Annotated in this window: 42 protein-coding genes and 1 CRISPR repeat array; of the genes, 25 read left to right on the plus strand and 17 right to left on the minus strand. The window is 40.3% G+C overall.

The window, feature by feature from the left end; translation table 11 throughout:
- The first annotated feature begins 253 nt into the window (after positions 1 to 253).
- Positions 254 to 1,792, plus strand: a complete 1,539-nt coding sequence (mutL, locus tag AS005_RS08570; protein ID WP_101511301.1) for a DNA mismatch repair endonuclease MutL — start codon at positions 254 to 256, stop codon at positions 1,790 to 1,792.
- On the opposite strand, the gene AS005_RS08575 is transcribed toward mutL, so the two are convergent.
- From AS005_RS08575 to AS005_RS08615, 9 genes are all read right to left on the minus strand, one after another.
- Positions 1,789 to 2,097, minus strand: a complete 309-nt coding sequence (locus AS005_RS08575) for a DUF190 domain-containing protein (protein ID WP_101511302.1) — start codon at positions 2,095 to 2,097, stop codon at positions 1,789 to 1,791. The genes mutL and AS005_RS08575 overlap by 4 nt on opposite strands.
- A complete protein-coding gene (gene crcB / locus AS005_RS08580; protein ID WP_101511303.1) occupies positions 2,094 to 2,471 on the minus strand; it encodes a fluoride efflux transporter CrcB in 378 nt (125 codons plus the stop codon). Before crcB ends, AS005_RS08575 begins: the two co-directional genes overlap by 4 nt.
- 6 nt (positions 2,472 to 2,477) lie before the next feature.
- Positions 2,478 to 3,248, minus strand: coding sequence for a glucose 1-dehydrogenase (locus tag AS005_RS08585; protein ID WP_101511304.1), 771 nt, complete (start codon positions 3,246 to 3,248; stop codon positions 2,478 to 2,480).
- A 42-nt stretch (positions 3,249 to 3,290) separates the two neighbouring features.
- The gene (locus AS005_RS08590; protein ID WP_101511305.1) at positions 3,291 to 4,265 is read right to left on the minus strand and encodes a thiamine pyrophosphate-dependent enzyme; all 975 of its coding nucleotides are present in this window, start codon (positions 4,263 to 4,265) and stop codon (positions 3,291 to 3,293) included.
- Positions 4,266 to 4,278: 13 nt separating this feature from the next.
- Complete coding sequence (gene porA / locus AS005_RS08595; protein WP_199203897.1) at positions 4,279 to 5,457, minus strand: pyruvate synthase subunit PorA; 1,179 nt, start codon at positions 5,455 to 5,457, stop codon at positions 4,279 to 4,281.
- A gap of 2 nt (positions 5,458 to 5,459) precedes the next feature.
- Positions 5,460 to 5,759 carry a pyruvate synthase subunit PorD gene (porD, locus tag AS005_RS08600; protein ID WP_199203898.1) on the minus strand — a complete coding sequence of 100 codons (300 nt, stop codon included), beginning with the start codon at positions 5,757 to 5,759 and terminating at the stop codon, positions 5,460 to 5,462.
- A gap of 12 nt (positions 5,760 to 5,771) precedes the next feature.
- Complete coding sequence (gene porC, locus AS005_RS08605; protein ID WP_101511308.1) at positions 5,772 to 6,350, minus strand: pyruvate synthase subunit PorC; 579 nt, start codon at positions 6,348 to 6,350, stop codon at positions 5,772 to 5,774.
- A gap of 89 nt (positions 6,351 to 6,439) precedes the next feature.
- A complete protein-coding gene (locus AS005_RS08610; RefSeq protein ID WP_101511309.1) occupies positions 6,440 to 7,270 on the minus strand; it encodes a methyl-accepting chemotaxis protein in 831 nt (276 codons plus the stop codon).
- A gap of 10 nt (positions 7,271 to 7,280) precedes the next feature.
- Positions 7,281 to 8,039 carry an MBL fold metallo-hydrolase gene (locus AS005_RS08615; protein ID WP_101511310.1) on the minus strand — a complete coding sequence of 253 codons (759 nt, stop codon included), beginning with the start codon at positions 8,037 to 8,039 and terminating at the stop codon, positions 7,281 to 7,283.
- A gap of 184 nt (positions 8,040 to 8,223) precedes the next feature.
- Between AS005_RS08615 and AS005_RS08620 the strand changes: the two genes are divergently transcribed.
- From AS005_RS08620 to AS005_RS08640, 5 genes are read left to right on the plus strand one after another with little or no spacing between them, the layout of a single operon-like run.
- Positions 8,224 to 8,712, plus strand: coding sequence for an NAD(P)H-dependent oxidoreductase subunit E (locus AS005_RS08620; protein ID WP_101511311.1), 489 nt, complete (start codon positions 8,224 to 8,226; stop codon positions 8,710 to 8,712).
- A gap of 3 nt (positions 8,713 to 8,715) precedes the next feature.
- Complete coding sequence (locus AS005_RS08625; protein ID WP_101511312.1) at positions 8,716 to 9,096, plus strand: ferredoxin; 381 nt, start codon at positions 8,716 to 8,718, stop codon at positions 9,094 to 9,096.
- A 17-nt stretch (positions 9,097 to 9,113) separates the two neighbouring features.
- Positions 9,114 to 10,937: an NADH-quinone oxidoreductase subunit NuoF gene (gene nuoF / locus AS005_RS08630; protein ID WP_101511313.1), complete on the plus strand. Its 1,824-nt coding sequence runs from the start codon at positions 9,114 to 9,116 to the stop codon at positions 10,935 to 10,937.
- On the plus strand, positions 10,934 to 11,362 hold the full coding sequence (locus AS005_RS08635; RefSeq protein WP_101511314.1) for a ferritin family protein: 429 nt from the start codon (positions 10,934 to 10,936) through the stop codon (positions 11,360 to 11,362). The genes nuoF and AS005_RS08635 overlap by 4 nt, the downstream gene beginning before the upstream one ends.
- 49 nt (positions 11,363 to 11,411) lie before the next feature.
- Positions 11,412 to 12,563: a glycerol-3-phosphate acyltransferase gene (locus AS005_RS08640; RefSeq protein WP_233186306.1), complete on the plus strand. Its 1,152-nt coding sequence runs from the start codon at positions 11,412 to 11,414 to the stop codon at positions 12,561 to 12,563.
- Between the two features lie 5 nt (positions 12,564 to 12,568).
- On the opposite strand, the gene AS005_RS08645 is transcribed toward AS005_RS08640, so the two are convergent.
- A complete protein-coding gene (locus tag AS005_RS08645) occupies positions 12,569 to 13,243 on the minus strand; it encodes a cyclase family protein (protein ID WP_101511316.1) in 675 nt (224 codons plus the stop codon).
- Between the two features lie 33 nt (positions 13,244 to 13,276).
- Between AS005_RS08645 and AS005_RS08650 the strand changes: the two genes are divergently transcribed.
- The 13 genes from AS005_RS08650 to cas2 all read left to right on the plus strand — a co-directional run bounded on the left by AS005_RS08650 (position 13,277) and on the right by cas2 (position 28,733).
- Entirely contained in the window at positions 13,277 to 14,590 is a 1,314-nt protein-coding gene (locus AS005_RS08650) for a transglutaminase-like domain-containing protein (protein ID WP_101511317.1), read from the plus strand.
- Positions 14,591 to 14,592: 2 nt separating this feature from the next.
- A complete protein-coding gene (locus AS005_RS08655; RefSeq protein ID WP_101511318.1) occupies positions 14,593 to 15,630 on the plus strand; it encodes an L-Ala-D/L-Glu epimerase in 1,038 nt (345 codons plus the stop codon).
- Complete coding sequence (locus tag AS005_RS08660; protein WP_101511319.1) at positions 15,627 to 17,579, plus strand: IGHMBP2 family helicase; 1,953 nt, start codon at positions 15,627 to 15,629, stop codon at positions 17,577 to 17,579. Before AS005_RS08655 ends, AS005_RS08660 begins: the two co-directional genes overlap by 4 nt.
- Positions 17,580 to 17,772: 193 nt before the next feature.
- Positions 17,773 to 18,024, plus strand: a complete 252-nt coding sequence (locus tag AS005_RS08665) for a hypothetical protein (protein ID WP_101511320.1) — start codon at positions 17,773 to 17,775, stop codon at positions 18,022 to 18,024.
- A gap of 48 nt (positions 18,025 to 18,072) precedes the next feature.
- A complete protein-coding gene (gene cas6, locus AS005_RS08670) occupies positions 18,073 to 18,834 on the plus strand; it encodes a CRISPR-associated endoribonuclease Cas6 (RefSeq protein WP_101511321.1) in 762 nt (253 codons plus the stop codon).
- Positions 18,824 to 19,966 carry a putative CRISPR-associated protein gene (locus tag AS005_RS08675; RefSeq protein WP_101511322.1) on the plus strand — a complete coding sequence of 381 codons (1,143 nt, stop codon included), beginning with the start codon at positions 18,824 to 18,826 and terminating at the stop codon, positions 19,964 to 19,966. Before cas6 ends, AS005_RS08675 begins: the two co-directional genes overlap by 11 nt.
- A 583-nt stretch (positions 19,967 to 20,549) precedes the next feature.
- Positions 20,550 to 21,572: direct repeats of the CRISPR family, unit length 30 nt; unit sequence GTTTCAATACTTCCTTAGAGGGATGGAAAC.
- 99 nt (positions 21,573 to 21,671) lie between these two features.
- Positions 21,672 to 23,306 (plus strand): TIGR02556 family CRISPR-associated protein, encoded by a 1,635-nt coding sequence (locus AS005_RS08680; protein ID WP_233186303.1) that lies wholly within the window; start codon positions 21,672 to 21,674, stop codon positions 23,304 to 23,306.
- Entirely contained in the window at positions 23,275 to 24,183 is a 909-nt protein-coding gene (cas7b, locus tag AS005_RS08685) for a type I-B CRISPR-associated protein Cas7/Csh2 (RefSeq protein WP_233186304.1), read from the plus strand. Before AS005_RS08680 ends, cas7b begins: the two co-directional genes overlap by 32 nt.
- 2 nt (positions 24,184 to 24,185) lie before the next feature.
- On the plus strand, positions 24,186 to 24,839 hold the full coding sequence (cas5b, locus tag AS005_RS08690) for a type I-B CRISPR-associated protein Cas5b (protein ID WP_101511324.1): 654 nt from the start codon (positions 24,186 to 24,188) through the stop codon (positions 24,837 to 24,839).
- On the plus strand, positions 24,803 to 27,007 hold the full coding sequence (locus tag AS005_RS08695; protein WP_101511325.1) for a CRISPR-associated helicase/endonuclease Cas3: 2,205 nt from the start codon (positions 24,803 to 24,805) through the stop codon (positions 27,005 to 27,007). Before cas5b ends, AS005_RS08695 begins: the two co-directional genes overlap by 37 nt.
- Positions 27,004 to 27,480, plus strand: coding sequence for a CRISPR-associated protein Cas4 (cas4, locus tag AS005_RS08700; protein WP_101511326.1), 477 nt, complete (start codon positions 27,004 to 27,006; stop codon positions 27,478 to 27,480). The genes AS005_RS08695 and cas4 overlap by 4 nt, the downstream gene beginning before the upstream one ends.
- A 10-nt stretch (positions 27,481 to 27,490) precedes the next feature.
- A complete protein-coding gene (cas1b, locus tag AS005_RS08705) occupies positions 27,491 to 28,465 on the plus strand; it encodes a type I-B CRISPR-associated endonuclease Cas1b (RefSeq protein ID WP_101511327.1) in 975 nt (324 codons plus the stop codon).
- A 4-nt stretch (positions 28,466 to 28,469) separates the two neighbouring features.
- Positions 28,470 to 28,733: a CRISPR-associated endonuclease Cas2 gene (cas2, locus tag AS005_RS08710; RefSeq protein ID WP_101511328.1), complete on the plus strand. Its 264-nt coding sequence runs from the start codon at positions 28,470 to 28,472 to the stop codon at positions 28,731 to 28,733.
- Here the strand turns inward: cas2 and AS005_RS08715 are convergent.
- From AS005_RS08715 to AS005_RS08730, 4 genes are read right to left on the minus strand one after another with little or no spacing between them, the layout of a single operon-like run.
- Positions 28,730 to 30,136 (minus strand): sigma-54 dependent transcriptional regulator, encoded by a 1,407-nt coding sequence (locus tag AS005_RS08715; RefSeq protein ID WP_101511329.1) that lies wholly within the window; start codon positions 30,134 to 30,136, stop codon positions 28,730 to 28,732. The two genes, cas2 and AS005_RS08715, sit on opposite strands and share 4 nt — an antisense overlap.
- Positions 30,090 to 30,794: a hypothetical protein gene (locus tag AS005_RS08720; RefSeq protein WP_101511330.1), complete on the minus strand. Its 705-nt coding sequence runs from the start codon at positions 30,792 to 30,794 to the stop codon at positions 30,090 to 30,092. The genes AS005_RS08715 and AS005_RS08720 overlap by 47 nt, the downstream gene beginning before the upstream one ends.
- 4 nt (positions 30,795 to 30,798) lie before the next feature.
- Entirely contained in the window at positions 30,799 to 34,524 is a 3,726-nt protein-coding gene (locus tag AS005_RS08725) for a hypothetical protein (protein WP_101511331.1), read from the minus strand.
- Positions 34,511 to 36,736, minus strand: coding sequence for a hypothetical protein (locus AS005_RS08730; protein ID WP_101511332.1), 2,226 nt, complete (start codon positions 36,734 to 36,736; stop codon positions 34,511 to 34,513). Before AS005_RS08730 ends, AS005_RS08725 begins: the two co-directional genes overlap by 14 nt.
- 358 nt (positions 36,737 to 37,094) lie before the next feature.
- Between AS005_RS08730 and cas10 the strand changes: the two genes are divergently transcribed.
- From cas10 to AS005_RS08760, 6 genes are read left to right on the plus strand one after another with little or no spacing between them, the layout of a single operon-like run.
- The gene (cas10, locus tag AS005_RS08735; protein WP_101511333.1) at positions 37,095 to 39,296 is read left to right on the plus strand and encodes a type III-A CRISPR-associated protein Cas10/Csm1; all 2,202 of its coding nucleotides are present in this window, start codon (positions 37,095 to 37,097) and stop codon (positions 39,294 to 39,296) included.
- Between the two features lie 3 nt (positions 39,297 to 39,299).
- Complete coding sequence (csm2, locus tag AS005_RS08740) at positions 39,300 to 39,719, plus strand: type III-A CRISPR-associated protein Csm2 (protein ID WP_233186305.1); 420 nt, start codon at positions 39,300 to 39,302, stop codon at positions 39,717 to 39,719.
- Positions 39,720 to 39,744: 25 nt separating this feature from the next.
- Positions 39,745 to 40,512, plus strand: coding sequence for a type III-A CRISPR-associated RAMP protein Csm3 (gene csm3 / locus AS005_RS08745; RefSeq protein WP_101511334.1), 768 nt, complete (start codon positions 39,745 to 39,747; stop codon positions 40,510 to 40,512).
- Positions 40,512 to 41,384 (plus strand): type III-A CRISPR-associated RAMP protein Csm4, encoded by an 873-nt coding sequence (gene csm4 / locus AS005_RS08750; RefSeq protein WP_101511335.1) that lies wholly within the window; start codon positions 40,512 to 40,514, stop codon positions 41,382 to 41,384. The genes csm3 and csm4 overlap by 1 nt, the downstream gene beginning before the upstream one ends.
- Positions 41,381 to 42,511: a type III-A CRISPR-associated RAMP protein Csm5 gene (gene csm5 / locus AS005_RS08755; protein WP_101511336.1), complete on the plus strand. Its 1,131-nt coding sequence runs from the start codon at positions 41,381 to 41,383 to the stop codon at positions 42,509 to 42,511. Before csm4 ends, csm5 begins: the two co-directional genes overlap by 4 nt.
- Positions 42,484 to 43,059, plus strand: a complete 576-nt coding sequence (locus AS005_RS08760; protein ID WP_101511337.1) for a hypothetical protein — start codon at positions 42,484 to 42,486, stop codon at positions 43,057 to 43,059. The genes csm5 and AS005_RS08760 overlap by 28 nt, the downstream gene beginning before the upstream one ends.
- Here the strand turns inward: AS005_RS08760 and AS005_RS08765 are convergent.
- Genes AS005_RS08765 through AS005_RS08775 form a run of 3 tightly spaced genes read right to left on the minus strand, consistent with a single transcriptional unit; the run spans position 43,041 to position 44,664 of the window.
- On the minus strand, positions 43,041 to 43,862 hold the full coding sequence (locus tag AS005_RS08765) for a DUF5685 family protein (RefSeq protein ID WP_101511338.1): 822 nt from the start codon (positions 43,860 to 43,862) through the stop codon (positions 43,041 to 43,043). The genes AS005_RS08760 and AS005_RS08765 overlap by 19 nt on opposite strands.
- Entirely contained in the window at positions 43,862 to 44,326 is a 465-nt protein-coding gene (locus AS005_RS08770; RefSeq protein ID WP_233186307.1) for a hypothetical protein, read from the minus strand. Before AS005_RS08770 ends, AS005_RS08765 begins: the two co-directional genes overlap by 1 nt.
- The gene (locus tag AS005_RS08775; RefSeq protein ID WP_101511340.1) at positions 44,323 to 44,664 is read right to left on the minus strand and encodes a J domain-containing protein; all 342 of its coding nucleotides are present in this window, start codon (positions 44,662 to 44,664) and stop codon (positions 44,323 to 44,325) included. The genes AS005_RS08770 and AS005_RS08775 overlap by 4 nt, the downstream gene beginning before the upstream one ends.
- Positions 44,665 to 45,208 lie beyond the last annotated feature (544 nt).

A 45,208-nucleotide genomic window follows, 5' to 3' on the forward strand; every position in this document is an offset into this window, starting at 1 on the left:
GAAGGTAGTAGAGGGAGTGGTAGAGAGTCTTGGTAGGATGGAAGAACTCATCGAAAATCAAGCTTCTTCTTCTGCCAAAGTGAAAGATGCTGCCGATAAACTCGCCAGCGTCTCTGAAAAACTCTCTAACGTTGTATCCAATTTCAAAGTAAGATAGGGCGGCAATAAAAACAGAAGAACCCGAGCGGGAATCTCCCGCTCTTTTATTTTGTGTTAGAATCTTTCAGAAGATGAAGAATAAGAGGTGAATCACTTGAGGATAAAGAGACTTCCTGAGAAGCTGATAAGGAAAATTGCTGCCGGTGAGGTGATTCACAATCCATCTTTCGTCCTGAAAGAACTTGTTGAAAACAGTTTAGACGCGGGTGCTACTGAAGTTTTTGTTGAAATAGAAAAAGGCGGAAAAAGCCTTGTTATTGTCTCTGACAATGGAGTAGGTATGAGCAAAGAGGAAGTGCTTCTTGCGATAGAGCCTCATACAACAAGCAAAATATCAAGTGAAGATGATCTCTACAGGATAAAAACTTACGGCTTTAGGGGAGAAGCGCTTTCTTCAATTGTGCAGGTGAGCAGAACAAGGATTATTACAAGAACCGAGAACGACATTTTTGCAACGCAGGTTCTAATTGAAGGTGGAAAAGTGAAAGAAGTTTCCAGAACTCACAGAAACAGAGGTACTACGGTGGAGGTAAGGGATATCTTTTTCAATGTACCAGTACGAAGAAAAACTTTGAAATCCAGTGCGATAGAACGTAGAATGTGTCGTGAAATGTTTGAAAGGATGGCTCTTCCGAGAAATGATGTGAATTTTACCTTTGTTTCCGATGGGAAGATCGAGCTTTCTTTTCCCGCGACGAAGGACTTTTTCGAAAGACCTCTTCTAATACTTGATGATTTGAGAAAGGGGCACATTGTTATCGAAGAAGAGTTACCTGAATTCGCGATAAAAGGAGTCATCTCAACAAAGGAAGTGACCAGACCCAACAAAACAGGAGAGTTTTTCTATGTGAACAGGCGTTACGTGATATCCGAAGAACTTCATGAAGTACTTATGAAGGTATACGATCTTCCGAAAAGGAGATACCCTGTTGTAGTTTTGTTCCTAGAAATCAGTCCCGAAAAGCTCGACATCAATGTTCATCCATCCAAGATTACAGTTAAATTTCTGGAAGAAGAAAAGGTCAAGAGAACTTTGGAAGAAGTGTTGAGAAAGAATCTTGCAAAGCAGTGGTATAGAGTCATTACTTACGAGGAAATCTCCAAAAAAACGATGAATGTATCAGAATCCCCTTCTTACAGGTGGTTTCTCATCAAGAAAAAGTATGCTGTTGTCGAGATGGAAGATGGTGTTCTTTTTGTGGATCTACATGCTTTGCACGAAAGAATCATTTACGAAGATATCATGACCAAGAAAATCTGGGAAACGAGAACGCTACGTAAAGAGATCTCCGTAAATGTTACTGATCAAGAAAAAGAAGATTTAGAAAGGTTGGGATTCTCTTTCGAAGTGAAGGATGGAAAGCTGATGGTTGTAGGGGCACCGGCATTCCTAACCGAAGATATCTTGGAAGACTTTTTCAAAGAATTTTCTCATGGTGAAACAGAAAAGCTGAAAGAAAAAATAGCCCTCGCTGCCTGTAAGCTTGCAATCAAATCCGGAAAATTCGATGAAGATACGGCAACAAAGCTTTTGGATGTTTATTTCAAGAAAAGGTACACAAATTGTCCTCATGGTAGGCCGATTTCTTTCAAGATAAGTTACAGTGAGCTCGATAGATTCTTCGATCGCTAGCCCATCCTGATGACATCCACATCAGCTGTAAAAACGAGTCCGTCGAATTCCACGTTTTCAATCTCTTTTATGAAAACGTGTATTTTCTCTTCACTGTCGACAATTTCAATGATTATTGGCAGATCAGGCGACAAACTGAAAAAATCGCTTCTGTGTATGTGCCTTTTATGGCCGAATCCCATCACTCCCCTGTAAACTGTCACACCCTTCATTCCAAGCTCGTATGCACGTTTCACGATGAATTCAAAGAGTGGTTTACCACTATATTTATCTTTTTCTCCTAAGTAGATCTTCAAAAGTTTCACGAGATCTTCCCCCTCCCCAATATCATTCCAAGATAGGCGCAGGTGATTCCGAAAAACAAGTTGATGATCACGTAATTTATTCCTCTCAATGGATCCTCTTCAATGAGCGAGAGTGTTTCATAGGTGAAAGTAGAAAACGTGGTGAAGGCCCCGAGGAAACCCGTTCCGAAAAACAGGATGATTTTTTCAGAGATAACTAATCTGAAAATAGAAGAAAACATCAAAAATGAGAGAATAAAAGAACCAATGGAGTTCACAACAACAGTGCCGAGAGGAATATAGGTGAACGGAAACAGTGAGTTGATCATTTTGGAGAGAAAATAGCGAAGAACTGCCCCCAACGATCCTCCGACGGCAACCACAATGTATTCCACATTTCTTCACTCCTCGTAAATCATCTTTATCGTCATTCCACCGTCAACTGTGAAATTTACCCCCGTGATGAAACCAGCCTTTTCATTGTCTGCCAAAAAGGCACAAAGATGAGCGATATCCAGAGGATTTCCCACTCTTCCTGCAGGATGTTGTTCGTGATCTATTGATCTGAGTTCGGGCTTTCTCCTCAGAGACCTCTTCTTCCATTCCGACGTTTCGATCCAACCTGGGCTGATACTCACCACTCTTATCCGGTACTTTGAAAGGCTTACAGCGAGAGAATGTGTGAGGGCAATGAGCCCTCCTTTGGAAGCAGAATAGGGTTCTGTGTTAGGTTCCGATTGGAAGGCCCTGGTACTCGCTATGTTTATGATCACACCTCCGTTGCGTTTTATCATATGTTCTGCACAGTAGCGTGAACAAATATATGGCCCTGTGAGGTTCACTTTGATGACCCTTTCCCATTCTTCCAAAGTTCTTTCAAAAATGCTTTTCACGGACATAATCGCGGCGTTGTTGACAAGAACATCTATTCCCCCATAAATTTCCACCGTCTTTTTCACCATATTTTTCACGGACTCTTCATCTGAAACGTCCGTCTTCACGAATACAGCATCTAAACCCTTTGATCTCAATATTTCCTCCCTTTCTTGACCTGCCTCTTCGTCTATTTCTGCGATCACAACTTTCATACCGTTCTCAGCAAAGAGTTGGGCAATTGCCGCCCCTATTCCTTGACCTCCGCCTGTAACGATGGCAACTTTTCCAGCAAGCATCTTTCTCACCTCACAAAAAAGGCGGGGATTCCCCCGCCTTTTTCATCTGATTGGTTTATCCTTCGTGGCTTCTTCGAGAGCCAGTAATCTCTCCCATCTTCTATCGAGATACTCTTGAAGCTCTGCGATTATCTCGTTTGCATCTGGTCTCGAGAGAAGTTTCCTGAATCTTCCCTGAGCCTTGATGAATTCCTCAACGGGCTTGAATTGTCTTGGTTTTCTGGTAACTCTGTAAACTCCTCTTTCCACTTCGTAGAGTGGCCAGTATTTCGTTTCAACGGCGAGCTTAGAAATTTCCACCGTTTTATCTTCGCTCACCCTCCAGAACCTAACGCACGGTGAAAAGACCGCTAAGAACGATGGTCCATCGAAATTGAGTGCTTTTTCTACTTTGGTGAAGAAATCCATTGGATCAGAAAGAGATGCAGTTGCAGCGTAAACATTTTCATGAGCTGCAACTATTTCCACTATATTCTTTTTGAGTTGAACCTTACCAGGGAGTTTCTTTCCAACAGGAGCCGTTGTGGTGTCTGAACCTGGAGGTGTGGAACCTGATCTCTGGTTTCCCGTGTTCATGTAGCCTTCGTTGTCGTAGAGAACGTAAAGTACTTTGTGACCTCTTTCCACCATTCCAGAGAGAGACTGAAGACCTATATCGTACGTTCCACCATCTCCACCGAAAGCAATGAAAGCGTATTTTTTGTCTTCAGGAATCTTCCCTTTGTTCTTGAGAGATCTGTAGGCTGTTTCTACACCACTCATAGTTGCTGCGACGTTTTCGAAGGCGTTATGAATGTAAGGAACGCTCCAGGCGGTGTAAGGGTAGATTGTTGTGGAAACTTCGAGACACCCTGTGGCCAAGCCAACAACCGGTTCGTATCCCAAATGCCTTGCTACCATCATGACGAATTTCACTGTGATGGGAGCTCCACAACCTGGGCACAGCCTATGGCCTTGTGTGATTCCTATCTCTTTTTTATCGAACTCTTGAGCCAGTTGCTTTATATTAACAGGCATTCTTCACACCTCCTCATTCTCTGAGACCAAGATATCTTTGTTCATCCGCAATGAGATTGCCATTGATCGCGTCTTCGAAAGCCTTTCTTATATGTTCTGGTTTTATATCTCTTCCACCAAGACCATACACGTAGGATCCAAGCATTGGCCTTGCTGCAACTTCGTACAATGAGGATTTAACTGCTTCGTAGAGTGGTGCTTCTGCTCCAAAGGAAACGGATCTATCGAGAACGACCACGCTCTTTCTGCCATTTAGAAGTTCTTGGATCTCTTCTTTCGGGAAAGGTCTAAACATCCAAATCTTCAGTGCACCAACTTTGTGTCCTTCCTCTCTGAGCTCGTCGACTACATACTTTATCGTACTGTTCGTTGAACCGAGTGCAACCATCACGTGTTCTGCATCGTCGAGTTTATAAGGTTCAACGAACCAGTATTTTCTTCCGAACGTTTCTTCGAATTCCTTTGCTATTTCCGGGAACACCTTTTTTGCGTTTTCCATGGCTTCGATCTGTTGTCTTTTGTGTTCGAAATAGTAGTCGTAAAGGTCAAGTGGACCCCAGGTGACTGGATGCTCTGTGTCCAGAAGAGGATACAACGGTTTCAGCTCTCCAACGAATTTTTTCACCAGTTCATCGGGATAGAACTCTACAGGTTCCACGCCGTGTGAGAGTATGAAACCGTCGAGATTGACCATGACGGGTAATCTCACATCCTCGTGTTCTGCAAGTCTAACAGCGAGAATGGTGAGATCGTATGCCTCTTGGTTCGTCTCGACAAAAAATTGGATCCATCCGGAGTCTCTCTCTGCCATAGCATCACTATGATCGCAGTGAATATTTATAGGCCCGCTGAGTGCCCTATTCACAACGGGCATCACGATAGGGAGCCTGTAAGATGCTGCTATATAAACTATCTCGTGCATTAAGGCAAGCCCATTTGCACTTGTTGCGGTCATGGCTCTCGCTCCAGCGGCTGCCGCACCCACAACAGCGCTCATTGCACTATGTTCACTTTCAACTGGGATCATTTCAGTTCTGACAACTCCATCAGCGACAAATCTGGCAAAATACTCAACGATCGGTGTTTGAGGGGTTATGGGATACGCGGCAACAACATCAGGTTCTATCTGTCTCATTGCATTTGCAACAGCTTCCGCACCGGTAACGGCTACTTTCTCAACTACTCTTTCCATTTTTATCCCTCCTCACCCAAGAACTCGGTCTCGGGCCTCATTTCTATAGCCTGTTTGGGACAAACATTTGCACACAAACCGCATCCTTTACAATATTCATAATCGAATCCTTTCATTATTCCACCCTCTTGCACAACCGCTTGATCGGGACAGTAAAGCCAGCAAAACATACAATCTATACATTTTTCTTTGTGAAGGATCGGTCTCATTACTCGCCATGTACCAGTTTTGTACTCTCTTGCAGTTCCAGGTTTGTCAATCACGCCTCCTATAGGAATCTCTTTCCAACTTTTAAGTGACATTATCACACCTCCTCATTCTGAACATTTAACTTCTTCGTAACCCCGCCTCAGAGCCCTTTTGTTGGCTTCAACAATTTCGGCTGCGAATTTCTTTCCGAACATCTTTTCTATTCTTTTCTCGATCACTTCGAGTGGAACGATTCCGGTTACTTTGACTAGAGCTCCCAACATCGGAGTGTTGGGAATACCGCGTTTTATTTCTTGTAGAGCAATATCTGTAGCATCAACTATGCAGATCTTTCCGTTGAATCCTGTTTTCTGTCGGACGAAATCGAAGTCTTTTACAGTGTTGACAAGAAGAATGCCATCTTCGGATAAGCCCTCAACGATGGTGGGCGAGAGAAGAGTTTCATCTATTACTACAACGACATCAGGATTTTCTATAGCAGATCTCACTCTGATGTACTCATCGCCTATCCTGTTGAAAGCTCGCATGGGAGCACCCGTCCTCTCAGCTCCATATTCCGGAAAAGCCTGAACATATTTTCCTGCTTCTAATGCTGCTTCTGCTAACATTTGAGAAGCACTCTTTGCTCCTTGCCCGGCTCTTCCATGCCATCGAATTTCAAAATATTTCTTCGCGACGGGCATCGGTTGCACCTCCTTGAGCTTGTGATTTAACCCACGTTATTGTATCAAATACATAATTCATTTTTATAATGGAATACTTGAACAATACATTAAATTTTCAGATCCTTTAGCTTCTTTTGAGCGGAAACTATGGAGTTTATTACCCGGGTGATTGTTGTGAATCCTCTCGTCGTCTCTTCCAAAACTTCTGTTGCGTTGTTTATTTCTCCACTTTCTTCTGTCAACGTTTTACTCGATTCATCGAACGTGTTTTTTATATCTTGAAGAAGTCCAATGTTTTTTTCCATAAATTGGATCATGTTCTGAAGAGTTTTTCCTATTGTTTCGAATAGGTTTGCCATGAATTCTAGATTTTCGAGGGATCGCTGGGTGGATTCTATTATGTCTTTTGTTTTTTCAACTATTTGCTTTGTTACTTTGTTCGTTTCATTGGAGAGATTTTGAACTTCGTTTGCCACAACACTGAAACCCCTTCCCGCTTCTCCAGCACGTGCGGCTTCTATAGTTGCATTCAGAGCCAATATGTTCGTTTCTCGAGCGATCTTCATTATGTTTTGAACCAGTTCCTCTATGGATCTAATGTTCTCCAGTGTTTTCGATATTTGGGAAGTCGCTTCTTTTACTTTTGTGACAACCTGATCGACATCCGTTCCGGACCTTTTGAGTTCTTCTACAATGTCTTTATTCATTCTTTCCATGTCTTGAATTGTAGAAACTAATTTTTCGCTCTTAGATTGGAAATCTTCCACCATTTTTTGAAAGAATTTGTTGAGTTCCAAAAAACGGTCTTTAACGTTCTCAACTCGAACTTGTATTTTTCTCAGTTTTCTGCTGAGTGCTTCGTCGAGCTGACTGGTAAACGAGATGATTGTGTTTTCTGCGAAGAAAGCGGATATCAGTTTCTCCATGACTTCTTTCATGACTCCCACCTCACATGTAGAAGCTGTCGATTATATCGACACCGCATTTCAAATTTCTAAACCACTCTAGAAATTTCTTTACCGTCTCTCCTCTGAACACGGCACCATGTTGTGGCGCAATTATTTCTATGGGTCTTTTCGATACCATCTCCACCCACCTTCTACACGCGATGTTGGATGACATGTACCTCCTGTGAAAAGTTTCCATGAGAGGAACGTGCTTTTCAAAATCGTCTACGTATCTATATCTTTTCCCTTTTTCGAAAACAGCAGCTCCAATATCACCAGAAAAGAGAACTTTTGAAACAGGATCGTAGAGTACAAAGTTTCCTGTAGAATGTAAAAAATGGGCTGGGAGAACTTCCAACTCTCTTCCACTTGAAAGTCTTATTCTTGTTCCCGAGTCTGGAATCGGTACAATTCTTCTTTGATCGAAGATCCCAAAGTGTGGTAGAAATCTCACCCACAGAGAAGAAATGTATATCTTCGCTTTTTCACATATGGAAAGCCAAAGAAGAATACCGGAGGTAACATCTGGATCTTGATGTGTATAAAAAATATGCCTTATTTTGGATAAATCCGTTATTTCAGCAACATTCGACATGACTCTTGGAAACACATGTGCTCCTCCAGGATCTAGCAGCACTCCTTCGTCGCCATCCAATATCAAATATTGGTTCGTCTGTACAATTTCTTCTTCCTTTTCTTCCCATCCTAGAAAGAAGAACTTATGTTGTCCATCATCGTATAGTATTTCGTTTTCCAACACAACAACATCACCTCCGATGCACGCTTTTTCTAAAACCCTTCTAATTTTATCACTTTTAACCTTTTCTTTTCTTTTTAGCAAGAGATTATATGGAGTATAATTGAAAGTAGTGAATGTGAAAAAAATATCAGACAAAAATTGTGACAAAAATCCCGAATTAATATCATTTTAGGAGGTGGCGAGGTTGATCAAAACAAAAGAAGAACTTTTCAAAGAGTTGGAGGAATTTATAGAAGAAAATGGCTACAAAGGGAAGAAAGATGTATTGATACAGGTGTTGCACAAAGCTCAGGAATTGTTCGGTTATCTCCCTGCAGACGTGCTCGAGTTCATCTCTGACAAGCTCGATGTACCACTTTCGAAAATTTATGGAGTGGTCACCTTCTACAACTTCTTTTCTACAAAACCAAAAGGGAGGCATCAGATCAAAGTTTGTCTTGGTACCGCCTGTTATGTAAAAGGAGCCGACAAAATATTCGAAAGGTTTCTCGAGGAGTTGAAAGTCGACCCAGATGAACCCACAAGTGATGGTATGTTTTCTGTCCATGGTGTGAGATGTCTTGGAGCATGCAGTATGGCACCGGTTGTCATGGTAGACGAAGATGACTTTTACGGGAGGGTTACGCCCGACATGGTACCTCAAATCATCAGTAAGTATAAGCGGGAGGGATGAGGAATGGGTAAGGTTAAAAGTTTGGAAGAGCTCATGAAGATAAAAGAACAAGCCCTCAAAGATCTTCAGCTGCGAGGAGAAACCGGTAAAAGAGGCAAAATTACCGTTGCAATGGGTACTTGTGGAATTGCAGCGGGTGCGAAAGAAACACTGAAGGCAATCGTTGAGGCGCTCAACGAGTTCAACATAAACGATGTGGCTGTTGTGCAATCTGGTTGCATGGGACTTTGTGAAGTGGAGCCCACAGTGGAAGTGAGGCTGGAAGGTCAGGAACCTGTTGTCTACGGTAGAGTAACTCCAGAGAACGCCAGAAGAATTGTACAAATGCACATAGTTGAAGGAAGGGTAGTTGAAGACCTGGTTGTCAGAAGAGGAGAAGCTTGACGCTGGAGGTGGAAAAGGTGCCACTCACAACGAATACGATTCTCATTTGTGCGGGAGGAGCATGTATTTCTGCTGGTGAAAAGAGTGTGAAAGATTCTTTCGAAGAGGAACTGAAAAAGTACAGCCTCAGTGAGGTTGTGAGGGTTATAGAAACTGGTTGTATGGGAGCGTGTACTCTAGGTCCCATCGCCGTGATATATCCAGAAGGTGTGTTCTACCAAAAACTTACGCCGGAGGCTGCAAAAGAGATTGTAGAGGAACACATTCTGAAAGGAAGAATTGTGGAAAAATATCTTTATCGTGCTCCTGAGGGTAAACCCGTTCCCAGAGTTCACGAAGAGGTTCCCTTCTTTAAAAAACAAGTGAAAATAGTCACAAGAAATCTTGGAGTCATAGATCCCACGAAGATAGAGGAATACATAGCGAGAGATGGGTATTTCGCGCTTGCTAAAGCTCTTCAAATGAAACCAGAAGAAGTGATAAAGGAAATCAAAGAAAGTGGTCTCAGGGGAAGAGGTGGCGCAGGTTTCCCAACAGGGCTGAAATGGGAATTTGCCGCCAAACAAAAAGCAGAGAAAAAATTTGTGGTGTGTAATGCTGACGAAGGAGATCCAGGAGCGTTCATGGACAGATCTATCCTCGAGGGAGATCCTCACGCAGTTATAGAAGGTATGACGATCGCTGCTTACGCCATAGGTGCCCAGAAAGGTTTCGTTTATGTGAGGGCAGAGTATCCTCTCGCTATCGAAAGGCTCGGCATAGCTTTGAAGCAAGCTAGGGAATACGGTTTCTTGGGAGAGAACATAATGGGCACAGATTTTTCCTTCGACATCGAAATAAGAATCGGAGCGGGAGCGTTCGTCTGTGGTGAAGAAACTGCTTTAATGGCCTCGATAGAAGGTGAACGAGGGCAACCTAGGGTGAAGCCACCGTATCCTGTCGAAAAGGGTCTTTGGGGATATCCAACAGTCATCAACAACGTGGAAACGCTCGCGAACGTTCCATGGATTATCAGAAATGGGGCAAAAGAGTTTAGAAAATATGGAACTGAGAACTCCCCAGGCACAAAAGTGTTTGCTCTTGCCGGTAAGGTGAAGAACACAGGTCTTGTAGAAGTTCCAATGGGTATCACACTCAGAGAGTTGATTTACGAGATAGGAGGAGGAATCGCCAAGGATAAAAGGCTCAAAGCGATTCAAACAGGGGGGCCAAGTGGAGGATGTATACCCGCTGAATACATAGACACACCCGTTGATTTCGAATCACTGCAGAAACTTGGTGCAATCATGGGATCCGGTGGTATGATCGTGATGGATGAAGATGATTGTATGGTCGATGTCGCTAGATTTTTCCTCGAGTTCACCGTAGAAGAATCCTGTGGAAAGTGTACTCCTTGTAGGGAAGGTACAAAAAAGATGCTCGAGATACTCGAAAAGATCGTAAGCGGTGAAGGAACAGAAGAGGATATAGAAGAACTGGAAAAGCTTGCAAATGTGGTGAAAGATACTTCTCTCTGTGGACTTGGACAAACTGCTCCCAATCCTGTTCTCTCTACTCTCAGGTATTTCAAAGATGAATACCTTGCACACGTGAGAGAGAAGAAGTGCCCAGCAAAGAAATGTAAGGCCCTGATAAGCTATGTGATAGATCCGGAAAAGTGTGTTGGCTGTACCGCTTGTGCTAGAGTCTGTCCAGTCCAGTGTATCAGTGGTAGTGTAAGGCAGCCTCACGTTATAGATCAGGCTGAATGTGTCAAATGTGGTAGTTGTATCGAAGTTTGTAGATTCGGTGCGATCAGCAAAGTATCTCCTGCCGTATCTGTGGAGGAGGCGATAGAATGATAGGGCCGAAGGATCTTTTGAATATAGCTTTGAAGATTGAGTCAACAGGTTACACTTATTACAAAAATCTCGCAGAGAGGTCAGAGGGTGAAGCAAAAGCATTGTTTGAAAGGCTTGCGGAACAAGAAAGGGATCACTCCAGAAAGTTTAAAGAGATCCTTGACAAATACGAACAGGATTTGAATCCTTCTGACGAGGTTCTTGGCTATTTGGAGTCACTTGCGGAAATGTCGATCTTTCCGAAACTGGAAAACACTCCTCCAGATGATTTAAGAGAGGCTGTTCGAAGAGCTATCGAGGTGGAAAAAGACTCCATCATTTTCTACAGTGAAATACTCGGTTATGTACCGGAGAAAGAACCTGTACAAGCTATTATTGAAGAAGAGAAAAAACATTTAAGAGATCTCTTGAGATTGGAAATATAACCCCCGCAGGATCGCGGGGGTTTTTTTGGAGGTATACGACGTGTACGTCATGCCTCTTGTTATAGGCTATCTTCTTGGGAGTATTCTTCCTGCGTACTTTCTCACAAGAATGATGTTGGGAATCGATATTCGAAGCGTAGGAAGTGGACATGCAGGTACGACGAATGTTTATCGAGAAGTGGGTCTGTGGCCAGCAGTTGTCACCGCGTTCTATGACTCGACAAAAGGAATACTAGCGATTCAGATCGCGGAAGCGATGGGCTATCCAGACTACATATCGTTCTTATCTGGCTATTTTGCTGTTATAGGGCATGTTTTTCCATTTTATTTGCATTTTCGTGGTGGAAAAGGTGCAGCAACAACGGTAGGACTTCTCCTTTTTTCACTCTGGAACACATGGCTGACACTCCCCTTTCCTACACTCCTTACTGATTTGTTCTTTCTTCTTCTGATAGTCTCGGTACTATCTTGGACAACGAAGAAGGGAGATGTTGTCGGAATATTTGTCCTCCCGGCTCTGTCTGTTCTTTTGACATTGAGAAGGGTAAACGATATTTGGTTCATCTGGCTTCTCATTGTGACTCTGATGTTCATAAATTTGAAGAATATTCTGGAAGAAAAACTGATCGAACTTGATGAAGCTGGTTGGAGGGTGTTCATAAGACCGACATCTTTTCTCCTTTTCGTTCTTGGAATGACAATGGAGAAAGGAGACTTTCTTCTACTTACGACAGTTGTTTTTTCTGTGTTCTTTTTAGCGGATGTTGTGCGGCTCTTGAGTAAAAGAATTCATAGATTCTTTCACGAGGAACTTGAGTTCAAGATATACAGAAAAGATGAAAGAAAACAAATTTCTTCCATTTCTTTGTTTCTTCTCGGGGTAATTTTGAGCTTTCTTCTTTTTGATAAACACATCGCCTTCACAGCTGGTTGTTTTTTAGCGTTCGGTGACATGGCTGCGAAGATTATAGGTGCCTCTTTTGGAAAAAGAAAGCTTTTCGATAAGACCGTAGAAGGAACGATGGTGGGACTTGTTATCGATCTGTTCATAGCGTACGCAATTTCTTTAAGTGGTTTGTTGGATCTTTCTTCCGCTTTGATCGGTGGTTTAACGGCCACCGTGTGTGAGATCCTTCCGCTTTCAATAGATGACAATGTTTCTGTTCCGCTTTGTTCCTCTTTGGTAATGAGTCTACTCTGAAATCTTTACTCCACTTCTGCCACAACACTCACAGGACTTCCATCCAGTCCTTTGAATCTCACAGGGACCGCTATGACACGCTTTATCTTTTTGCTGGTAATGGGCTCCAAATTCACATCCTCAAAAATCACAATAGGTCTTTTTTGACTGAATTCTTTCGAAAGAAGCCATTTGTGAGCAAGATAGCCTTCTTTTGCACCTTTCACGAGAGGGTCGGCACTGAGAAAATCCAGCATGATCGCTCTCAGACTCGGTACTTCTTCTCTCAAAAAGCGAGCAAGTTCTGGAGAAATTCCAGGGAACAAGAAACGATAGGTCGCAGGATCTTTTTCCCTGAGCCTGGCAAAACCAGATCTGAACATGAGAAGGTCCACTTCTTCAAGATTTATTTCTTCGATGTCTTCAAGAGTAAAAAGCTCCATAGGATTTTTTTCTCTGTTGACCAGAACAGGATGTTCAAAAATAAAATACTCCAGGGGCACTTCATCAAGTTTCCAGCCTTCTTTACAGAAGTGGAACGGTGCATCAACATGGGTGCCTGTATGGGTGAAAAGATGTATCATAGAAGTGTTGGCAGTGGCACCTCTTTCTATCCTTTCCACCTCTTCGAAATATGTGGGAGGATTGTCTGGATATGTGATACCTTTTTCTTCCAAAGGATAAGAGAGTTCTACGAACATCCATTCATCACTTCCTTTCCGAGGGGGGATATTATGGAGTTTCTGATCTACAGTTTACCAGAAGAGATACTCAGAGAGGAAATGTTGGGTAACTTTTCTGCAGCCAGGAGGTTGATCGACATCTTCCTCGAGAAAGACATTCCAGAGTTGCAGAGAAAAAGACTTTTGTACGAAAAAGAACGAATTGAAAGACTCCTTGAAAACTATCCTTATGACGAGAAATCCGCTTTGAAACTACTCAAAGAGACCTTTGAAAGTTTTTCTGAAGATGAATATCATCAGCTCTTGAAAGAGGGAGCTTTGGATTACGTCTTTGTCGAAGGGAAAAGAATGTTTGAAAGAAGATTCGTTCATAATTTGGCCTTTGCAAAAGAAGAGTACAAGAAGAGAATGAGAAAGGACGAGTTAAGAGAAAGGTCCAGAGAAATTCTTCATGAACGCCTCAAAGCTCTTGTGGAAGGCGAGACACCGAAATCCTATCATGTAAGGGCTCGTATTACAATGAAGCTGAAGAAGAGTGTCGGCAAGTGCCGCGTTTGGCTTCCTTTCCCGAAAGAGGGTCATCAGATTGATAGAGTAAATCTTTTGGGAACGAGTCACAAAGATTTCTATTTGGCTCCCAATTCAGTTCCTCAAAGAACGGTCTATTTCGAAGGGGAAGGGGATACATTTTTCGTAGAATTCGAGTACGTTGTGAGGGAATGGGTGAACAACATCGATCCGGAAAAAGTTAGGGAAAGTGGGAAATTCCAGGAGTTTCTGAAGGAAGAACTACCCCACATTGTTTTTACTCCAAAGCTGAAAAGACTCACTGAAAATGTCATCGATGATGAGAAGAATCCCTATTTGAAGGCAAAAAGAATCTATGATTGGATCACCTATCATGTCCGCTATTCATATGTGAAACCTTACGCTCTCTACGAAAATATCACGGACTTCGTTGTGAACAACCTAAAAGGAGATTGCGGTTTTCAAGCGCTTCTCTTCATCACCATGTGTAGAATCGCTGGTGTTCCCGCAAGGTGGCAATCCGGATGGTACATAAACCCACTTTTCGCTTCCCCACACGACTGGGCTCTCTTTTACGTGGAACCGTACGGTTGGCTACCAGCAGACCTGTCTTTCGGAGGCGCAAGGAAAGATATCGAATCCTTCAGAAGATTCTACTTTGGGAACTTAGACGGATTCAGAATGGTGGCGAACGATGACTTCATGAAAGATTTCGATCCCAAAACACGATTTTTCAGAAACGACCCAACTGACAACCAGATAGGAGAGGCGGAAGACGATTTCGGAAAGGTTCCTTTTGAGAGTAAAATAGAGGTCTTAGAATTCGAGGAGGTGTGATTATGTCGAAGATCGTTGATGTGAAGTTTTCTCTCAGAAAGTATGAGTACGAAAAGCCTTTCCACATAACGGGGAGTATCTCTTCGGAAACCAAGAATGTTGAAGTGGAAATCGTTCTTCAGAGTGGAATAAGAGGATGCGGTGAGGCCTCTCCTTCTTTCAGAGTGAACGGTGAAAAAGTGGAGGCGATCCTATCACTGGAGAACTTTGTAAAAGAGATGCTGATCGGGCAAGAGGTTGAAAACTACGGAACGATCTTTTCTGTAACCGACAAACTCTTTGCTTTTCCCAGTTTGAAGGCAGCCGTTCAATTCGCAGTATTGGATGCCTTAGCTCAAGAATGGAACACGGAAGTGTGTAATATCCTCGGAGGGATGAAGGAGGAGATAGAAACAGACAAAACTGTGGGAATCGATACGATAGAAAATCGAATGAAAGAAGCTCAAAGGATATACGAAGAAGGTTTCAGAGTTATAAAGGTGAAAGTGGGAGAGAATTTGAAGGAAGACATCGAGGCGATGATGGAGATAGCCCGAGTAACAAAAGGAGCTCGGTACATCGTGGATGCAAACATGGGATATTCACCGAAAGAAGCCTTAGAATTTGCCAAAAAGATCTATCAAGCAGGAGTGGATGTAGCTGTTTTTGAACAACCTGTGAGAAGAGAAGATATAGAAGGATTAAGATTCGTGAGGTATCATTCTCCGTTTCCGGTGGCGGCGGACGAATCTGCGAGAACGAAATTCGACGTGATGAGGCTTGTTAAGGAGGAGGCTGTGGATTACGTGAATATAAAATTGATGAAATCGGGAATTTCCGATGCTCTTGCGATTGTGAAGATAGCAGAATCAACGGGATTGAAGCTCATGATAGGGTGTATGGGAGAGTCTAGTCTTGGAATAAATCAAAGCGTTCATTTTGCTCTCGGAACAGGCGCTTTTGAGTTTCATGATCTTGACAGTCACCTTATGTTGAAGGAGGAAAAATTCAGAGGAAAATTCTTACAAGAAGGACCGAAAATGAAGGTGATACATGAATGACGGTTCAGAATTTTATCAAAAAACTCATAAAGCTCGTTGAACTCGAGCGAAACGCAGAAATATCCGCTATGATCGATGAAATAAAACGTCTCTCCGGAGAAGAAAGGGAGAAGAAAGGGAGAGCCATACTGGGCTTGAACGGAAAATTTGTAGGAGAAGAGCTTGGGTACTTTCTTGTGAGATTTGGTAGGAGAAGGGAAATAGATACGGAGATAAGCGTTGGAGATCTCGTGTTGATAAGCAAAGGGAATCCGTTGAAGAGCGACTACACCGGAACTGTTGTAGAGAAGGGAACCAGATTCATCACGATCGCCGTTGATAGGTTACCTCCTTGGAAGCTCAAGAACATCAGAGTTGATTTGTTTGCAAGTGATATCACTTTCAGAAGACAGATAGAGAATCTAAGGGATCTTTCACCAGAGGGAAAAAGAGTTCTTGAGTTTCTCCTTGGTAAGAGAGAACCGAAAGACTCACAGAAGGAATCTTTCACCCCACTTGACGAAGGTCTCAACGATAGTCAAAGAGAGGCGATATCGTTCGCTCTCGGTAGCTCCGATTTTTTCCTTGTGCACGGCCCGTTCGGGACCGGCAAGACCAGAACTCTGGTGGAGTACATTGTTCAGGAGGTAAAACGTGGAAAAAAGATCCTTGTAACAGCAGAAAGTAATTTGGCGGTGGACAATTTGGTCGAGAGACTCTGGGGAAGAGTTTCACTCGTGAGAATAGGCCATCCTTCGCGTGTTTCCGTTCATCTGAAAGAATCAACACTTGCTCATCAGATTGAATCAAGTGAAGAATACGCCGAAGTAATGAAAATGAAAGAAAAACTCGCCAAACTCGTTGAGAAAAGAGACAAGTTCACCAAGCCGTCTCCTCAATGGAGGAGAGGTCTCAGTGACGAAAAGATTTTGGAATACGCTGAGAAAAATTGGAGTGTGAGAGGTGTCTCCAGAGAGAAAATTAAAGAAATGGCCGAATGGATAAAGCTGAACGATCAGATACGACAATTGAGAGAAAACATCGAAGAGCGAGAAGAAACCATAGCCAACAAGATAGTGAGAAAATCTCAGGTGGTACTCTCAACCAACTCGTCTTCAGCTCTTGAGATCATTGCACCAGTGTTGTTTGACGTAGTAGTCGTAGATGAAGCATCTCAAGCTACAATTCCTAGTATTCTCATACCCATTTCTAAAGGAAAGAAATTTGTTTTGGCTGGGGATCATAAACAACTTCCACCGACGATTCTTTCAGAGGAAGCAAAAGATTTATCACGTACCCTCTTCGAAGAACTCATAAAAAAGTATCCTGAGAAATCTGTGCTTTTGGATACACAATACCGCATGAACGAGCTTCTCATGGAATTCCCAAGCACCGAGTTCTACGATGGAGAATTGAAAGCAGATGAAAGCGTAAAACACATAACACTCCTTGACCTTGGAGTGGAACCTCCAAATTTTGGTAAATTTTGGGATGTTGTCCTTTCACCGAAGAATGTTCTCGTGTTCATCGATACGTCGAAGAACGAAAACAGATTTGAAAGGCAAAGGAAAGACTCTCCTTCAAAGGAAAATCCACTCGAGGCAGAGATTGTAAAAGAGATAGTGGAAAAACTTCTTTCGATGGGTGTAAAAAAGGAATGGATAGGAGTGATCACCCCTTACGATGACCAGGTCGATCTGATAAAGAGCCTCGTTGATGAGAAGGTTGAAGTACACAGCGTGGATGGTTTTCAAGGAAGAGAAAAAGAAGTCATCATCATCTCTTTTGTGAGATCGAACAAGAAAGGGGAAATCGGTTTTCTGGAAGACTTGAGACGTTTCAATGTTTCTCTCACTAGAGCGAAGAGGAAACTCATAACCGTTGGTGATTCCAAAACACTTTCTAAACATTCAACTTATAGACGTTTCATCGAATTTGTGAAAAAGAAAGGCACTTATGTGACCTTTTAAGCTCGTAGAGTAAAGAACACACCCCGCCTCTGGCGGGGTTTTTTATAAATTGGAAAGTGTACGTAAAAACATGATGATGTATGGAGCCTCGAAAGAAAGTGCAAGATAGGTACAAGCGAATGATGGATAAAAGACAAGGACGAGTTGGAAGGAAAGTGTACGTGTAAACATGGATAAAAAGGAGGTGAAGACTGTGATCACCGAGGTGATAGGTTTCACGAGGAGAGCTGAAAAGGATATTCAAAGGTTGGGATTGTCGAAAAATCAAGTACTTTTCGTTTTGAGACATGGCATGAAGGGAAAGGCAAAAGGAGGCGGTCTCATATTTTCTGGATACGGAAAAAGATTCAAAAATCAAGAAAAACTAAACGGAGTTCATATCATCTTCAACAAAGGGTTTATTATAACAGTATTCAAAAATAAAAAATTGAAAGTCTTACGTTGAAAGGTTTTATGATAAAATATTCACATAAGGTTTGAAGGAGTTGAGATTGTGAGAATTAAGATAACCTTCCTGGTGCCGGAGTGTCGAATTCCTATCAACTACAACTATTTTCTTTCCAGTTTCATCTATAGCAAGATAGCCTCTCAGAACGAACATTTTGCCAGTTTTCTCCACAAATTTGGGTACGGAAAAAGATTTAAATTTTTCACGTTCTCCCAGCTTTTCTTTGAACACAAAGAGGTGGAAGGAACTTGTATTCATGTTTTTCCAGGTAAAGGTTGGTGGTTCATAGCATCACCCCTTGTGGATTTCGTCAGATACCTGTTTTCTGCGCTCATGGAAAACCCAATTGTTAGGTTGGGGAGTAGTGAGTTCATCGTTCAAAAAGTCGAAGTGGAAAAGAGATTGCCAGATCTTGAGGAATATCAATTTGTAATGATATCACCTCTTGTACTGAGTGTTCCAGAAGACAAATACGGAAAGTTGGTTCACACCTATTTGACACCAGAAGATGAAAGATTCTACGAAGTGTTCAAGAAGAATCTAGTGAGAAAGTATGAAATTTTCTATGGTGAAACTCCAAAGGGAGATATTGAGATAATACCAGACTGGGATTACATCCATTCCAAAGGGAAGATAACCAAAAGGATAAAGATTAAGAATTCCTTCGTTCGTGCCGTCGTGTTTCCATTCAAGGTGAAAGGCACTAAAAAACTCATTGAAATTGGATACGAAGCGGGTTTTGGGGAGAAAAATAGTATGGGATTCGGTATGGTTGCATTGAAAGGGGGATCAACGGGTGAAAGATAGCGTCATCTGTACAGTGGGAGCCAGTCTTCTTGGGAACATAATGAAAGGATCGTTGGGAGAAGAGGCAAAAAGATTCTATGAAAATAACAACTTGCACGATCTTGCGAAGCTTCTTTTAAGAAGAAACGATCCGTTGAACGACAGAAGCTTAGGAGCGGAGATTAACTCCATGACCAGTTTAGTAGAGAGGGGCATAGTTGACTTCAGGGAGAATCTGTTTCTTTTCGTTTCCGACACAGAAGAAGGAGCTAAAATAGGCGAAGTTCTGAAAATTTATTTTTTAGAAAATAAGCACGGAGTTGATTTCAAAAACGTTCAAGTTGTGAGAATAGAAGGTTTGAAAGATTCAGACGAGCACGAATTCAAAACCAAGGGGCTCAGAAATCTTGTCAGGGAGATGGCGAAATATTCAAATCAGAATTTGAATAGAATTGTTATCAATGCAACGGGAGGTTACAAAGCACAAATTGCCTATGCGGTTGCTCTTGGGCAAGCTCTTAAAATTCCTGTTTGCTACAGATTTGAAAGATTTAATCACATGGTGACACTCCCACCGCTACCAATAACTTTGGATCAAGAAATCTATAGAAAAAACAAACGAGTTTTCGCTTTGTTGGACGCAGCCTTTGATTTAGAACTCAAGGATTTTCTGAAAATGAGTGGTTATAGGAGCTGGGGAGAAATCGATGAGAGTTTAAAAATGTTCTTGGATAGAGTACACGTCGATGGAAAAGATTTGGTGGCTTTAAATCCGATAGCGTTGATTTACCTTGAAAGCGTGGAATGGGATTATTCCGTAATCGATGATCCGATCTTTTATTCTCAAAACCCGCCAGAAGAAAAGCTTGTAGGATTTGAAATTCACGGGCAAAAGGCGGTGAGAAAATCTGAAAAGATCATTGAAGAAATATCCAAGCTTCCCTGGATCGATCGTTTGCACTTAACGGGAAGTTCTGAACGCCATACCGGGAACGGTTTCAAAGTGAGTAGAAGCAAGGATAGCGTTAAAATTGAGATTACAACTGAGAAAGGCACTCTTTATATGAAAGCATACTGCAAATACTATTCAGAAAGATTTTTAGACGCAGTTGCCAGAAAGATAGAAGAAAAGCTAAGAGAGATCTTGCAATAAAATATTTAAGGGGAATGTTAGAGACAAATTTATTAACTAACAATAATTATATTTTATTCACTAAACCTCTATTTGTTCCAATCATTCACAAGCTTAGGTATTGCGGAAAGGGTGGTGGTGAGAAGCATACAGAGTATGCAATTACCGGTAACAGGAGTGTTTTATGCCATTTTCGAAAAGTAAAGTATGCAATGAAAAAAGAATAATTGTGTGAACTAAAACATATGAAGAAGTGAATATAGTGATCATAATATCTGAAAAACAACTCTCGAAGAGAAAAGAGACATTTCAATTTAACACAATAATGTGAAACTTCTTTCTTGATCTTGTGAATTGTGGAACTTTTTTGAAAGAGACCTTTTTGAACAAAAACAGCCCGTTTTAGGTGTTGATAATTCATAGTGCTTTGTATCTCTTGTGATAGGATATTCGTTTCATATTCCATTATTCAATTTTTCCATCACATACAACTTCCGGTATCATCTTTTGTTTTTGTGTCTCATCTTCCCACTTTGTCCTTTTTTTCCTTCTTCCCTTGACTTCCCACTCATCTATGTTCTATAATTTCTTACGAATCAGATGGGTTTCAATACTTCCTTAGAGGGATGGAAACCTATTTCTTCGTCCTTTTCTTCGTCCTTGGAAATAAGTTTCAATACTTCCTTAGAGGGATGGAAACTTCTTTTGTTATGATCGGTATTTCGATTTCTGATACAGTTTCAATACTTCCTTAGAGGGATGGAAACCAATTCTTCCTTCGGCAACTCCTTCGGTGTAGTAAAGTTTCAATACTTCCTTAGAGGGATGGAAACCTGCTACATCATTTTCAAGATAAAATTCCTTACCAAGTTTCAATACTTCCTTAGAGGGATGGAAACTTCAAAATGTCCTTTCCAAGTCGCTCTAAACTTGTTGTTTCAATACTTCCTTAGAGGGATGGAAACTCATAACTACTGCCTATTCTGGACCTAAATATTTCCAGTTTCAATACTTCCTTAGAGGGATGGAAACTTCATATATGTCAAATGAACTAACTATTACGTTTCTGTTTCAATACTTCCTTAGAGGGATGGAAACGGTGTCTGAAACCGGGAAGTCTATTAGGTCATCCATGTTTCAATACTTCCTTAGAGGGATGGAAACTGAGGATGGAAGATTGTTATATAAAGCTACATTGTTAGTTTCAATACTTCCTTAGAGGGATGGAAACGACTTCTTCTTCGATTTCTGCTTCTTCTTGGTGGGCGCGTTTCAATACTTCCTTAGAGGGATGGAAACCAACATATCTGTCAACACACTCTTTTTTCATAGTTGTTTCAATACTTCCTTAGAGGGATGGAAACTTCAAGTATTTTGCAAATTCCTCGATGCTTCTGCAGTTTCAATACTTCCTTAGAGGGATGGAAACAACCGTTGCAAGAGTCTTTCTGCTTCGTGTTCTCCTGTTTCAATACTTCCTTAGAGGGATGGAAACATGCTACGGATATATACATCGACACCGTTGTTCCAAGTTTCAATACTTCCTTAGAGAGATGGAAACAAGACCTTTTGCGTGTTTGACTTTGAGAACTACTACGTTTCAGTACTTCCTTAGAGGAATAGAAACACCACTCAAATCGCTTTCATCAAAGAGTTGTTACCTCCTCAGAGGAGCAAAAGTTATATTGTTGTAGGAGAAAGCGGATAGTTTGAATAAAAGGAGGTGATGAAGCTGCTTAACAAGATAATTTCTCTTGGTGAGGTTTCTGAAGTTTCCTATTCGCCTTTTGCAGAGGAAGTACCAGATGGCAAGCTGATCGCTATCAAGCTCACAAAGACTCCGGAAGGTTACAAGTTTGATGGACTAACTTTAGTGGAAAAGAATCCAGGGGGAAGAGATTCAAAAGTGTTTCTTTACAAGAGTCAAAAGGGGAATTTTTCTTTTTCCAAGGGGCCTACCGCAAAATTCATAGATAAAACATCTCCTGAGAAGACTTTTAAAATGCTCCTCGGTTTCTTCAATTATCCTACTTTGAAGGATATACATTCAGCACTCAAGAGTTCAGAAAGTAAAATACTGAGCGAACTTAGTAAAAAGATGGAGCAAGTAGACAAAAAAGAAAATGTGTTTTTAACTGTAATGGTTGATGGAAAACTACCGGCAGAAATTCCAGAAATTCTGAGAGCTTTTGATGAAAAGGAGAAAGCTGGCAAAGGAAAACCAACTGTTTGCTTCATTTGTGGCAATCGGACTGCAAATCTAAAGTTGAGCGATGTCGTGAAATTTGCCACTTTTGATAAGCCAGGATTCACTCCATATCTTTCAAAAAAAGATCCCATAAGAATCTGTCCTGCTTGTAAAGAAACTTTGATGAAAGCAAGACGATCCATAGATGAAAAACTTTCGTTTGCTTTCTTCGACGGAAGAATACTTTGGATTATTCCAGGTGGAGTTTCAGCGAATATTCTAAAGAGAATTGTGGAAAAAATTTCTCTTGAAAAAGAAGCAAATGAATCAAAGTTGCGCAGTTTCGCTCGTTTAGAACGAAGAATAGAGAGAGCTCTTTCTGAAGAAAGGGCAACTTACGACCTGGTGGTCATTGAGAAAGAACAGCAAGCGGAAAGAATAATCCTCCACTCGGAAGATGTCTCTCCCACAAGAATCAGAGAAATTTTAGAGGAGTCAGAAAGAATAGAAAATCTGATGAAAGAAGACGGTTATGAAATAAACGTAAATTTCCGTACCATTAATTCTTTCTTTGAAGACGCAAAAAATCTTTTCAATGCGCTTTTCGATGCTGTTTTCTCCGAAAGAACATTCGATAAAAAGCTCCTTATTAGATTTCTTCTATCCAAGGCGAGAAGAGATATTCTCAGGGATACAAGATACAAATCCGCCATTGAAGCCTTTGCTATTTACGTCTATTTGAAGCGCCTAAAAACTCTGAAAGGGGGGAACCATGTGGAACCCAACGGTTTCTTCTCCAAATACGCAGAATTTTTCGATGAACCTTGGAAAAAAGCCGTTTTCCTTGAAGGGGTTTTGACCGAATACTTACTGTATCTTCAGCAAACCAAAAGAAACTCGAAAGCGTTCATGAAGAAATTGAAGGGTCTCAAACTCAAGAAACAGGATGTTGAAGGATTACTTGCAGAGATCAGATCAAAGCTTGAAGCTTACGAAGGTATGAGTAAGAAAGTTGAGGAACTCTTGGAAGAAACTTCGAGATCCTTTATAGAAGCTGGTAATTGGAGAGCTTCTCCGGAGGAGATCAGTTTTGTTTTCGTTACGGGTATGTCGCTCGGAAGAATATTCTTCAAGGGGGTAGATGAGAGTGAATCCAGTGAAGAACAGGAGTGAAATTCTGTTCATCTACGATGTAAAATGGGCCAATCCTAACGGGGACCCTCTCGATGAAAACAGGCCAAGATTTGACGATGAAACATCTAAGCTTTTTGTGACAGATGTTAGACTCAAAAGAACAGTGAGGGACTATCTTGCAGACTATTACAATGAAACTTTGTGGGTTTCTGGAGAAGCGGAAGTTCCAGACAAGAGGGTAAAAACTCTCAAGATCGAAAATTTGGAAGACGCTTGTCAGAAATGTATAGACATCAGACTCTTTGGAGCGGTTATCCCCCAGAAGAAAAGCGGTGCGAGTGAAACATCGATCGTAGGACCTGTTCAGTTCAGATACGGAACCAGTCTTCACAGAGTGAAAATGATGACGGTACAGGGAACGGCTGCGTTTGCTACTTCCAGCGAATCAAAACAGAGAAGTTTCAGAGAGGATCAATTAGTGCCTTATGCGTTGATTGCTTTCTATGGTGTCGTCAATCAGCATTCGGCTGCTGTAACAAAACTCACGGAAGAAGACGTTTCAAAACTTCTCGAAGGTATGTGGATAGGTACGAAAAATCTTATCACAAGGTCTAAAATGGAGCACAATCCAAGACTCTTAATGAGGGTTGTTTACAAAGAAGGGGTGAACTATCACTGTGGAGAACTTGACTATCTCGTAAGAGTCTTGTCCGAAAAGGAAGATGAAGAGCTTAGGGATGTGAGAGAGTTAAAACTCGAGGTATCGCCTTTGGTTTCTTCGCTTGAATCCCTCAAAGAAAAGATAGAGAGAATAGAATACGCGATCGATCCCGCTTTGACCCTGTCTGTAAATGGCGAAGAAAAAACGTTTGAAAATGTGTTTTCTGAATTTCCGTTGAAGAAACTGGGGTGGTGAGAATGGAAGTAATCGTTTTCGATGTATCTGGTCCTTTTGGACTTTTCAGGAGGGGGTATACCACCACCTCCTCCTATACTCTTCCCTTTCCTCCAAGGCCCACAGTGTTGGGCCTTGTAGGATGTATCCTTGGCTACAGGGACATTCAAAGGCTTCAGAATGCGAACGTGGCTGTTCAGATAAAAAGTCCTTTGAAATTTTTGAGAATGGGGACGAATTTTGTTGAAACAAAAGACAGAGGTAGTAGGGTCAGAATAAGCCTTCAGCTTCTGAAAGAACCCCTATACAGGATCTTCTTCAGTTGGGAAGATGAAGATTTTTACAGATTGGAAAATCTTCTCAGGAATGGAGAAACGATTTTTACTCCTTATTTGGGAGTGGCCAGCTTCATAGTTAGAAGAATCGATTTTGTGGGACGATTCAAAGCCGTTCCTGTTGAGCCCCCGTGTGAGGTTCACACTGTGGCGAGAGGAGATACGAAACTTGTACCAGAACCTGGGCAATTTTTGGTTTATGAGAAAGTTACAAGACAGATGAACGAGAACAGAGAATTGATTGAAAGTGTGGTTTATGTTTTTAAAAAGGATCTATCGCCTTTGAAGGTGGAAGGGGGAGAAGTATGGAAGGTAGCGGATCAGAACATTGTCTGGATGTGATACGTTCACATGTTGATAGAAAACTCGTCGATCACCTGAAAGGTGTTGAAAAAAGAGCTTTAGAAAAGTTTGAAAGGATGAATGTACCTTGGAAAGAACTTTTTGGCTTCGAGAAGAAAACATTGAGACAATTCCTATCTCTTATTGCGACCTCTCATGATCTTGGAAAAGCTACCAAATATTTCCAAACATATTTGGATCAGGGAAAGGGACACCCGCAAAAGAAAAACCATTCGCTCTTATCTGCTCTTTTTTTCTTTCACAAATCACAAGGTCTTCCAAGCAAACTCAGAATATTCGGCTTTGAAATTGTAAGAAGACATCACGGAACTTTCGAGGGTTTTCTTTCAGAAGTGAATGAAATTTTTCTCGAGGATCAGTTGAAATCTATTCCGAGAGATTTTCTAGAAAAAAATGGGTTGGGCGATTTCAAGCTGAAGGAAACAGTGCAAGAAGTGCAAAGATGTATGGATGAGTTTTCCATCTTTGGAGACAAGAACATTGCAGATTACTTTCTCTTACATATTTTCATGTCCATACTCGTTTCTTCTGACAGGGAAGATGTTGTTTTAAGAGAAAACCCTCTTCCTCCCCTTCCTCCTTACGATCTCACAAAAATTGAAAGCTATTTATCTCGTATGGAGAGAAAAAGTAAAATAGACGAGCTCAGGGATGCTTTCCAGAGGGAAATAAAGGAGTATAAGTTAGAATCTCCAGGTGTGTACGCAATAAGTGCTCCAACAGGTATAGGAAAGACCATCGGGAATTTGATCTTTGCGGGTAAACTCGTGTCGGATAAGACCACCATAATCTACTCGTTGCCCTTTATCAACATAATCGAACAGACCGTGGAAAGGATTCAGGATATTTTTGAAACCAACGATCCTTTCTTTGTCATGCCGTTTCACCATCTGGCAGAACAAAAGTTTTCTGAAGAATATTCTGAAGTGGAAGACTTGTTGATCGATCTATGGCATTCGAGGATCGTAGTTACCACCTTTGTCTCCCTTCTTGAATCGCTGATCACTTTCAAAAAAATTCCATTTTTCTACAAATTACCAAATTCAGTTCTGATACTAGATGAAGTACAGGCCATTCCTTATGAGTACTGGGCTATTGTTGAGAATGTTTTGGAATTTCTCTCTAAGTTGGGAACTACCATTGTTCTCTCTACAGCAACGAAACCTGCTCTCTTGAAAGATGCAAAAGAGGTACTCGCGAATAAGTCCTTCTATTTTTCTAAACTGAACAGAGTCGCTCTCAGAGTGGAAAACGAAATGACTTTCAATGAATTTAAAGAATTCATCGAGGAAAAATTGAAAGATGGAAAGAAGACACTTATTATCACGAACACGATAAGGGAAGCAGAAGAAGTATACGATTCTCTGAAGGAAATGGGTTTAGGGATATGTTTCCTCTCTTCGAGAGTGGTACCCAAGGATCGTTCGAAACGTATTAAAAAAATAAGTGAATATGATGTTTGCGTTTCTACGCAAGTAGTTGAAGCAGGAGTCGATATCTCTTTTGAGAGAGTGATAAGAGATATTGCCCCCATCGATAGCATCGTTCAGGCTTCGGGGAGATGTAACAGACATTTTGAGCATGAAAGAGGGGAAGTGATAGTAGTTCCGGTAAAAGATGACAGAGGGATTTTCTTCTCCAAATACGTTTACGGCACCTTTTTGACGGAAGTTTCGAAGAGTTTTTTAGAACGAAGAAAATTCATGGAAGAGAAAGATTTTCTCGGGATGGTAGAAGCTTATTTTGAGGAAATAAGAAGATTAGGGGATCCAGACAAAAAAGACCTGTTGAGACATTTTCGAGACTTGAACTTTTCAAAGCTTAAGGAGTTTCAGCTTATTGCTCCAGAACCGACTGTTCCCTTCCTTGTCTTAGTTGATGAAGGCGCAGAAAGTGTATATGAAACCTTCAGAGAAGAATGGGAAAAAATATCAGAGAAAAAATCGGGAAAGTGGGAAAAATTCAATCTTGCTAAAGTGTTTTTCAAGAAATTGACACCTTACATAGTGAACGCTCGTGTTGAAAGCGATGAGTCATATCCCGAAATTTTCCTCGGTATGATCGTTATTCCGAAGAACCTTTTACGAAACTGGTATGACCCTATCAAAGGCTTGAGAACGAAGAGTTCCAAGGAAGTGGTAATTTGATCTCAGGGACAATCATATTAAGTTATGTGAACTGCGAAAGACAAGCTTGGCTCATGTCGAGAAATGTTGTTCCAGATCAGAGTAATCCCTATTTGGAACTAGGAAGATTTATCCATGAAGAATACAATTCTGGTCTCACACTTCCAGGAATGAAAGTAGATGTTCTCTTTGAGAAGAATGGCATGAGGATCGTTGGAGAAGTTAAAAAGTCTTCTGCATCTGTGAAAGGAGCAAGATACCAGCTTCTTTATTACTTAATGAGGCTCGAAGAGGAAGGTCTGAAAGCCAGAGGAGAAATCATTATTCCCAACGAAGACAAGAGAATACCTGTTGAGTTAGACGAAGAAAGCAGGAAAGAACTAAGGAACATCATTGTTCAAATTCATGAAGTTCTGTCGAAGGATATCCCACCGTCTCCTTCCAGGAAGAGTATCTGCAGAAAGTGTGGATACGAGCTTTTTTGTTTTTCATGAGGTGGTGACAATGGAGAGTGTTTATATTTTTTCAAGTGGAAGATTGAGGAGAAAGTCGAACACCCTATGTGTGGAAAGCGAAGGGGGAAAAAAATATATTCCCGTTGAGAATATCTTGGATATAAAGATTTTCGGTGAAGTGGACTTCAACAAAAGATTACTAGAGTTTCTTACACAGAAAAGAATCATTCTTCACTTTTTTAACAGAGAAGGTTATTATGTTGGCACTTACTATCCAAGGGAGTTTCTCAACAGTGGATTTCTCATACTGAGGCAGGTTGAGCACTTTCTCGATCATAAAAAAAGAATATCCATTGCTAGGAGTATAGTAATGGGTTCTTTAAATTCGATGATGAGTTTTTTGAAAGATAATAAAGTTGAGTATCGAAAATTAAAAGAGCTTTCAGAGAATCTAGAGAGTGTTAACACAGTTGAACAGCTCATGGCCATCGAAGGCAATGCAAGGGAAGAGTACTACAGCTTACTTGACAGTCTTGTAGACGAAGAAGCGTTCAGAATCAAAAAACGAACGAGAAGGCCTCCCCAGAACTATGCAAACACGTTATTAAGCTTTGGAAACTCTCTTTTGTATACAACCGTACTGAGTTTGATTTATCAAACTCATCTCGATCCAAGAGTAGGATACTTACACGAAACGAATTTTAGAAGATTCACTTTGAATCTTGACGTCGCAGAACTCTTTAAACCTCTGATAATAGACAAGATTGTAATATCGATGATTCGATTGAAAAGGATTCAAAAAAGGCATTTCAACAAGATATCAAATGGTTTGATGTTGAACGATGAGGGAAAAAAACTTTTCCTATCGGAATACGAGAAATTCTTGAGAAAAACAGTTCATCATAAGAAAATGAACCGTTATGTGTCTTTCAGAGGTCTGATCAAAATGGAACTTCACAGATTGGAGAAGCATCTCGTAGGAGAGCAGAATTACTCGGCTTTTTCAACTTCAATGTGGAGTTGACAAAATGTACATAATTATGGTTTATGACGTGAACGAAAAAAGGGTGGCAAAAATTCTTAAAGTTGCTAGGAAGTATTTAAACTGGGTTCAAAACTCCGTCCTCGAAGGAGAGATCTCTCCGGGAAAATTCGAGAAATTAAAGATGGAAGTAAAACGTCTTATTGACAAAAACGAAGATTCCGTTAGATTTTACATTACGGACTCTTCGAAATTTTTCAAACTGGAGAAGATGGGGCGGGACAAATCGGAGATCGGTATCTTCTATTAAATTTCGAGATCACGTTCAAGAATGATGTTTCTCTTGGCCATTTTTGCTTTTATAAGGGCGTTGTTCAGAATTTCCTCAAGCTCCCTGAAGTTGCCGGGATAGTCGTGTTTTTCTAATTTCTCGATTGCTTTCAAGCTTATATATTCAACTTCGCCGGTATTGTGTGGAGAAGTGGTCAAAACGAAACTGATCAACAGTCTGAAATCAGATTTTCTTTCATTCAAAGAGGGCAATTTTATTCTGAAGAGAAATCTCCTGTAAAGATCTGCTCTGAACAATTTTTTATCGATTGCTTCCAAAAGATCTTTGTTTGTTGCAGCTATGACTACGGTTGGAGCAAGGAAAGTTTCTAACAGACCAACGGGTCTCACTCTCCAGTCGTCAAGGTAAAGGAGCAACTTTGCTTGAGTTTTTGAGTCTATCTCCGCGATCTCATCTAAGAAGACAACGCCTCCTGCCTTGCTTAAAAATATCCCTGGATAGTCTTTGGCATCTGTATACGATCCTTCGGAGGAACCAAAAAGCTCAGTTTCAACCCATTCTTCCACGTTCAATACAGAAACCCTTGAGAAAAACTCGTTGAAATCTAGTTCTTTGATGAATCTTCTGGCCGTTTCGAACAAACTTTCCGCTATTATTCTTGCGAGAAGACTCTTTCCTGATCCAGTTGGTCCTTCTATCAAAATAGAAGGTACGACTCTGAAGCCTCTATCCTTGAATTTTTCTTCGATTTTTTTGAAGTCGTTCCAATTATGTTTGTTAGAAGATTTCCATTTTTTCAATATTTCCAAGCGCTCTTTTAACACTTCGACCATTTCTATCTCTTTGTAGATTCTTTTCAACTCCGAGACGATGTATCTAATTTTCTCTGCCGTTTTTTGCATGGACGGATCTAGAAAGAGACTCACGAATTTCTCTTTTATTTTTCCTTCTTTCTTCTTGCTCATTACATCTTTGTATTTCCAATCTATCCTCTTCCTCAGATCCTTCTCATTGGAGTCTTCCATAATGAGTTCTCTTATAGTTTCTTTTACTTTTGCTTCAAATCGTCCTTTTTCTTCGTACTCCACTGTGAAGTTTTTCTTGGAAAAAACTCCAGCTATTGGAAAATCAAGTAGTTTGTCTATAACCGAGGAGGGGACAGATTTCTCAACGAAGAACAAAATTTTGTCTACATCTTTTTTATTCAAAGAATCTAAAAATTCGATATTATCAACTATCAAAAGTGTTTTATCCACTCTTTGATCAAGGTTTTCTAGAATTTCCGCGTTTGCAAGTTCTGGTTTTTCAAGCTCTTTTGCAACATTAACCGTAAGATTCACCACGATTTCTTTCACCACGTTTTCCAACTCTTTGTCATTCATGTAGATTCGAATACCCACTTTCGATTTTTTTCTTGACAATCTTCATCACCTCTCGTTTTTCTCTTACGTTCAGAGAAATTCCTCTCTCTTTTATGAATTCCTCAAAAATTTTTTCCAGTTTCTCATAAAAGGTGTTTGGATAATTGTCTTTTATAAATTTTATCTTGTTCTTCTGCTCTTCTAGAAAATTTACCGCAACTTCCTCCGCGTTTGGTTTCTCTTTCTTAGGCCTTCCTCCTGAAGTTGTGAAATAACTCAATGAAATTGTTTGAGACTTTTCTCTTACGGTTACTCCGAACTTTTTCAAGTTGGTTCTGGAGGATCCCTTAGAGGAAATTGTTCCTTTAATTTCCTCGAGTGTTTTTCCTTCGTTCAATTTTTGTACCACTTGGTTCATTATCTCGATCATGGTCCTATTCATAGGGTTTCTCGTAGGAAAGAAACTGTATCCTTCTTCTGTTTTCAGAATGAATCCTATCGATTGAAGGGGACGTTCGTATCCTATGGTCTCCAAGTTATACTCGAGCTCTTTTAGGGAGGACGTTTCCCTTTCATCGTCCCAATCTGTGTCTTCTGGTTCTACCACCAGACTGTTGTCCAGTGAATCGTAAACGTCCGGTCCGATGCTTCTCGTTTTTCGTTCTTGGGATCGCTTTTGTATTTGTTCTTCTTTTCTTCTCCTTTCTCGTCCGGGCATCTTTTCACCTCCTTAAGTCGTAAGCGGAGAAGAGATAGGTTCTGGGATGGGTTTCAATGTAGAACTTTCCGAGTTCCGCTGCTTTCACTATGTTGTAACCGTTTCTGTAACTTATTGCCGTGAGAAAACCTCTCTTTTCCAGATTTTTTTTGGTACTCTCTTTTGGTTTCGTGCTGTGAGAGAGTTCGTTTATTAATTTCCTCTTTCCTTTTTTCAATGCCCAGAAAAGCATCTCAAAGTAGATGAATCTAACATCCAGGTAGTCAATGATACCCTTCTTTTTATTCTGGAGAGCGAGCATTTCGCGAATATCTTGGTCTTTGACCATCACCAGTTTCTTCACGAAGCTCATGAAATCAGGGGAATTCTCTATGGAGTCGAAAATATACTTTTTTATCATCGCCATATTAAATGGTTTTCCTGTTCCACCGGTGTGAAAGGTTTCCATTGAAAGTTGTGTGCCTCTTTCTCCTAAAGTATGTCCTGCATAGATTCCTACGAACTTTATGTCTATTAATCGGGAAGTGGCTGGATCGAGACCGAAAGCTCTCTGAGTAAACGTGTCATTGGTGCTGTTCTCAGCGATTGGAGAGGCGATTCTCAAATCTCTGGGATGGATTTTCAGCGTTTCTAAATCTTCCTCTCCTAAAAATTTTCGATTATCAATGTCGTAACGACCCAAAAGTGCATTTTCTAGGAGCTCCCTCTCCGCAAGCCATCGAATATCGTTAGCGGTGTATATAAGTACCCCCTCGTTTTCATTGTTTTCCTTGATTTTTATATCTCCCATTATTTCAACGAGCTCTCTGGTGAATTCTCCCGCCTTGGCAACGTGGAGTTTTTTGTCCATGAGAGTCCTTCTTGCCCTTTTGGATATGTAATCTAGGTATTCATCTAGTTCTAAACCGTTGAGGAAGTTTCCTTTCAAATTGTCTACTCTTTCTTCGAGTTGTTTATAGTGTTTCTCGTTCCCTCTACATTTCGTTTCTTTGATGATTTTGTAGCTACCATCGTTTTTTTCTATCTCGTACACGGTCAAAGTTAGATTTTTCTCCGTAGCTTTTTCAAGGGATGCTTTGAGTTCATTTAATGCTTTCTCGAAACCTCCCTCGAGGATCTTCTTCGATAAGTACTTTTGTGCTTCTTTTTTGTTTCGGGCTTTACCGAGGAGATACAGACCGTACACGAAATCCTGATCTATGCTCAAGGCGAGTGAACCGTTTCCGGGGGTAAAGGGAAGATTGGCGATGGTCATCTTTTCTAGCTCTGGTGATTGTCGGATGGGATAGTAAACCGCCATCGTGTCGCCGTCGAAGTCTGCATTGAAAGCTTTACATGAGAGTATTGGAAAACCTATTGCCCATTCTTCCCAAAATTTGAACTTAAAAGCGAGAATGTTATGTTTGTGCAGAGAAGGTTGTCTGTTCAGGAGAACATACTTTCCTTCTGCAAGCTGATTCATTTCTTCGATCGAAAGGTTTTCATTGTTGAAAAAGGCCCTCCCGAATTCTGCGGGTAAATAGACGGTATCGGGCGGCAAATCCGGAGCAGGTACGATAACGCTTCTACCAGAATAAAAAAGTCTTCTTGATACCATTGCACTTCTTATGTACCCTTCTTTCTTGAACAATTTTTTGAATTGATTCGTCTTGTCACGACTGAGTGTCATCAGGAAATCGTTGAACTCTTCACTTTCTATCTTTGCCATTCTCTCAGCGGACACTAGTCTCACGCCGTTTGTCTCGACTTTGTAAACAAAATCAACGTTACCCAAAACGTTTATGAATATGTTGAGAGCTTTGTTCAAATTTGGTGTAGGATCTCTACCGTTGTTATTGCATTTCCTGAAGATTTCAAGAGTGTCAAAAGCGTTGTGCTCAAGAAGAGTCCAAAATTCCATTTCCCCTATCTTTTGCCCACCTTTTCTTTTTCTTCCTTTGAAAGGTTGGAACGTTATAGGGCTAATCGGTGCCTCTTTGCCTATTACGTGAATCTTATCCCCAACGCTGTGATCTAGTCTCACTAAATACTGGTATCCTGCAAGTGCTTTGATCTCCTTCCCATCGAATTGCACTCGGTATCTCCCTAGATCATCCGCTCCAATCTTTTTTAATTCTTCGAGGATTCGCTGTCTTTCTTTCCGAGAGAATCTATAGTTAATATCGAAAGTGTCAGGATATTTTCCCTCCAAAACCAAGGGAGATATCATTGTTTCATAAAGTTGGCCGAGGTTCATCCTTGTGATAACACCAAGGGGGCTCAATAACGCTTCCGCTCTCTCCCACTGACCGTTCATGTAAACTTTTGGCATCATTTCATCGGGCAGTATTTTACTAACAACACCTTTGTTTCCATATCTTCCCATTAACTTGTCTCCAATCTTCAAGGGTTTCTCTACACGAAGTGTGAATACCACTTCAATTTCGTTTTCTCCTTTCGTCTGTCTTTTAAATTGATATTTTGGGGGTAGGATTTTAAAATCCACGACGGTGGCCTCATAATAGCCTTCGTACTTCCTTTCGATGGGTGCTCCTTTTGGCGCGCCATCTTCGTAGTTTTCCAAACGAACTATGATGTCTCCTCTTTTGATTCTTTCTCCTCTTTTCACGAGAACCTTCACTTTCGTTCTCAGTTCGTTTGGTCCTTTCTTTTTCTTTTTCGAAGCACGCCAAATGTATTCAACTTCGTTCTTTTGGCTGTAGTTCAACTCGGTGGGAAATGTTCCGAAAAATTTCACAGAGTACTTCTCTTCTACAGCTGAAAAAAGTTTTTTAGCTAGTGACTCGCTGACGACAATTCCATCCTCGAAATTCAACCCTTTGTAAAGCATGTAAACTACAAAGGCATTGACTCCAACACTCAAGCTTTTCGGGGTTTTCACAATGGGAGGTTCAGGATTTTCAATAGGCATAGCTTGTTTGAGGTTCTTTGACCCCATGAGAACGCGGGCGCCATCCGAGTGGAGGATGAAGGGAATCTGTGCGGTGGCAAGGCTGAAGAGTTCTCCTTTTTCTATAGAAAGAGTTTTGGGATTGTATACGGCATTTTCCACCATGGATAGGACGAGACCTATTTTTTCTGATTCAGGTGTTTCAAAAAGGTCCAATTTTCCTTTGTGTGAGGGATGAGGCAATCTCATCGTTTCAGGGACTTTCTCCCTTGGATAGACAACCTTCTTCATGAAGAAATTCGCCTCAATGGGATTGAATTCCTCCCAATTTTGAAAAATGGGAAGTTTCACACCATAACGTTTTGATCTGGTGGAAAAGACTGGACAGAATATGGCTCCCTTTTTTCCGTAAAGTTCGTTCAGTTTGGTTTGTAGAGATTCCTTATTTCTTTTGGAGGTGAGGTGATAAAAAATCGTGACGGCGACCGCGAAGAGATAACCCGGAGCAACTCTGAGTTTTTCGAGGTCCATGAATCTTGGTTTTTCTTCTGTTTCTTCATCCTCGTCTTCATCTGTTCCCTCTTGAAGAAAATACGGCTCTATTACGTAAGGAGTGAAGAGTTTCTCACCCAAAACTTTGTAGACATTTTCGTGCTCTGGAAAGAGGAGTGGAAAGTGTAATGTAAGATCATTGCTTTTCAGTTCAACTATGTAGGAAGAATCGCCTTCTACTTTTGACACAGGTGTTAGGTTCACAGTATCAACTTGTGCATTAAATTTATTCGAGAAATGTTTCAAAAGGTTTTTGACAACTTCCAAAGAGAAATCAATTCCTTTCATTTATTATCACCTCTATCTCAAAATCATCCTTCAGATGAGATCTCTTGTGTTCTTCTTCTATATCTTCTTTTATTTTTTGGAGTTCGTCCTTCATATTGAAACTCGGATTTGGGAAGATCTTTATAAACAATGTGTTATTTCGAAACATAACCGGCATGATAGAGCTTACAGCTCTATGTTTGTTGAAGTGAACAAATTGTCTCGCCTTGAAGGCAATTTTGGACACTATTTCCGCTTCTGAGGATTTCAGGAAACGTTCTATGTCTTTTTCTGCCGCTTCATACAAAACTTTTTCCAACTCTTTGGCTTTACTTTCTATTTCTTTGGCAACGTTTTTATCCGATGAGAGAATCTTATCTTTCAGTGAGAAGATGTCTTTGAGAAGTTGCTCTATCTTCTTTGCGTCTCCGTGAGGAATGCTCAATTTCTTTCCTTCGATCTTTTTCTGTAGATAAGAAATCTCGTTTGCCGTTCTTTCCACTCTCATTTTTTGATAGCTATCCGTTATCACCCTGTCTGCTTGAACATCGAGTCCGTCTATGAACTGAAGCCATTTTGCAGCTCTCACTGTCACTTCCTGCAGATTTTCGTCGGTTATTTTGTTTAATACAACTTCCACCAGTGGATTTGTATCTAGATTGAAGATCTTCATAAGTCTTTTTTCTTCCATAAAATCATCTTCGATCGGAAGGTTTCTTCTATGATATCTGCATATGAGTTTTACTGCTTCGACAATTTCTTTGGTTTTCTCTTTGAATATGTCTCTCAAAGATTTGCTTTCGCTATCGAACGGCTTTTCTTCTGCTAGTACGTTGTATTCACCACTTTCTATGAGACTCACGGTGAGTTCGCTATGAAGATCCCTTATCAGGGGTGGGAAACCTTCGAGAATGTATTCCCTGTTTTTTACCTTTAAAATTGGATAGACGTGTCCCAAATCGTGTACATATATCGAGATACCAAGAAGAAACAGAAACAGATCAAGATAACTTATACCATCGATGTATTCTTGATCCGGATTTTTCAAGTTGGCGAATCGATTCAGACCCATGACTCTCATTGTATGATAAGCAAGATTCATGAGTCTTCTACTGTGTCTCTGAGAATGCTCAACCGTTTCTGGTATTTGGTCACCTATCCACATGTGGGTCCATCTCTTCTTCACACCGCTTTCGAGGTAACTCTTAAGCTCTTCGTTGTCCAGTACTTCTATATACTTTCCTCCATAGTCGAAGGGCACATCTCTTTTTTCATGATAGAGCCTCTCGATCTCTTCTAGAGGATAATAAGAGGTTTTGCCATCTAAGTAAATACCTTGCAACTCTTCTGTGATCTCCAAAAAGCTTGATTTTCCTGATTTCAAAGCTTTTATCTGTGGCATGATCTCATCCAGGTAAGAATAATTCCAGTCGAGTCCAAAGGAGGGAATCTCCAAAATATTGTTGCTTTTTTCAAAGGTGTAGAAACCGCTCTTTTTGAAGTAGAGCATCATAATTGTCAAAAGAGAAGTAATGATCTTGTATGAAGATGTAGCGTTGATGATAGTAGTTTTTTTCGTCCTTGAAATGATCTTCTGCAAAGTCCTCCACAATTCCGTGAACAGCACACTGTACGTTTCCTCTCTGTTAGGATAGAATTCTATGTGTTCTATTTCGATCTTCTCTACATTAAAATAACTTCTAAAGGAGTGCTCGAGAAATACAAGATGTTTGTAGCGTTCCTCCTTACCTTCGTTGGGTGTTCCTATGATCACGATTTCATCAACTACAAATCCCTTTTCTATTACTCCGGTTAACAGACTTTCTTCGGGTGATAAATTCTTTTTTCCAGCTTCTTTCATCGATCGAATTCTTTTTACCTTTTCGAGATAAAAATCAGATGAATTGAGTATTTCTTTTATTTTTTCAAGATAGAGTAATCTCTCATTGTCATTTCTTTTATTTAGAATGTTTATTCCTGCAGGACAGATCATCAATGCGGGGCTTTTGAGAAAGTTTTTAGTTATTCTAATGGCTTCCAGAAGATTTATGTTTTCGAACAATACTTCGTGATTTTCATAGACGATTGTTACGTTGACTTTTTCACTCACATCATCTAAAGGAGCGCTTTCAAACGAAAGAGAAAAACCCAATTTTGGATCGTAGTGTATTTCCAATTGTCGGTTGTCAGGGAATTTCAGAAAAGCTATTTTCGGAAACGAATCAATGGACAAAGTATCCCCTCCCTTGAATTCATTCTAACCCAACATTGGTTAATCTTTCAACTTAATTCGGAAAGTGTACTTAAAAACATGGAGAGACGATGAATTACCGAAAAATATCAGGAGAAATGTATCGTTGTAAGGAAAGTGTACATATAAATTTGGGGATAAAGTTAGGTGAATGGTTCGAATTTCAATTGTCATCAAGAACAAATCACGCTTCACTTTCGTCAAAAGATATTTTTGAAACAAGTTTGTTGTGATGTATAATTTATTCAGAATTCCCACCTTTTCCTCTATTTCAATCCATCCTTAAAGGAATTCTTCCCCACCTGCCGAAGTAATCCTCAAATGAGGAGGTGAGTTTTCTTTGAGTGATCCAAACAGAGAGAAGTTGGTCATTGGTTCTCTCGTGCACGATATTGGAAAGTTAGTACGCAGAGCAAGATTTAGCCAAGAATCCCATCAGTTAGCCGGTTACGATTTCACCAGCAAAGTGAGAGCTTTCGCCGAATACCAAGATTTTATTCACTATCACCATGAAAGAGAACTCAAAGAATCAAGAAACAGTAAAGAACACGAACTTATCTGGTACACATGTCTTGCGGACAATTTTTCCAGTAAGGAGAGAATGACCACAGGAAGTGAGTTCAGAGAAAACCGGAGAATGGAAAATGTACTCTCCAAGATACCGGAAGACGAAAGAGACGGTAAGAAAACATATTTCCCTGTTGTTCCAACACCTCAACTGAAAGAAGCAACAACGGAGATGATAGAGACCGAAGAAAACTACCGAGCCCTTTATGAAGCTCTCGTCGAGGATGCTAAAAAAATCCCGATAACACCAGATGATGTGAATTTTCTTTTCTACAAATACCTTTCTTTTATGCCACAGGAGACAAGAAGTGATGGTGAAATGGATATTTCCCTTTACGATCACTTGAAAGTAACCGCTATGCTCGCACTCTGTATGTACGATTATGCCAAAGAAAACAACTTGTCCTTTGAGACTTACCAAGATCTAAAGAAATTTTTTGGAAAAGAAAATGTTAAACCTTTCCTCCTGGTTGGTGGGGATGTATCAGGGATTCAAAAGTTTATTTCTAACGTTTCTTCAAAAGGTGCTCTCAGATCTTTCAGAGGGAGAAGTTTCTTTATAGAAATTCTCCAAGAGGTTGTGGTTGATGAGATCCTCACTAGGACAGGTTTCTACAGAACGAACGTACATTTCATTGGAGGAGGCCATTTCTACCTGGTTTTATCTAACACCGAGAAGGTGAAAAAGATCCTCAATGACATTCAAAGGGATATCAACAAGTGGTTGAAGGAAAAGAACTTGGGACTTCATCTTGTTACGGAATACGAAGAGTTTTCTGTCGAAGATATAGAAGATATGTCTTCAGTCTTCTCGACTCTTACAAAAAAGCTAAGACTTCGAAAGCTTCGAATGTTCTCAAACGAGGAACTAGAAGAATTGTTTCCAAATGATATAACTAGTCTGGAGAAAGTTGGAAATTTCACTTGTAAAGTTTGTGGAAGCAGAGTAGAGAAACTCTTTCCTATTAGAGAGTGGGAAGAGGAAGAAGAGATAGCCTGTGAGTTTTGCAAAGAGATGTACGAATTAGGAAAGGAACTTATGAAAAGATCTAATTTGTATCTCGTTGAGAAAAAGGACGGAAAATTCGAAATCTTTAGAAAACGTTTTGATTTCTCTGACAAACTTGAAAAAGGTTTCAGCTACAAGATAAGGAATATCTATGATTTCCAGGAAGATGAAAAGAATGTAAGGAGAATTCAGGTGGTCACGTATTTTAAACACCAGGAGTTAGACAAGATCGCTCAAGAAGCTCCTGGGGAGAAAATAGCAAGCCTGCTTGTCGATGTGGATAATCTTGGAAACATCTTCGGGAAAGGTCTCAGAGTGAAAACACTTTCCAGATACAGTACTCTTTCGAGACTCATGAATTTCTTCTTCAAAGAACGAGTGGCGAACATTGTGGAAGGAAAAAATTTGACAGTGATTTACTCCGGTGGCGATGATCTCTATCTCATCGGTGGTTGGAACGATGTTCTCGATGTAGCAAAGGAAATGAGAGAAGAATTTTCGAAATTTACGATGAACGATTCGATCACCTTTTCGGCTGGATACGTTATCGTTGACAAAAAAACGAGCATGGCTCTCATCAGAGAAATGTCTGAAAGGGCTGAACAATCTGCAAAAGAGAATGGAAAAGACAGCATATCGTTTTCTAATGGTGATTACTTGGCTGTCAAATGGAAGCAGTTCTTTGAAATGTACAACTTGTACACAACTTTGAGAAAGCTCGTGCCAAATGTTGACAGAAGTATCATCAGGAAAGCTTTAAACCTGACTTTGAAATACAGAAAAGAAGAAGATTCTCCCCTCAACAGAGCATATCTTTCTTACATAGAGGCAAGAGAAAACAACGAAGCAGATAAAAGGGTAGCTGCTCTGACGAAGGAAAATCTTGAGAAAATAGGAGAACCTGCTTTGAACGTGATTCTTCAGTTTGTTGATCTTCTTTCGAGAAAGTTTCATAAGGAGGGATGAAGCGTGAGTTTGGAGAAGGAGAACATTTCTCTCAAAAAGGATGTTAAAGAACTCGTGAGAGAAGCTGAAAGGCTGAGTCAAGAACTTAAAAAGTTGAAATTGAATACGACTCAACTCAGGAAGTTTCACGGTTATTTGACCAAGATCTGGAGTAAATACATCTACAGAAAGAATGAATACTCAGATCATCCAGAGGTATTCAGAAAAGAAATATTGGATGATATCCACTTCATGAAAATATTTCTTGCCTATCAAGTAGGAAGGGGGCAATCAGGGGTGGAAAAGTTGAAAGAAACATTGGAGCCGTTAATAGATGAAATAGAAAATGGAAAAGATTTTGAAAAGTTCAAGAAATTCTATGATGCGATAGTCGCTTATCACAAGTTTTATTTATCAAAGGAGAATTCCGAAGAAGATAAATAAATGAGAAATCAAGGAGGGATGTGAAGTGAACAGACCGATTCTGGGAAAGTACATAATAAAAGGGAAAATCGTTTTGAAAACAGGTTTGAGAATAGGCGGCCAAGAACTTGGAATAAACATCGGAGGACTCGACAATCCCGTCATCAAAAATCCTCTCACTGGAGAGCCTTACATTCCAGGTAGTTCTCTCAAAGGAAAGATGAGAAGTTTGCTGGAGAGACTTTTCCAATTGGATTTGAGGGTAATTAATGAAGAAAAGGAAATAAGAATTCATGAATGTGGTGACAAGAATTGTAAGGTTTGTAGAGTCTTTGGGTCTTCCTTAAAGGATAGTGATAATATCCCTGCTCGTCTTTTGGTGAGAGACGCATTCCTCACGGAAGATTCAAGAAAAAAGCTCGAGAGCATGGAAACTGATCTTCCCTACACGGAGTGGAAGATGGAGAATGTTCTTGACAGAGTGACTTGCAGTGCTGAACCACGAAGTTTTGAAAGAGTCCCAGCGGGTGCAGAATTTGAATTCGAAATGGTCTACACTGCAGAAAACAAAGATCATGTGGAAGAAGATTTGAAAAACATAGTCGCTGCTCTTGAATTGATTGAAGATGACTACCTTGGTGGAAGCGGGAGCAGAGGATACGGAAAGGTGGAATTCAAGATAGAAAAAGTGATATTCAAGGATGCTGACTATTATCTAGGAAATGGCAAACCCGTTGAAAAAGACTTCGAGAAAGAAGGCAAAACGACTGTGAAAGATTTCGAAGCCTACATTTCCGAAATAACGAAAGGGTGATGAAAGTGCGCCTTCTTGTGAGGTTGAAATTCAAAAGTGGTTTCAGGGTGGGAAGGGGGGATGAGACTGATTCCACCCTTTCCACCATTCATTCTGATACAATCTACGGGGCCATCGTTTACCATGCTTTCAAATGGTCTGATGAAGCAGAACTGTTCGCAAAGAATTTGAAAGTTTCATCTCTTCTTTTCGAGAAAGATGGTCGCCTTCTTGTTCCAAAACCTTTGATTTTCAACACCTACACGTACGAAGGGACCGATTTGAATCCTAAGGAACTAAAAAACGTCGGATATGCTTTCTTGGACAAGTTGAACGATTGTAACAGTTTTGAAAAGGCAATGGAGGCGATCTGTCGAGAATCGCCTATAAAGATTTCAAAGATACCGAGAAACACCTTGGACAGAATCACCAATTCTTCAAACCTCTATTTTATTGAAGTTGCTTTTGTGAAGAAAGAATTCACACCAGTTATCTTGGCAGAATTTCCGGATCAGTATGAAGACCTTTTCAAAACCGCCGTTAAATCGTCGGGAGACAGTGGAATAGGTGCTGATTCAACGTACGGATACGGACTCTTCGAAGCGGATTTTGAAGAGTATCCTGAGCTCCCCAAGAAGGGACAGTACAGTCTTTCTTTGTCGTTGTTTGTACCAACACTGGAAGAAAGAGAAAAACTGAACGATGGATTCTACAAAGTGATAAAAAGAAGAGGTGTGAAAAAAGACAGGATGGAAGTGAAAAGGGAGATTTTCTACGTTCAAGAAGGCTCCGTTTTCCCTTTCGAACCAAAGGGTCGTGGGGTGTTGAAGATAGAGGACTATTTCGTTCAAACTTCTCCAATTTGTGTTGCATTCGGTGGTGATATGTCATGAAGATTGTTCTTAAGAATGTCACTCCTCTTCATATAGGAACTGGAGATAAGTACCCTCTTTGTCAACTTCTCGTTTTAAGCGAAAGGAACGGAAAAAGAAAAATCGCTGTGAGGTTGAAAACACAAACTCTTTCTAAAGTTTTCAGTAAACATCCTGACCTTTTCGAAAAAATTTTTCAACCACTTAATCTAACAAAAAAAGAAATAGCGGAGATCCAGGACGGTTTTCTCTACGAAGTTAGTATTTATTCCAAAAAAAGAACAGGGAGAATATTAGAGATTATTCACCATCCTGATGGAAGTGTGTACATACCAGGAAGTTCCCTGAAGGGAGCTATCAGGCTTGCTTTGACGTGGTATGTGTTGAAGAATCATCCGGAATACCTTGAGAAGTTCAAAAAGATAGTTGAGGACGATATAGCAGAGAATAGGAAAAAGAAAAAGAAATCCGAGAGGAAAAAATTCATTAAAACTAGAGAATTCTTAAACAGCATCTTCAGGATTAATAACGACATGCACAGTGATTATTTCCGATTTTTGAGAATTTCCGATTCTAGCAGAGTGTATACTCGCGTTGTTGTTCACGATGTTGGAGTCTTCTATGTTGAACGAACCAACAAGAATCCATTGTTATTCCCCGCTGAATTTGTTCCGTTGAACAGGACTTTCGAGTTTGACGTGAAATTCGCAAAGGAAGAGTACGAAAACTTCGCTGGAAGATATCGTGTAAATCTACCCGACAACGTTGAGGATATTCTAAAGATCGTGAATGATTTCTACACGGAAGTATTTAACTTTGAAAGGGAGCGATTCAGAAAAGCCAAGGAAAATTTCAAAGGAATAGACATTTCAAAGATAGAAGAAAGATTCGGAGAAATAGAAGAGCACAAGGAGAAAAATATCCTTGTACACATAGGTTATGGTGGAGGCCTCATGGCGAATTCTTTGTTCATCTTACTCGACGAAGAAACCCGAAAGAGAGTGAGAAACTTGATAAAAGAACATGGGGATAGCGAAGCACCATTGACAAGAAGATACCTAGTTCAAAAGGTAGAAAACAATGAATACAAATTGATATCTCCCATAGGCTGGTGTGTATTATGTTTGGAAGATTCCCCATCTACGTAGAAGAAGAGTTGAGTTCTGAGGAAGAAAAATGGGGATTTGTACTTTCAAAAGTCAGGTCCATCGATTCGGGTGTAGCTTCTTTTCTAGAGGAGGCACCAGACGGCACACTCCGAATAATAGGACCTTTCAAGGCGAGGAAAGGATACGCACTTGTTCTTTCCTCGCCTTTTCCTCCTATTTTTCGTTTCCTTGTCCTCAATATCCCAACGGTGTTGAAAGCCGTTGTGAAACCTGGAAAGGCATACGTTGAGATTCTCGAGAAAAAAGATCTTTTCGAAAAACCTGGATTATTCATTTTGAAGGTAAAAAGATCTGGAGTTTTTTCAATTAATCAATTGAAGAGAGACATGAGAATATTCTTAGGTGAAACAATCGATCCGCTCTTTATTCCGATTTCTATGAAGACCTCGAAAGGTGGTCTCCTTGTAACTCTGAAGACCTTGAATCCTGAAACGACAGCACTTGTTAAATTTTCAAGATTCGTCGGTGTAGGAGAAAATCGAAAGTTTGGTTGCGGAGATGTAGAAATTTACAAATTAATAGAATGATTGATCCCGCAGTTGCAAGCATTCTTTTCGAGGATTCTTTTCGTGGTTAGAGGAATTCCAAGGTACACAATGTTATCAAGAATCGGCTTGTTTTTCTTTATTTCTAAAAGGTCATACGCTTTCCAAATCTCATCAATGTGGTTTTCTAGGTATATCTTGGCAACCTTTCTGGCCTCTTCTAAATTTCCTTTTGATTCCTCCACGAGGGGATTAAATGTCTTCTTTCTTTTGTCCTTTTCAAAATCATCCAAGGCGTCGATCACATAGAGCCACTTGCCAAGGTTTAACCCTAGATAGTAGAGAATTTTCTTGTTATTCTCATCGTGAACCGTTGCTATCAAGATTTTTCCCATTATTTGGCCTTGTTTTTCAGCTAAGATTTCGAAGTTGGATTTTGTCTTTTCAAGATCGTAAAATTCTCTGAAAAGCTCCGAAATTTCTGGGTTTCCTTTCAAAAGACTCATTATCAGAAGGTAAAAAAGATTCCTCTTGTCGAGATAATTGTCTCTCATTTTCTCATGGAGCAAAGCTACAAATATGCGAGCGGTATTATCTATTTCTTTAGAACGATAGAAGTCTATTCTTTTCATGGCAAAGACACAAAAAGATCTTGCTTTCTCTGGTTTTGTTTTCTTTAGACTGTCCAAAAGAAGAGCCAAAGATGCTGCTTCGTAGGTGAGAAGAAGTCTTGGAACTATGGAGTATTTTTTGAGAGATCGACAAACTCCGCAATAATATCTTTTAAACTCTTCGTATTCTCTTACCTTGAGTTCGCATTTAACGGGTTTTATATAACCGAACATCACTTTCTCTCCTTCACGAAACTAATAAGATAGTTGATCATTCTGTTGTATAAATAGTCATAGATGAAAAACGCTACTTGTAATCCCGCTATTCCGAACACGTAGAGTATTGGGGGAACATTTGGAAAGCTCACATTGAAAAATTTCACAGCAACCATTGAAAGTATGAAGAACGAAGCGTTCAAATATGCGAACCTAGTAATAAGAGATCTTTTTCTGAAGAATGTGTAAAAAGACAAAGCCAAAAAAACGAGTACATACCCAGGATTGGGGACAATTAAGAAGGAAAGAATGCCGATTGCAGCAATTAAAGAAATGGCACTCTTCCCGAACATTTCTACTAAAAGACCAACGAAAACGCTACACAACGCAGCGAAAAAGAATTTGCTTTTGGTGAAATTTCCTACGTAAAGCAAGAGAATAACGAGTGATGATACAAGTCCTCCATAGGAAATTTTCTTCACATGCAAGGGATGCAATCACCCCCACAGGCTTCACAACATGTATCTACACACCACGCGCATCCAAGACAAGCTAATATATCTCGACACTCGTCATTACTTCTGTATCCCAGAGAGTAAGAAAAGAGTTCATGTCTTTCTCTCCTGTTGGAGAGTTCCTCTTTCTCGATCAACATATGATAAGCTCTGTTTATCTCTTTCATTTTTTCTTCTGCTATATCTTTCAAAGGATGATCTTTGTATCTGTCTGGATGATATTTTTTCACCAATTCCTTATACGCCTTTTCTATTTCCTCTTTAGAAGAACCTGGCTTCACTCCAAGAATTTCGTAAGGATCCATAGATTGACCACCCCCGAGAAATATGCTGTACATTAGAATATTATCATCCAGAGTGCCAAAAGATCAATTGTTAGTTGAAACATTATTAGGATATAAGATAATTATTTTATTCACTAAACCTCTATTTGTTCCAATCATTCACAAGCTTAGGTATTGCGGAAAGGGTGGTGAGGAGAGGCATACAGAGTATGCAATTACCGGTAACAGGAGTGTTTTATGCCATTTTCGAAAAGTAAAGTATGCAATGAAAAAAGAATAATTGTGTGAACTAAAACATATGAAGAAGTGAATATAGTGATCATAATATCTGAAAAACAACTCTCGAAGAGAAAAGAGACATTTCAATTTAACACAATAATGTGAAACTTCTTTCTTGATCTTGTGAATTGTGGAACTTTTTTGAAAGAGACCTTTTTGAACAAAAACAGCCTGTTTTAGGTGTTGATAATTCATAGTGTTTTGTATCTCTTGTGATAGGATATTCGCTTCGTATTCCATTATTCAATTTTGCCATCACATACAACTTCCGGTATCATCTTTTGTT

Source organism: Thermotoga sp. KOL6, from assembly GCF_002866025.1.
In the GTDB taxonomy this organism is placed as follows: domain Bacteria; phylum Thermotogota; class Thermotogae; order Thermotogales; family Thermotogaceae; genus Thermotoga.

Coding starts and splice junctions, on each gene's coding strand:
- cas5b (WP_101511324.1), top strand. CDS start 24,186: ATGGAAGTAATCGTTTTCGATGTATCTGGTCCTTTTGGACTTTTCAGG.
- csm4 (WP_101511335.1), top strand. CDS start 40,512: ATGAAAGTGCGCCTTCTTGTGAGGTTGAAATTCAAAAGTGGTTTCAGG.
- AS005_RS08655 (WP_101511318.1), top strand. CDS start 14,593: ATGTCGAAGATCGTTGATGTGAAGTTTTCTCTCAGAAAGTATGAGTAC.
- AS005_RS08645 (WP_101511316.1), bottom strand. CDS start 13,243: ATGTTCGTAGAACTCTCTTATCCTTTGGAAGAAAAAGGTATCACATAT.
- AS005_RS08725 (WP_101511331.1), bottom strand. CDS start 34,524: ATGAAAGGAATTGATTTCTCTTTGGAAGTTGTCAAAAACCTTTTGAAA.
- AS005_RS08775 (WP_101511340.1), bottom strand. CDS start 44,664: ATGGATCCTTACGAAATTCTTGGAGTGAAGCCAGGTTCTTCTAAAGAG.
- AS005_RS08625 (WP_101511312.1), top strand. CDS start 8,716: ATGGGTAAGGTTAAAAGTTTGGAAGAGCTCATGAAGATAAAAGAACAA.
- AS005_RS08765 (WP_101511338.1), bottom strand. CDS start 43,862: ATGTTCGGTTATATAAAACCCGTTAAATGCGAACTCAAGGTAAGAGAA.
- AS005_RS08760 (WP_101511337.1), top strand. CDS start 42,484: ATGTTTGGAAGATTCCCCATCTACGTAGAAGAAGAGTTGAGTTCTGAG.
- AS005_RS08720 (WP_101511330.1), bottom strand. CDS start 30,794: ATGCCCGGACGAGAAAGGAGAAGAAAAGAAGAACAAATACAAAAGCGA.
- AS005_RS08695 (WP_101511325.1), top strand. CDS start 24,803: ATGGAAGGTAGCGGATCAGAACATTGTCTGGATGTGATACGTTCACAT.
- porC (WP_101511308.1), bottom strand. CDS start 6,350: ATGCCCGTCGCGAAGAAATATTTTGAAATTCGATGGCATGGAAGAGCC.
- cas7b (WP_233186304.1), top strand. CDS start 23,275: ATGAGAGTGAATCCAGTGAAGAACAGGAGTGAAATTCTGTTCATCTAC.
- cas2 (WP_101511328.1), top strand. CDS start 28,470: ATGTACATAATTATGGTTTATGACGTGAACGAAAAAAGGGTGGCAAAA.
- porD (WP_199203898.1), bottom strand. CDS start 5,759: ATGTCACTTAAAAGTTGGAAAGAGATTCCTATAGGAGGCGTGATTGAC.
- AS005_RS08680 (WP_233186303.1), top strand. CDS start 21,672: ATGAAGCTGCTTAACAAGATAATTTCTCTTGGTGAGGTTTCTGAAGTT.
- AS005_RS08610 (WP_101511309.1), bottom strand. CDS start 7,270: ATGAAAGAAGTCATGGAGAAACTGATATCCGCTTTCTTCGCAGAAAAC.
- AS005_RS08635 (WP_101511314.1), top strand. CDS start 10,934: ATGATAGGGCCGAAGGATCTTTTGAATATAGCTTTGAAGATTGAGTCA.
- AS005_RS08590 (WP_101511305.1), bottom strand. CDS start 4,265: ATGCCTGTTAATATAAAGCAACTGGCTCAAGAGTTCGATAAAAAAGAG.
- AS005_RS08640 (WP_233186306.1), top strand. CDS start 11,412: ATGCCTCTTGTTATAGGCTATCTTCTTGGGAGTATTCTTCCTGCGTAC.
- cas1b (WP_101511327.1), top strand. CDS start 27,491: ATGGAGAGTGTTTATATTTTTTCAAGTGGAAGATTGAGGAGAAAGTCG.
- AS005_RS08650 (WP_101511317.1), top strand. CDS start 13,277: ATGGAGTTTCTGATCTACAGTTTACCAGAAGAGATACTCAGAGAGGAA.
- AS005_RS08585 (WP_101511304.1), bottom strand. CDS start 3,248: ATGCTTGCTGGAAAAGTTGCCATCGTTACAGGCGGAGGTCAAGGAATA.
- porA (WP_199203897.1), bottom strand. CDS start 5,457: ATGGAAAGAGTAGTTGAGAAAGTAGCCGTTACCGGTGCGGAAGCTGTT.
- AS005_RS08660 (WP_101511319.1), top strand. CDS start 15,627: ATGACGGTTCAGAATTTTATCAAAAAACTCATAAAGCTCGTTGAACTC.
- csm5 (WP_101511336.1), top strand. CDS start 41,381: ATGAAGATTGTTCTTAAGAATGTCACTCCTCTTCATATAGGAACTGGA.